Raw genomic sequence first — 57671 nt, forward strand, 5'->3', positions numbered from 1 at the left:
TAGTGCCATAAAGCAACTGTTAGTAGTACATAAGGTCGTGTAGACAAGTCTAATGTGGGTAAAAGTACCCACATCCAGGCAACCCACCGCTCTGCTTTGTCGTCTACAAGTAGGGAGATAAGACCATCTGCGCCCTGATAAGACTCTATAGTGCGAAGAAAAAATTGATGCAGAGAGACTGCGGCCTTATCTTTAACCGACGTCGTAGGAGAGAAATCTAAATATGTATAGAGTTCATCGTGGGTAGGAAGAGGGAGAAAAGCTACATGGGATGATCGTACTTCCCACGCAGATAATAAAGAGGTGTCATTAATGTGCTCTTCTAAAGAATGACGCGTATCTTCCCGTGATAATAAATATTCTGCCGTTGTGAAGACATTTAAAGAATCATCAGCAGGAATGTGAGAATCTCTTGCTAAAGGTTCCTGCGAAACTTTTCCTTGCTCTCCTGTAAAAAGAGATACCCAGCGATCTTGTGGATGACAGCTTCTCGCCATGTAGAAATCTCGAATGGTAAATCCTGTTTTATATGCTGTATCCTCACATAATTCCTCTATTTCATCAGCGTATAGTGCACCATCTGAATCCCAATGAGAACTAACCAACACAATAATGAGCTCACTATATTCGCGATCAGATAACTGGCGTAAGGCTCGCGTGATCGTCACTCGACAATCGTCCATATATTTCTCGTGTGGTATATCAATACGAATAAGTGGACCCACCAGGTGAGTAGTACACGTCGTCGTAATAATAATGAGTGAGTCTTGAAGATCGAATCCATAGAAATATGGGAGCTGTGCAATTAGGCTCCCCGGTGAAGAAATCGTGCGATGCATGCACCTACTGTGTCAGAGAAGCGTCACACTAATAGGTGATATCCCCGTACAACCATCACTTGTCCACACAACGACAAAATTGTGAATACACAGACATATTGCTTACTGAACTGATGCTGAATGCTTTTTATGCTCTGTTGCTACAGTAGCCTGCTTATGGATCTCACTACTTCTTGCGACAGCTTGCTGTAAAACTTCATCAACCTCACGACGGTTGACGGGTCCACCAAAATTCATCCCCATAACTTCTATGACGACTTCACCCATCGGAACAGCATAAAGAAGCTGTTCTTGAGTAGTAGTCCCCCGCAAATTAGTCGTTTTTGTTTTTACCAGGTAGCCCACACTATGAGCACCACTAACCTCTGGGCTATGCGTGTTCTCCACAGTGACTGTTGATGTCACTCCATTTTCTTGAGACAAAAACGTGGGGCATTGATTATTTTTTTGTGCCCACGTAGACACCGCAGCATTGGGATCAGAACTATTAATAACAACTAGTGTGAGTGAATGATTCTGCTTGGATGCCATTTGTATAGCTATCCGATCGTTAGCGGTACCAATACGTCCGGCAGCTCCATTACAGGATTCTGGGAAATTCTCGACACTTACTCCAGCCCGCCCCACATCCTGGATAGCTTTACCGCTTTCTGTCAGGCTCAATGTGCGGGCTACATAGCCTTGAGGAAAGTCACCTTTCTCTAAAAGATAGTTAGCGGGATCTTGGAGAAACGCTACCCAATCTCTATGGGATTCGTCATGGTGTGAAGGGTAGTCATCACCAGGTGAAGAACTATCAGAATGTTCTACACTATCTCGATGCGAAGAGTGATTACGCCCGGCAGAGCGCTTGTCAGGACGCTCCGTTGTCGTACTACGTGCTGCAGAGTTATCGCTCTTTGTATGGTGCGATCCGCAACCTGGAATAAAAACTAGTGATGCCACCATAGAAAGAGCGAGAACAGCACGGGTTATCCGTGTGCATCGAATCTTCATATTCCCAATCTACTCGAGAGGTTTCATCTCTGCAGGAGGTAGCGCCCATTGGATTTGTCGTTAAGCCAGCGTATGTTGACATTAGAAAGCTAGCAGATCATTAACCAAGTATGCTCGTAATAGAGAGCGCTAATCTATTTGTCCGCCTAGAAAGGAGTGACGACATGCCTGATTCTCTGTATCAATTACACTTTCCACGTCCGACACTTCCCGATGGTGTTGACAACGTGCCCTTCGTACACGGTTTAACAGGATTCGTTGATGCTGGTGATGCATTACTAATTACCACTCAACATCTTCTAGGATCGCTAGAAAAAGAACTCGTTGCACAGTTTACCGCGGATGCGATTATTGAATACACCAATAGACGTCCAGCATTACTGATGTGTGATGGGAAGCTTGAAGCTTGCCATCCGCATGACCTACAACTGTGGATGCTGTATGACAATACTGGCCACCCATTCCTCCTTCTTGAAGGTGCGGAGCCTGATTTGTACTGGGATCAATTAGCCCGCGAACTGTCCAGTATTCTATCGTCCTATGGTGTTACACAGATCATTGGACTGTGCTCTGCAGCAATGGGTATTCCGCATACTCGTCAAGCGCCCTGTTTCCACCATGGTTCTCAACACTATGAGAGTGATGATATTTCCCAATGGGAAGGCTCTATGCGTTTTCCCGCAAGTTTTGATGCTTATCTCGATTACTCTCTTCAAGAAGAGAATTTCCATATAGACGGGTTTACGTCTCAAGTTCCTAATTATCTTGCGCAATCCCGCTACTCACCTGCCGCAGTTCAGCTTCTTCACGTGCTACAGAGTTTCGGCCATTTATCTATTCCTATCGGTGCACTTGAAAAAGACGCGGATAAGCTCATGAACGATGTTAATGAGCAAATCGATGACAATCCTGAGCTTGTTGCAGTAGTTCGCGCTATGGAAGAAACCTACGATTCTTTTAAAGAAGAACACGAACGTAAAAAGACTGCGGAGGCAGATCTGAAAATCTTTGCGGAGGATATTAAAAATTCCGACAAGCTTGGTGCAGAACTGGAAAAGTTCCTCTCGCAAGTGGATTCCCGAACTGATCCACCGCATGAGGAAGGCGACGCATAGTCTGTGCCTTCCTCTACTCCTTGCTTAGCTGATTATCTTTCCGAGCTCTCTGACTGCCCTGATTCCCTTCTTGATACGTCTGTCATTGAGTGTTTTGAGCGATATCTAGAAGAGTCGGGAATTACACCATATCCTTCCCAATCCGAGGCTTTCCTCACCATCAGTGCTGGCGATCATCTTATCCTGTCTACTCCTACAGGCTCCGGGAAGAGTCTTGTCGCCACATTCGCGCATTGGTGGGCACTTACCCACAATCAGATAAGTTTTTATACTGCTCCAATAAAAGCACTGGTCAATGAGAAATTCTTTGCCTTGTGCAAGATATTTGGTGCATCTAATGTAGGCATGATGACGGGGGATGCAACGGTTAATCCCACTGCACCTATTATTTGTGCCACGGCAGAAATTCTTGCTAATAAAGCATTGCGCGAAGGGGATCAGTGCCCTGTGGGGTTGGTCATTATGGATGAATTCCATTTTGTTGCTGACCCAGATCGCGGATGGGCGTGGCAGGTACCGCTCATCGAACTCCCCCATACACAGTTTGTTTTACTATCTGCTACATTGGGCAACACTCAGCTCTGGAAAGAGGGGCTTCAGCAACGTACGGGCCGTGTTGTCACTGAAGTTGGTGGAGTGGAACGCCCTGTCCCCCTCACTTTTCGGTACTCTCGCTCCCCTCTGAATGAGACAGTATTGTCCCTCCTCGAAGAAGGATTGGGCTCACTCTATATTGTGTTCTTCACACAGCGGGAAGCTCTCGACTACGCAAATCAGCTGAAATCAACTGCACTCATTACTAAGGAACAACGCGCACGTATTGCAGAAGCATTACGCGGATTCCGTTTCTCCACAAGTTTTGGTGTCTCACTACGCAGCCTTTTACTGCATGGTGTGGGGATACACCATGCCGGTATGCTCCCTAAATATCGGAGACTAGTGGAACGTCTTGCACAGGCTGGATTGCTGCCAGTCATCTGCGGTACAGATACCCTCGGTGTGGGTATTAATGTTCCTATCCACACCGTAGTTTTCAGTGGTTTAGCTAAATTTGATGGACACCGCCAGCGCATTGTAAAAGTGCGCGAGTTTCAACAAATTGCAGGACGGGCAGGACGCGCCGGGTTTGATACGGAAGGTCTCGTTATCGTACAGGCGCCGCTTGATGAGATTGAAGCGTTACGTGCCACCCGAAAGGGCCAAAAGCAGAAGAAGAAAAAGAAAGAGCCTGGCGTTGTCAGCTGGAATGAGAAAACATTTGAGAAACTCACTACAGCAGAGTCGGAAACACTTGTCCCCCGTATGCACATGACGGCAAGTATGCTCCTCAACCTTATTGAGCGGCCGGGTGCGTTATTCGAGAACACCAAGCATCTCATTACGAATAGTTTTGTAACCCGTGCACAGCAGCGGGCTCTTGCATTGGAAGCGTTTGAACTGTTTCGCGGACTAGAAAAATCTGATGTTGTGACACGTCAGGCTGAGCCTTTTGAGGATAATCGCTGGGTGCATATTAGTGGCGATTTACCGCATGAGTTAGCTCTTAACCAGCCATTAGCCCCGTTTGCACTTGCCTATTTAACAATTCTTGATACAGATTCGCCTGACTATCCACTGCAGGTTCTCTCGGTTGTGGAGTCCATTGTGGAGAATCCTTATCCACTGTTGTATGCGCAGCAGAAGAAATTGCGAAATGAGCGGGCTCAGATACTACGTGACGACGGTGTGAGCTATCAAGAAATGATGGCAGAGTTAGATGAGATTACCTGGCCACAGCCACTCGCTGAGGAACTGTCCGCTGCTCTTAATAGTTATCGGGAAGAGCACCCATGGGCGCGTCAGTGGGAATTATCCCCTAAGTCTGTCGTCCGAGAAATGGTTGAAAATGGGATGACGTTTGGTGATGTTATTGCAACGTACGGTATTTCTCGGGCAGAGGGTACTGTCCTGCGTTACATCACTGATTGCTATAACACACTGCGTCATCTTATTCCTGCAGAGAAGATCACCGATGAAATACGCGACATTCTCGACTGGTTACGTTCACTCATCGAACAGGTTGATAATTCTCTCTTAGCAGAGTGGGAGGCCCTACAAGCGGGTCGTGTTCCTACTGAAGAGGAGCGGGATGCCACTACTCCCCCGCCAGCCCTTACCGATAATCGGTATCTTTTTGAACGACTTATCCGTACTGTGATGTTTCGTCATGTATCTCTGCTCGCATTGGACGATACGAAAACCCTTGCACAACTTGATGAGAGAATCGCAGAGGAATTTCCAGATTGGTATGAGGAGACAGAACCATACTGGGCTGAGTATGACGATATTCTTACCGACCAAGATGCTAGGAGTGCCCGTTTTATCACCATTGATAGTTCGGATAACGGTTCTACCTGGAATGTTCGCCAAACTATTTGCGATCCGCAGGGAGACCATTCATGGGTTATTGATGCTGTTGTTGACGGTGCCGAGTCCAATACACGAGGAGAAGTCTATTTTCAGTCTCTGACCGTGAAGGATTTAACGCAATAAAAGGTAAAGGATTGAGTTGAGTCGTGAGTACGCATCCGACGGGATTCATTCTACGTCCTGCCCAAAAAGATGAGATCCCTTCTGCAGCAAGGATTGTAGCAGAGTCTTTTGGTCCTGTTGAACCGTATTTAGCGTGGCTTTTCCCCGCTGATAGTGATCGTGCAACTGCTTCTTTACCGCTCGTCACGCATTGGGCGGAGGAAGCCTTCGCAGACGGTACACTCATGGTCGCGGTGACAGATCCGCAGCATGAGAAAGAACATGAATTAGCAGCACCACAGGTTGCGGGCGTAGCTTTGTGGACAGTAGAAAATGCATTCTACCTCAACAGTCCTAACCATCTTTTTACCTCGTGGAAAAATCGAGTACACGCGGCACAGCATGCTCTTCGCTCAGTACCGACACTGTGGGGATTATTAGGGAAGCACACGTGGCGTTACTATTACGAAGCGTTCCTAGCAAAAAGGGCACGTGGTTTTAACGCCCAGTGTTATCTTTCGTGTCTTGCTGTCTCATCCAAGTTTCGAGGGCATGGACTGGCTACAGCACTTCTTAACTACCCTCCACGGCCTGATCTCCCTCTCACCTTAGAGTGTAGAGACGAGCTTATCGATTTTTATTCTCATCATGGTTTTCACCGTGGCTTGTCTTATCGCTTACCACAAACGTCCACTATGGTGTCTTTCCATCGTTATCCTTGAGACTGGTTTCCCTTGAATATTCGTTTCCTTTGCGGACCTTGAGTACTTCGCCAGTATTTGAAACTATCTGTGTTCGGTAACGACTAGTGTGGTTGATATGGAATGATCAACATTGGCGTTACATTAATGGTAATAACGAGTACTGCGGAAAGGGATTCACATGGGGCACGTACCTATGCAGGTTATTAAAGACGCTCTTCCACTACTTAAAAATGGTGGACCAGCCATGGTTGAGAATGCGGTTAAAAATCTCATCAAAAAAATCTCGCCAACTGATGGCACTGCAATTTCTGGACGTGTTGTTCTTATTACCGGTGGATCTAGTAGCGTCGGACGTCTTATAGCTGAAGAGTGTGCACGTCGTGGCGCTAAAGCCGTTATTATCTGGGACGACAATCAAGATTCTCTTGATGAAACTGTCGCTCGCCTCACGAAGATGAGATGTAAAGCTGCGGGATATTTAGTTGATATTTCCGATACACAGGCGGTAGACGATATCGCTCGCCAGGTTCTCGAAGAATTCGAAGATGTAGATATTCTTATCCATGCAGCTAGAGCTATCCCAACCTCAGCGTCATCATACCTAGCTAGCGCACCGCTTACTTCTGGACCGCATGCTGATTCCACAGGGCTATCTTCTGTAACTCAAGCTTTCCTCCCCCACATGCTCGACCGTGACCATGGGCATATCGTGTCACTCAGTTCTGTATCTGCCGTAAACGGCCCCATATCACAAGAAGATTATGCAGGTGAAAAGCATGAACCGCGTAGTTTTATGAGATCTCTTCGCAGTGATCTTGTCTCAAAAGGATCAGCTGTAAAAACCCTTACCGTTTGCAGCTACTACGCGTCTAATAAGCAATCGACTGCTGAGAAATGGGCTTCATCTATCCTCCATACTCCTACAGAGGAAGAAATATCAGACAAAGTTATTGCTTCTATTGAGTCCGGACAACAAGAACTCTTTATTCCCGAGTCTTTGAAATACAGTGCAATACTGTATAAACTTCCTGCTCACTGGTATGACGCCATTATGAGTATTCTTGGCATTAAGTAATATTATGCGCCTGGGTACTCATGGCTATCTTTCATAGTTAGCGTCGCCGGTAGTTACGCTGATTTCGTGGTCGTACTGTCTTAATGAAAGCTTCACCGATAGTGCGCGCAAGTGATTCCCAATCCCCGCCACGTGTGGACGAGGAGCGATAGACGAGACCCATTTTGCGACCTGGTACCGGGTCGGCGAAACGCGCAATCGTTATCCCCTTCATGTATCCTTCAACGGGAATAGCGGAAGCGGGTATAAGGGTAACACCCATTCCTGCGGAGACGCACTGCAAAATAGTGGGTAGTGAGGCAGCGCGCGTATTGGATTTGCCGACCGATGCTCCTACTGAATGGCATAAATCAATCGTTTGGTCACGTAGGCAGTGTCCCTCGTCAAGGAGTAGAAGAGGGACTTCTCGAAGTACACTGGTGGGCAGATCAGTGCGACCTTCTAGTGGATGACCTTTAGGAAGAGCTAATACAAAATCTTCTTGGTAGATGGGGATATAGTTAAATCCCGTCTCTGACAATGGAAGTGCAAGAAGTGCCACATCAATTTTTCCAGCTCGAAGACTCTCCAACAGCCGTGCCGTTTGATCTTCAATAACAGTCATCGCGAGATTGGGATAATTTTGCGTTACTAAGCTCAATACCTGTGGCAGAATATAGGGTGCAGCTGTAGGAATAAGACCAATAGTGAGATCCCCTTCAAGCCCATTTCCAAGTCCCTGCGAGGCGGCCTTAAAGTGATCTGCGGCGGCTATAACAGCTTCCGCGTACGGGAGAAGAGATTCCCCTTCCTGGGTGACAATAACTCGTCGCGTAGAACGCTCAATTAATGTCCGATGAATCCCCTCCTCCAGGGTCGCAAGTGATTGCGACAGTGACGGTTGGGAAACTCCGAGACTCTGTGCGGCAGCACCAAAATGACGATGGTGCGCGATTGCCACGAAGGCACGGAGATGGGCAATGGTTGGTTGATACGATTGATTAGCCATAGTAATTATTATTATACACTCTTAAAACCTTGACTTTTCAATTCCGAAAGCGAAAGATAATGACTAAGAAATCACCAAAACATGGTGATTGATAATTGGTACGTATCAGAAGGAGTACAAGATGGCTCTGCTTACTATCGACGACGAATTCCCCGAGTTCTCCCTAACCGCACTTAAGGGAGGCAATCTTCACGACATTAACGCTGAGGTCCCCGAGGATTACTTCGAGACCATCGACAGCAACAGCTTCAAGGGCAAGTGGCGCGTTATCTTCTTCTACCCCAAGGATTTCACCTTCGTTTGCCCCACCGAAATCAAGGCCTTCGGCGATCTGAACGATGAGTTCTTCGACCGCGACTGCCAGATTCTGGGTGCTTCCATCGACTCCGAGTTCTCCCACTTCCAGTGGCGTGCCACCAACGACAAGCTCCTCGAAATCCCCTTCCCGATGCTCGCCGACATCAAGCACGAACTCGTTCAGGCTACCGGTGTAGAGAACGCTGACGGTGTTGCAGACCGCGTCACCTTCATCGTCAACCCCGAGAACAAGATTCAGTACGTCTCCGCCACCCCGGATTCTGTCGGACGTTCCGTTGAAGAGGTCCTCCGCGTCCTCGACGCCCTGCAGACTGCTGGCCCCTGCGGCTGCGACTGGAAGAAGAACGACCCCACCATCAACAAGCTGGACGTCGTCAACTCCGTCTTCAAGTAAGCCATAGTATTCATTAGGTTACCGTTTAAGGTAAATAGAGAGAGCCCCTCCTCACACGGAGGGGCTCTCTCTATTTGCTACTTTTTATGTGATAAAACGGGAAAAAATAGTTCACTATATTTACTAAAAATGGCAAACGTGTCACTATTAGCTCTCTTTTTCCCACTTAAAAGCATAGTGTAAAAGGTGACCACCCATTCTCCATAAGGACGTGCTATAGCCTATGTCTACTTCCCAGAAAAAAACTGCACGAGGACTTTTCACCTTGGGTATTGCCACTGTTATAGCGCTCACTCCTTCTTTTACAAGTAGTGCTGCAGAGGCATCATCGCGCCCTTGGATGAATACTTCCCTCAGTCCCGAACAACGTGCCGCCAAACTTGTTTCGGCAATGGACCTATCCCAAAAGATCCATATGCTTTCAGGAACTAAACTCACCGGTCCACATACTCCTGCCACTGGATACATTCCCCCCATTCCAGAATTGGGAATCCCCGAATTTGTCCAGTCTGATGGTCCTGCCGGCGTTCGCAATGGCAAAAATCATGCGACAAAATTCCCCGCTCCGCTTACCTATGCTTCTTCCTGGGATCCCGCAATAGCAGGTCTTGAAGGCCGCGTTGCAGGCGAAGAAGCACGCGCTTTAGGAACCGACCAACTTTATGGTCCTGGTTTTAACATCGCCCGTAACCCCTTGGGCGGACGTGGTTTTGAATACTATGGAGAAGATCCTTACCTATCCGGTACCATGGCCACCGCCAACGTCAAAGGCATGCAATCTGCCGGAGTAATTGCAACCTTGAAGCACTACGTTACTAACAATCAGGAAACTTCTCGACTCATCAGTAACTCTGAAGTACCTGAGCGAGCACTCCACGAGATCTACATGAAGCCTTTTGAAATGGCTGTGGAGCAAGCACATCCAGGTTCTGTCATGTGCTCCTACAACTCCATTAACGGAACACATGGGTGCTCCAACTACTACACCCTTACTAAATACCTTCGCCATGCATGGGGTTTTAATGGCTATGTCGTAACAGATTTCCCCGCATCCTGGTCAACTGAAGACTACAAAAACGGCCTCAACGTCGAGATGCCGCAAACCTTCACGTCTCTCGAACCAGCTGTCCGCTTAGCCCTTAAGCAAGGACGGCTCAGCGAAAAGGATATTGATGCGCGTGTCCAAGAAACACTCACCGTCATGTTCCGCTTCGGCATATTCGACCGCACCAAGAACATTCACCCCATCAACGTAGACCGCGGCGATACCGCTGCGCAAAAGATTGCAGAGCAAGGCGCAGTACTCCTCAAAAACCAGAATGCTGCTCTTCCTCTCAGCGATAAAACAGCACGCCATATTGCAGTCTTCGGCGACTCCGCTAAATTCGCTGTGGGCGGAGGCGGCTCATCCAACGTCAAACCCACCAAGACCGATACAGCGTTAGACGAAATTACGAAGCGCTCTCACGGTGCAAAAGTCACCTATTCTCTAGGAACTGACTTACAAAAGGCTGCCCGCGAGGCAAAGAAAGCCGACACCGCCATCGTCTTCGTCACTAACCTCACAATGGAGGCAGCGGACCGACCTACTATCAAACTTCTGTCACACCAGAACAAACTCATTGAAAAGGTTGCGGCAGCTAATAAAAACACGATTGTGGTTGTCAATACCGGCGGCCCTATTGCTATGCCGTGGCTAAATAACGTTGCTGCAGTACTTAATATGTGGCAGCCTGGGCAAGCCGGCGGCAAAGCAACCGCAGCGCTACTCTACGGTGATGTGAATCCCTCCGGCCACCTCACACAAACCTTCCCGCAGGAAGATGGCCAGTGGCCCGCCAACACTCGCGAGCAGTTCCCCGGTAAACCGCTAGGACTTAAACCCATCTACAGTGAAGGTGTCTTTGTGGGATACCGCTGGTATGTGGCGAATAACCAAATACCACTCTTCCCCTTCGGCTATGGTCTTTCCTACACCACCTTTGCCTATGGAACACCACGCCTATACAAGACCTCCGGTGCTAAGAACGCTCCCATCAAGGTAACGTTCACCGTCACCAATACCGGTAAACGCGCCGGCGCAACTGTTCCGCAGATCTACATCGGTAAGCCCTCCCAGCAGGGTATTCCTGTTCCCCCGAAGGAACTTGCTGGATTCCGCAAGATCTACCTCTGCCCGGGAGAAACCAAGACCGTCACCATAACAGTTGAGCCTCGACAACTCGCCTACTGGAATACTCAAGCCGACAGGTTCGTCGTCATGCCAGGGCTGTACCGCATTTATCTTGGATCGAATGTGAACAATACGCCGAGCATGGTGACATACACCGTCCGCTAAGCTCTCTCCCCGCAGAGAGAAGATCCTCCCAGGGTGGTGCTTCCTACACTGATCAGGAAGCACCACCCTCTTTCTGCCCCGTCCCTTTTTCCGAGTAGTCTAAATTCATGTCTCGAAACCGCCACCGTTCCCAACCACGCGGACCTTTACCCGAAGACGTCCGTCACCGTCGGAATGCTCTCTATTCCCGACTAGGAACTGGTGAAAAAGTCACACTCCGAGATTATGACCAGCTGCGTCGTCGTATCCAGCATGTTCGTTCCATATCCTCATGCGAAGCAATTGAGCAGGACTTAGAAACAGCGGAACTAAAACTACAGCTCCGACAAGAGACTCTCCCCCACATCTCATATCCTCAAGAATTACCCATCAGTGCACGAATAAACGATATTCGTGACGCACTCCTCCACCACCAAGTAGTTATTGTGGCGGGAGAAACCGGCTCCGGAAAAACAACCCAGCTGCCAAAGCTTTGTATGGAGCTAGGCTGGGGCACCCGCGGTATTATCGGCCACACTCAGCCACGTCGTATTGCAGCTCGTTCTGTAGCAGAGCGTATTGCCGATGAACTTCACTCTTCCGTCGGTGACCTCGTTGGCTACTCAGTCCGTTTTACTGATGCTGTCTCTGAAGACACCCTCGTCAAAGTTATGACAGACGGTATCCTACTGGCAGAAATACACCACGACCGGCTACTACGCGCATACGACACCATCATCATCGATGAGGCCCACGAACGTAGTCTCAACATCGATTTTTTACTCGGCTACCTTAAACAGATTCTTCCGCAACGACCCGATCTTCACATCATCATTACCTCGGCAACTATTGAAACTGAACGATTCGCCGAGCATTTCGCCATAGACGGTAAACCTGCCCCCATCATCGAAGTATCAGGGCGTACCTACCCTGTAGAGATCCGCTACCGTCCCGGTACGGAAGACGACGATCCTCTGGATGTTTTCGTTGATGCCGTCACCGAACTCTACACAGAATCATCTGTAGAAGGAGGCGATATCCTCGCTTTCTTCCCCGGTGAAAGAGAAATTCGAGAAGCCGAAGCAGCACTCCGTAAACAGCAATTCCCCGCTCTTGATATTGTTCCTCTCTTCGGTAGGCTTTCTGCCGCAGAACAGCATCGTGTCTTTGAAAAGCACACTACGCAGCGCGTTGTGTTAGCTACCAATGTGGCTGAAACATCACTCACAGTTCCCGGTATTCGCTACGTCATTGATACTGGTACAGCCCGTATCTCTCGCTATTCACACAGAACAAAAATCCAGCGGCTCCCCATCGAAGAAATTTCACAAGCCTCTGCCCGGCAACGTTCCGGACGGTGTGGCCGTCTTTCTGACGGTATTGCGTTACGCCTCTACTCTGAAGAAAATTTTGAGGCTCGTCCTTCCTACACTGAGCCGGAAATACTGCGTACTAATTTAGCTGCTGTTATTCTCCGCATGGCAGACCTTGGTTTCGGATCTGTAGAAGATTTCCCCTTCCTTGATCCCCCAGAATTAAGTTCTATTCGAGACGGCGTACAGGAACTGCGAGAACTCGGCACACTTCGTGACGATATGGCACTGACCAGCACGGGACGCACCATGGCTCGCATTCCTACTGATCCACGCCTAGCTCGTATGCTTATTGAAGCGCAACGCCGTGGTGTTCTAGGGGATGTCATGGTTATCGTAGCGGGGCTTTCTCTGCAAGATATTCGAGAACGCCCCAGTGAACAGCAACAGGAAGCGGACCAGCTGCATGCTCGTTTCCGTAACCCTCACAGTGATTTTCTTTCCTATTTACAGCTTTGGGATTATCTTCATAAACAGCAAAAAGAGCTGTCTCGCTCAGCTTTCCGTAGACTCTGTAAAAAAGAATTTCTCCATTGGATGCGCTATCGCGAATGGCTCGATTTGGTACAGCAACTCACAGATATTTGCCATGAGCTCAAATGGTCATGGAAGTCCCACCAATACGAGGGTGGAGTTAATGAGGATGCTATACACCGTGCGCTTCTCGCCGGTTTACTGAGCCATATTGGTTCTCGTATTAGTGATACGAGAGATTATCAAGGCACTCGCGGGAAACGTTTCGCTATCTTCCCCAGCAGTGGTGTGGCTAGAAAAACTAGTTTCCTCATGGCCTATGAAATTGTTGAAACGTCCCGCGTGTGGGCTCGTACAGTAGCAGCTATTAACCCTGAATGGGTAGAGAAAGCTGCCGGGGAAATGGTGTCTCATCGTTATGCGGAACCGCATTGGTCTCATTCCCGCGGTGAAGTACAGGCATACGAGACAACAAGCTTGTGGGGTGTTCCACTTGTTGTAGAACGTCTTATTTCTTACCGGAAAATTGATCCGGAATTATCTCGGGAAATGTTTCTCCTCCATGGTTTAGTCCAGGGGGATTGGAATCGAGATTATTCATTCAAAGCCGCTAATGACAGCACAATTGAACATTTACAGGCTTTTGAGGAAAAAGCTCGACAGCGTGGCAGCGTCATTGATGAAGAAACTTTAGCGGGGCTTTTCGCGGAGGTCGTACCCGATACTGTGATGTCGCGAGTGCAGTTTGACCAATGGTGGAAACATGCATCACCGAAGCAGCGCGCAGCATTGGAATTTTCTGAGGAGCGTATCCGCACCGCATCCTCCGTCGGTGAAGATAGTTCACTCTACCCGGATGATCTTAATGGTTTTTCCCTTGATTATTCTTTTAAGCCCGGATTTGACGATGACGGTATCTCTGTTCTTGTCCCGCTGACTCAGCTTCCTTCTGTCCGCCCTGAACCTTTTACCTGGCTTGTCCCTGGCATGCGAGAAGAATTAGTCCTTACTCTTCTACGCGGACTCCCCAAGGACTACCGCCGCATGTTTATTCCCCTGCCCGATACTGCGCAGGACATTATGGGCGTCTTACAAGAAGATTTAACCCGCGATTTTGCTAGTGCTTTTCAAGAAGCATTGCACACAGTGCGTGGGGTGACTGTACCTCTCCCCGTTATTACGAACGCTGAATTACCGCCACACCTAACAATGCGCTTCGTCGCTATCAACAAACGCGAGAAAGCCATTGATGCAGACCGCAACTTAGAGGCTTTGCAACGACGTCAGCACCATACAAGTGCCAATGCTATTAGCTCTACGTTTACGGGGGTAGAAAAAGGACCATTTGCTACGTGGACGGAAGAACTTGGGGATATACCGCAACACGTATCGCACGGTAATGTGACAGCGTTTCCTGCTTTGCAGCGAAAGAACGACGGCTGGTATGTACACGCATTTGCCTCGGCAGCTGCTGCGCGTAGTGCTCAATACACAGCACTTATTACGCTGTTATTAGAGGAGCTTCCTGCTGCTCGCCGACAATTATTCAACGGAGTTCCACAATCTCAGAAGATGGCGTTACGTAGTTATCCAGGTGGAGAAGAGGAACTACGCATGGACTGCCACCATTGTGCCGTTCGAGATATTGTTGCACTGGCTGGTACCCCACCATTGACCTACTCCGGTTTTGTGGCATTACAGCAGAATGCTAAGAACAAAGTCCCTTCCCGAGAACGCGCAATTGCACTGTTAACTGTACGTGTTATAGAAGCTCGCCTTAGTGTTGTGAGGAATCTGCCAGAGGGTGACGGTATTGTCAACGATATTCGTGACCAAGTGGAGTGGCTAACGAGTCCGGGTTTCGTTACTGCGCATGGTGCTACCCGTCTTAAGGATATTCCACGCTACCTCCAGGCTGCGGAAGAGCGTGCCCGTAAATCGATACTGTGCAATGGGCAATGGGAGGATCCTCCATCATCGTCTATTAGTGCGTTTTACCATGTTGAAGATGCTTTGTGGGAAAAATGCGGAGCACCGTCACCCCACGATTCTGTGAAGGTAAAGCATGTGCGCTGGCTTTTTGAAGAGTTTAAAGTGAGTACTTTTGCTCAGCAGTTAGGAACGAGAGGAAAAGTATCAGAGAAGAAATTGCTTAAAGAGATAGCGTCCCTTCCCTAGTGAGGACCGATGTACTGTTCTTTAACTGCGCTGATTAGAGATCCTCGTAGCCGGCATTGTCCGCTTCAGTATGTTCGTGATCATGCCGTAAAGATGCCATTTCTTTTTCGAAATCTTCTAATGATGTAAAGGATTTGTACACTGAGGCAAACCGTAAATAGGCAACTTCATCCAGTTCACGTAATGGACCGAGTATTGCTAATCCCACCTCGTTGGATGGGATTTCAGACGCACCAGTAGAGCGAACATTTGCCTCTACTTTTTCAACAAGAAGTTTGAGTTCATCTTCAGAAACATCACGCCCTTGACATGCACGTCGTACACCACGAAGAACTTTATCTCGCGAGAAAGGTTCCGAAAGACCACTGCGTTTAATGACGTTGAGGATTGCTGTCTCATGGGTGGTAAACCGTTTGCCGCAGCTGAGACATTCTCGCCGTCTACGAATGATCTTCCCGTTATCAATAGAGCGCGAATCGACTACTCGCGAATTCGGAGAGTGACAAAAAGGACAGCGCATTTCGGTTTATTACATCCTTATAGCTAGTGGTACAGGTAGTAAATGTATTTGAATGTAACTACTGCTATCTTATTCCCCTAAAACAATATATAGGGTTAGAGACCCGCTGGAACCACAAGAACTTGTCCAGGAGAAATAGCGGAAGATGTAAGACCATTAAGTTCCTGGATACGCGCTATCACCGCACCAGCATCTGCATGCGGAGCATAGTGAAGGGCGATACTTCCTAAAGTATCTCCCGACTGCACACTAACAGATGCAAGATTCGTGGGAAGAGACGCAGTTGGATCCCCAGTAAGCTGCACAATGGTAAACGCAAGAATCCCCATAACAACTGTTAAAAGCAGGAGAATAGTTATTTGTTCCCACTGCGTGGCTTTTACCGACGACCCAAGACCATACCGTTCATGATCAATTGCCTGTGAAGAAGAATCACTCTCTCCTGCCACTGGTCGTTGAGTACGTACCCGCTGGCATCGGTCATACGTAAAGGAACCACGCCGTCCCCGGTATCTCAGGGAAGAGCCTTGGTTCCTTTTCTCTGCTTGCACACCAGAAGCTTGTTCCCTAGAAGAAATCACTGGATCCATCCGAGACTGGCAATATTTAGCCTCTTTCCTATCGAACACAGTATCTATTCCATCGGTAGAGGAATCTGCTGAATAGTTCATGAAGCGCGATGACGAAGCCATCAGCATGGATGACATAGTCGACATTTCTATAACCTCATTTCCCTAATTGTTCCAGGGTACTGGACTGTACTGCGACTGTACTGAACTAGTGTACATCATTATTCGAACATGTGTACGATTTATTTTTTCGACACTTCATTCTTATCAAGACGCTGTAACAAAAAATAAAGTTCTGTTTATTCGCACAAATGTTTGATTTACATAATTTCTCTACGTAGTCTAAAAGTACGTCACTACATCGCAATGGAGAGTAGAGGAACTACCCATGGCAGCCGGTTCTCATCGACGTCCTCGTTATGAAGACTTAACGGAACGCCAACGGCGTATCTATGACTTCATCAAAGATGCAAATGATCTGCGCGGCTACCCACCCACGATCCGCGAAATCTGTGATGCCACCGGCCTTAACTCCACGTCATCTGTGTCATATCAACTGGATAATCTAGAGAGTTTTGGTTTTATTAAACGCTTCCCCAATCAACCACGCGCAATGCAAGTTATCGATGTTGATCGCGCAAGCGAAGAACTTTCCGTGGATAACATTAACTCCCCAGCACTAAACAATGACGACGATAGTACTGCTTTCGTCCCTCTTGTTGGCCGTATTGCTGCAGGAGTTCCCATTTTGGCAGAAGAGAATATAGAAAATATCATGCCGCTCCCCCGCAATGTTGTGGGATATGGGGATCTGTTCATGCTACAGGTTGTCGGAGAATCCATGATTAATGCTTCTATCTGCGATGGGGACTGGGTCATAGTCCGATCCCAAAATGTTGCGGAAAATGGCGATATTGTCGCAGCACTCATTGAAGATGAAGCCACCGTGAAAACTTTTCTTCACGACAGCAGTGGAGTCTGGCTTATGCCTCACAATCCAGTATTCGACCCAATACCTGGTGAACATGCCCATATTATGGGTAAAGTGGTCGCCGTCCTACGGAAAGTTTAGAAGGTTCTGCTAGTCTTCCATTCGATCTTCCATGTCCTTTAATTGCGCAAAGTAATCGGAGGCAATTCGACGGGCATGGTGAGCTCCCTCGGCTTTAAGAACTTCTTGTGCTAAGTCCTGGTAATGTCGCATATTCCATTTCTCTAGGGCCACACCAACCTCAGGAACAGCATTGGGAGCCATTGAGAGTGAATCTACTCCCATTCCCACAAAGACCTGTGCAAGATAGGGGTCACTTGCCGATTCTCCGCAAATAGATACCGGCTTACCACACTTCTTCGCCGCCTGTACCACGGTGTTAATAAGACGTAGGCCAGCTGGCTGCCATGGATCTGTTAGCTCAAAAAGATCAGCAGAAAGGCGATCTGCGGCCATAGTGTACTGGATAAGATCGTTTGTGCCGATAGAGCAGAAATCGACCTCCCGCATAAACATTTCCGCCATAATAGCTGTCGCGGGAACTTCAACCACAATACCGGGGATAAGACCACGTTCTCGTACTAATGCAGCAAATCGTCGCGCTTCTGATACTCGAGAAATCATGGGGGCCATAACTTTAGGAGCATCGTCACCGGATAACCCGGCGCGGCGAGCCCCCTCTGCAATAGCATCTAGTTGACGAATAAGAAGTTCCTCGTTTTGTAAACCGATGCGTACACCACGCATACCAAGTGCTGGGTTTTCTTCGCGGCTCGTTTGGGCAAACTTCAGCGGTTTGTCCGAGCCGGAATCAAGGGTACGAATAGCAACACGGTTTTTAAACGCCTGAAAAACTTTTTCATAGATGGAGGCCTGCTCATCTACGCTTGGCTCAGTGGAATGACCGATAAAGCATAGTTCTGTTCGGAAAAGTCCGACACCATCCACTTCTGTGCGACGTGCTTCGTCAATAGTGTTTTCGTCCTGCACATTAGCAAGTAGATGAACGTGCACTCCGTCTCGCGTTTGAGCTGGCCCGTTCCATGCTTCAACTTGTTCACGATGGCGTTCGTCAGATGCCAATCGCTGTTCCACCATGACGGTAGAAGGGTTGGCAATAATCAGTCCACGCACACCGTCAAGGAGTGCACTAGTGCCTTCAGGTAATACAGTGAGGTCTGTAACGCCAGTAACATAAGGGATTCCTAGCTGTCGAGCAACTACAGCAATGTGTCCTGTTAGACCGCCTCTAATAGTTGCAATAGCTCCCACGCTATGTGCATCGATAGCAGCAATATCAGCTGGTGCTAACTCGTCCGCCACAAGAATGGAAGAGGATGTTAGTTTTGGAAGTTCTGGTTCCTCAAGTCCTTGTAAGCGGCGCGCAATACGATCGCGAATATCGCGTAAATCTGCGGTGCGTTCAGCGGCGAATCCCCCGCGTCGCTCAAGCAGCTCAATGAAACGACCAATTTGATGACCCGTGGCTGCTTCTGCCGTCATGCCCGCAGTAATGTCTCGTTCTGCCGGTCCTACCCAGCCACGGTCAGTAACTAGGTAGACACTTGAGCGGATGACGTCAGCGGTAACTCCTGTTAGTTGTTTTGACTGCTCGCGTAGACTTTCCGACACTTCATCGAGGGCGGTGTGAAAACGCTCTAGTTCGGCAGGACGATCAGCTACTTTTACACGGTAACCACGACGTGGCAATTCAGGTCCATGACGGAACCAGACGACAGAACCATTGACGACACCAGGTACTACAGCAATACCCTGTAGTACTCTGTTTTGGTCATTGGTTAATCCAGTGTTCCTCATATAAACCTTCATCGCATTCCACCACCACTCCCATATATGGAAACTTGTTGCATCCCTACATAGTGGAAACAACTGTGGAGGTAGTGGAGTTTTTGCTCGGTGGGCAGATTACTTCCTAAATATGCCTAATCGTTTCTACCTGGTCAAATTATTCCGTTACTCGTAACTGTTATTTTTTGCAATGAGTGCTGCAACTATTGCCATTAATTCAATTTAGTACGAGTACTGCACGATTCAGTAAGATGGCTAGAGAAATGTTTAGTTATATTTACCACAACAGCAGTACTGCGGAGCCCTCTCCCACACACATATTCCACAATCTGCCAAAATAAGCCCTACTAATCTGGTATCAGTACTTCCCTTACTCCCCTACAAACTCATCATTATCAACCTCTAGCATCCCCAAACGTACTATCGTCATGTACCGTATGACAGAAAGGTATGAGAACCGCCATGGCGCCTAGTTTTCTCACCATTCTGTCAACAGACGCCATCCTTCTCGACGCCAATCTAGGGGAGTCAAAAAGCGATGTTATTACTGCTTTAGCCCAGCGGATACAAGATATTGGCCGCTCCGGTGATGCTGAACAGTTAGCTCACGATATACAGGCTCGGGAAGATAAGTCGGCAACTGGCCTCCCTGGAGGAATAGCTATCCCCCACTGTCGTACAGAAGCTATTGCCTTCCCAACTATTGCTTTCGCACGGCTTTCCCACCCCGTTGATTTTGGAGCCAATGACGGTCCTGCTGATCTTATCTTCGTCCTAGCGACCCCCGTTGATGGGCTTATTAGCCACACGAAACTACTTTCACGGTTAGCTAGAGCTCTTGTCCATGACGAAGTACTTGCGCAATTACGTACAGCTGAAGACCCAACTGAGGTTTTTCAGCTTCTCAATGGGCCACTAGGTAATTCGGGACCGCTTCTTCCCCCTGCACCCGCTCGTAATAACAAATTAAAGCTTCTTGCAGTAACAGGCTGCCCTACCGGTATTGCGCATACGTACATGTCAGCAGAAGCCCTTGAGCAATCTGTCCGCAATAATTTTCCCAATGTTGACCTCCATATTGAAACACAAGGAGCAGGAGACAATACCCAGCTAACCCAGCGGCAAATAGATAACGCTGACGTCGTTATCTTTGCTTCTGATGTGTCCATCAAAGATCGGGAACGTTTCGTTAATCTCCCCTCAATTTCTGTGGGAGTACGACAAGCCTTAAATTCTCCCAACACTGTTATTCAACAAGCAGTTGAACTCGCACGACTTTCTCGTGGAGAATCGGGACTCGGTAGCGAAAACGCGCACCGTAATCGCCCCCATCGCAGTCGTACAGCTTTTATTAAGAGCATTCCATCATCATTCCGCGGAAAATTGTCAGGTGTTGGACAGGCAGTTATGACGGGCGTCAGCTACATGATTCCTTTCATTGCAGCTGGTGGTTTACTTATTGCGCTTGGTTTTCTTATTGGAGGGTACGAGGTAAGTAACGTAGCCCGACAAGTCCTTCTACATTATTCCTTAAGCGATCTTCCTCCTCACATGCATTATCTGTTAGGAGCACAAGGTGACGGCACACTAACAACGAGCCGCTGTGGGGTTCCCCTCTACATAGGGTCTGTCTTTTATTCACTAGGCCAGATGGCAATGGATTTTATTGTGCCGGTGCTATCTGGGTATATCGCTTATGGATTAGGTGGACGGCCAGCTATTGCCCCTGGATTTGTAGGCGGCGGAGTGTCAGTACTGCTAGGAGCAGGTTTTTTGGGAGGAATAGTCACTGGACTATTGGGGGGACTTGTTGTCTTACTCTTCCGCCTTATTCCTGTTCCACAGTGGTTAGAAACACTTATGCCGGTGGTAATTCTGCCATTATTAGGTAGCCTAATCGTCGGCTCACTTATGATATTTGGCCTTGCCACACCACTGGCCTGGGCAATGACAGGACTACAAAACTGGCTTTCCAGTATGAATGACACTTCAGCGGTTCTCCTAGGAGTGCTACTTGGTGTCATGATCTGTTCTGACCTGGGCGGACCTATCAACAAATCGGCGTATCTTTTTGCCACTGCAGGTCTAGCCGCACAATCTAGTGGAGCTTTCGCGGTTATGGCAGCAAGTATGGCTGCAGGAATGGTCCCACCACTGGGCCTTGCCTTGGCAACAACACTACGTAAGCAACTTTTTACCAGCAATGAACAGCAAAATGGAAAAGCTGCCTGGTTGTTGGGCTTTTCTTTTGTTACAGAAGGGGCTGTTCCTTTTGCGGCTGCAGACCCACTGCGGGTACTTCCGGCAACAATACTCGGCGGCGCTACTGCAGGAGGGCTTTCTATGGCACTTCATGTAGGGTGCCGGGCTCCCCACGGCGGTATTTTTGTTATCTTTGCAATGGACAACCCGCTAGGTTTTCTTGCAGCAATAGCAGCAGGAACGCTCGTAACAGCAGTGGTCGTTATCCTCTTAAAGGCACTTGCCCACCATAAGCGAGAAGAAAAAAGTGCCGTTCAACCTACCAGCGAATAAAACCACAGGAGACACAATCGCTACTTTTCATACTTACCCGAGCATAAACTAGAATCATTGTCGTAAGCTTCACAGAGACCAGAGGAATTATGACTGCGAAAGATGTTGTTGTTGGCTCCGCCATTGGCCTGCACGCGCGCCCTGCCGGCATTATCTCCGATGCCGCCGCTAAATTCGATGAAGAGATTACGATCGCAGTTGAAGGCGAAGAACCAGTGAATGCCACTTCTGCGCTCCTCATTATGAGCCTGGGAGTAGAACACGGTCAGACTGTAACAGTTGCGTCAGAAAACGTCGCTGCAGTTAATACTATTGCGGATCTTATTGAAAAAGATCTAGACGCAGAATAATTGAAGCTGCTGCGCTAACGCATGCGGAACACGGGCCTCGATGATTGTTCCATCGGGTCCGTGTTTTTCGCTAAGTACACGCCCATGTTCATGTAGCCGAGACACGACCTCCCCATGATCATAAGGAATAAGCGCGTGGACAGTTGTCTCCCGCATATCTAATAAACGCGAGAGAGCCTGTGTGAACTCCTCTATCCCCTCTCCTGAATGTGCAGATACGAAAACTGTATTGGGTATTTCACTCCGCAACTGCGCCAATGTAATAGGCTCTGCTACATCGCACTTATTGACGACAGTTAATACCGGAGGTAATTCAATCCCATAGTCGGCAACAACATCGGCAAGTACCGCATTGACTGATTCAATCTTCTGCAGAGGAAAATCGTCTGAACCGTCCACGACATGCACAACAATGTCGGCATCTGCTACTTCTTCCAAAGTAGAACGGAACGATTCAACTAACTGTGTAGGTAGGTATCGTACAAAACCTACAGTGTCGGTAAACACCACTGTTCGACCATCGGGTAATTCACCCCGACGAGTTGTAGGGTCAAGAGTTGCGAATAAGGCATCCTGGACAAGTACTCCGGCTCCCGTAATCCGGTTAAGCAAACTAGATTTACCGGCATTCGTATACCCTACAATAACGACGGAGGGTGTATCTCCTGTATGCCGACGCTGGCGCTTTGTTTGCCGAGACATCTTCATATCCGCTAATTCACGGCGTAATTTCGCCATTCGTTGACGAATACGTCGACGGTCCGTTTCTATCTTCGTTTCACCAGGACCGCGCAAACCAACACCGCCATTAGAGCCTGCCCGGCCACCCGCCTGTCGGGATAGCGTGTCGCCCCAACCGCGTAGCCGCGGCAGCATGTACTCCATCTGCGCAAGTGTCACCTGTGCTTTACCTTCGGAAGAGGAAGCATGCTGTGCAAAAATATCAAGGATAAGAGCTGTACGGTCGATAACCTTAACGTTGATCGCTTTTTCTAAGGCAATAAGTTGTCCGGCAGAAAGCTCACCGTCGCAGATCACTGTATCTGCTCCCAGTTCGTCTACTACCTGTTTTACTTCCCGGACTTTTCCCGATCCGATATATGTTGCTGGATCCGGTTTATCACGTCGCTGAATGAGGACATCAAGTACTGCCGCACCCGCAGTTTCAGATAGTGCAGCCAACTCTGCCATGGCCGCTTCCGCTTGCGCTACTGAACCTTCCGTCCACACCCCTACTAATACGACTTTCTCAAGCCGCAGTTCACGGTATTCAGCATCAGTAACATCTTGAAGTTCGGTGGAAAGGCCCACCACATGGCGTAAAGAGGATCGCTCCTCTAACTCCATCTCACCGCGGGTTGGTTCATGCATAAGGTTCGAAATACTCTCCTTCGGCGACGATAACAGAGGGACCACGGAGGAAGCTATTATCTGGAGTGAATTTCACCTGTAATTCACCACCGGGAACACTGACGGATACGGTGCCATTCTCCACTCCAGCATCAGCAAGAGCCGCAAAAGCACTTGCTACTGTGCCAGTACCACACGACTTCGTCTCCCCCACACCACGCTCATAGACACGCATGGTGACATGACCGTCAACAAGTGGAGTAAGAACTTCCACATTAGTGCCAGCGGGAAACATCTCGGGATCGATACCAGGAGCATGACGAAAATCCATGCTTGCCAACTGTTCCACAGTTAAACCAGGAAGTACACATGCCAAATGTGGATTTCCTACCGAAAGAGCAAGACCAGCGATATGCCGTCCCGCAAAATCAGCCGAGGAAATACCTCGCAAGTCAACCTTCCCCATGGCTATCTCAACGTCCGCGATCAGGCCATCATGGCTGAGCCCATATACCCGAAACTTTTTACGTCCAGCCCGTGTCCCAAATGCTCCCTGGGTAGTATCTTCCGGAAGCAATCCTTGTGTGAGAAGAACATGCGCACATACTCTGGCCCCATTCCCACACATTTCTGCGCAAGAACCATCAGCATTGCGATAGTCCATAAACCATTCATCTGGATCTACTCCTTCGGGAAGCTCCATGAGCTCGCCCGCAGAAAGAAGATCGCGTGCACGGCTTAACCGAATGACACCATCTGCTCCAATTCCTTGCCGCCTATCGCACAGGTGAGCAACAGAAGAAGCGGTAAGACGCACCGTACACTCCGGATCCGGAAGCACAATAAAGTCATTCTGTGTACCGTGAGCTTTCAGAAAAAACATGCAGTAACCTTTGCTAGCAGAGAATACTATTTGCTGCGTTTTGGAGAATCGTCACTGCCGCATTACGTTTCTCCACAGTAAAACGAGCCTCCGGCCCAGATACGGAAAGAGCAATAGGTGTAGAACCAACAACACGGGCAACCGCTACACAACGTACCCCGGCTTCCTTTTCCTGTTCATCGGTGGCATATCCAGCTTCGCGAACAATTCGAATATGCTCAAGAAACCTCTCTGGATTGGTAATTGTGTGTTCAGTATCCGGACGCATCCCCTGCGTTTCCAACATGCGCATAATAGTGGCATCGTCGAGACATGCCCCAAGAGCCTTCCCCACTGCTGTGTTGTGGACTCCGACACGTCTCCCAACTTCAGTAAACATACGCATCATATGCGGAGAAGGCACACCTGCCATATAGATAGCCTGATTGCCATCAAGCATGGCCATATTGGCAGTTTCTCCGGTGGAATCTACCAGCTTTTGGAGAGTAGGTTTCACCCAATCGCCCACCAGCCGGCTAGCACTTTCCCCCAACCGCACCAGACGCACACCAAGCGCATACTGACGGTTTGCTTCTTGTCTCACGTAACCGGCATCCCGCATTGTCCCAATAAGACGATGAATTGTGGCAACGGGAAGGCTGGTGTGCACAACGAGATCTGAAAGAGACGCTATTCCCCCCATATCGGCCAATGCATCAAGTAACTGAAGAGAACGATCCACCGACTGGACATGCCCACGCTTCGAGTCATCACCGCTATATCGGAAGAGTGACTCATCAACCATCTGCCATTTATCCTTATCGTGTAAAAGCTTGTACGTTATCGCGGACAGCTACATTTCCTATCATGAGGAAATCGCACTACACACATCGTCAACAAGAGAATCTGCGGATGCTGAGAACCAGTTTATCCTGTTATCTCGTTTAAACCAGGAACGTTGACGCCTAACATAACGACGCGTCGCAATAAAGGTACTGTCAATAGCCTCATCAACAGTACTATCCCCATCAATAACACTAAGTGCCTGGCTATACCCAATAGCACGGGCAGCTGTCGTACCATCCCGTAAGCCTCTCCCACACAGCTCACGTACTTCTTCCACCAAACCATCATGGAACATTCGTTTTGTTCGCTGTAGTAAGCAGGGATCAAGCCATTCCACATCCGCAGAAAGACCAATTATGTGGGTATTCCACCGTGGCGGAGCGCCACGCTGTGGTTGCGACGCCGTATAAGGTTGACCGGTAAGTTCCATAACCTCCAATGCCCGCACAGTACGACGTGGATCTGTCGGCAGAATTGTGCGTGCCGCAACAGGATCCCGCTGCGCTAATTCCCGATGCAGGTCTGCCACACCTCGCTTCGCAAGCTGATCTTCCCAATATGCACGAACCTGCGGATCAGTGGGAGGAAACTTCCAATCATCCAGAAGCGATTGAATGTACAACATAGAGCCGCCCACGATAATGGGAACAACTCCTCTTTTAAGAAGACGCTCAATATCTAGCTGGGCGGCCTCCTGATAGCGTGCAACTGTCGCTGTTTCCGTCACATCTAATACATCGATCTGATGGTGAGGTATACCCCGTCTTTCTGCCACAGGAGTTTTTGCTGTACCAATATCCATACCGCGGTACTGCTGCATAGCATCACAATTAACAATTTCTCCACCGAATCGCTCAGCAAGAGTAATACCAAGAGCCGATTTTCCCGATCCGGTCGGGCCAATCACAGCTAGTGGAGTAGGCGATGACGATGGCATTGCAGGCATTACACCAGATCTTTCTATGATGAGAGCTCCCCCTATCCTCTCACATCTCGAAATTCTTGCAGTTTTTAGAAAAAAGTATGGGTTAAGCCGTTAACCTAAAGATACGCACATTTTCACAAGAGAATGCGCTGTAGTTTCACTTTGGCAGCCGTGTCGCGCGGCAGAGATGAGGCAGTAATGTCCGATACCACACCGTCTCCCACCCCTTCGTCTTCCCACCCCATCCCTGGTGCGGGAGCCGCAGCCCCTAACCCGGCACAATTACGTCGCCGCAGCTCAGTCGTTATCCCCCCACGATCACAACCGGAAAAATGGGGTCATGTTGACGATGACGGTTCTGCATGGGTAAAAACAGCTGACGGAGAGCGTCTTATCGGAACGTGGCAGGCAGGAGCACCTGAAGAAGGTCTCGCCCACTTTGGTCGCCGCTATGATGACTTAGTTACTGAAGTAGCACTCCTAGAACGACGGCTAGACAGTCATCCTGCAGAAGCTGCTACAACACGTAAACATGCGGAGGACCTCAAAGCATCTTTAAGCACTGCTGCAGTTATCGGTGATATTGCTGCCCTAGATAAACGCCTACAAGATATTATTGCGCACTCTTTTACAGCGGAAGAGAAAGCTAAAGAACAGCGACAGCAAAAACGTGAAGCTGCCGTTCTGCGAAAAACAAAGCTTGTGGAAGAGGCAGAAGCCATCGGTGAATCTGCTACAACTTGGAAGCAGTCAGGCGATCGTCTGCGGGAGATCCTCGAAGAGTGGAAGACGATTCATGGAATCGACCGAAAAACAGATGACGCACTGTGGAAACGATTCTCTCGTGCCCGTGAAAGTTTTAACCGTCGCCGCGGCTCCCACTTTGCGGAACTAGATCGAGTACGCGCTACTGCAGCTCGTCAGAAAGAAGAACTCGTTTCTCAAGCGGAGTCACTACAGGACTCGGAAGAGTGGAGCGATACTGCTAGTGAGTATCGCCGTCTTATGCAGGAATGGAAGAAAGCCGGTCGCGCCCAAAAAGATGTGGATGATTCCCTCTGGGCACGCTTCAAGAAGGCACAAGACCATTTCTTCGACCGCCGAAAAGCTGTCCTCGACGAGCGAGATTCAGAGTTTGCCGCAAATGGTGCTGCGAAAACTGAGCTTCTCAACACTTACTCCCCTCGTATCAAGAATGCGAGTGATTGTGAAGAGGCACGTACTCTCCTCAATGAGTTGGAGGGCAAATGGGAAGAAATTGGACGAGTTCCGCGCGCTGATATGCGCCCCCTTGACGATGCTATCCGTAGTCTCGAACGCCATGTGACAGACCTTGAAAAGGCTGAATGGCAGAGGACTGATCCGGAAGTACAGGCTCGTGCACAGCAATTCTGGAACCGTGTGAAAGATTTTGAAGCACAGGCAGAAAAAGCCGACAAAGCAGGCCGTACAAAGGATGCAGAAAAGGCTCGTGCACAAGCTGCCCAATGGACTGAATGGGCAAAAGCTGCTGAGAATTCTCTGAACGAACTCTAGATAATAGACAAACTAGATTATCAGCACTACAACAATTGTGGGGATGGGCAGGATCAATACCGTCTGGTAGATACAGCCCATCCCTACAATTGTTATTTCTTATCTGTTATTTCTCATCAGCGAGTGTTCTAAACGTGGGTATTCCTAAACCAACGCCTACGGGTTTTACTTGTGGTTGAATACCCGCTTCATAATTGTCCCCAGCTTGAGTGTGCCGCACTGACAGAACCCCGTTGTCAGCGAGCAAATGGTGTGGAGCAGCGCCCGTAATAGAGACCGTTACACAATCCCCCGGCCGTACCGTTTCACTCCCCCGATGCGTAAAGTGCACAAGGCGACCACACCGAGTCCGTCCACTCCGACGATGAGTGGCATTATTCTTACGGCCATCATGGGCAGTGACAAGCAATTCTTGCGTGGAGCCTATCAGCTTCTGATTTTCTTCAAGAGTAATGCGTTCCTGCAGCGCAATAAGCCGATCGTAGCGTTCTTGCACAACATCAGCCGGAATCTGATCCTCCATCTCCGCAGCTGGAGTACCAGGCCGAGGAGAATACTGGAATGTATACGCGCTACTAAAACGTACTTTTTCGACAACATTGAGAGTCTCTTGGAAATCTTCTTCAGTTTCTCCTGGGAAACCCACAATAATGTCAGTAGTAATAGCAGCATCCGGCATATAGTGACGTACATTGTCGACAATGTTGAGGAAACGCTGCTGCCGATAGGATCTCCGCATTGACCGTAGGATTCGGTCTGATCCTGATTGCAAAGGCATGTGCAGTTGTGGACATACAGCCGGTGTTTCCGCCATAGCCAGAACAACATCTTCAGTAAATTGGGCAGGATGCGGAGAAGTGAATTTCAAACGCTCAAGTCCAGGAATTTCTCCACATGCTCGCAGTAATTCAGAGAAAGCCTGCCGATTCCGTGGACGTTGCGAATCAGCAAAGCTCATGCCATAGGAGTTAACATTCTGCCCTAATAAGGTAATTTCTTGAATTCCCTCATCCACTAGACTCTGCACTTCGGCAACGATATCTGCAGGTGGTCGATCAATTTCTTTACCACGTAGGGATGGAACAATGCAGTAGGTACACGTATTGTTGCACCCTACTGAAATTGATACCCATGCTGCGTAGGACGATTCACGCTTGGCAGGAAGAGTAGAGGGAAATTCTTTGAGTGACTCATAGATTTCAACCTGTGCTTCTTTATTGTGACGAGCACGCCGCAAAAGTACTGGTAATGAGCGAAGATTATGCGTCCCAAATACTGCGTCAACCCAGGGAGCACGGTCTACAACAGCATCTTTATCTTTTTGCGCGAGGCAACCGCCAACAGCGAATTGGAGATGAGGATTTTCTTCTTTTAGAGGTCGTAATAGTCCTAGTGTTCCATACAGCCGATTCGCTGCATTTTCCCGCACAGCACAGGTGTTAAAAACAATAAGGTCGGGGATTCCCTCACCAGAGAAAGGTATATAGCCATCGGCTTCTAAAACACCTGCTATACGTTCAGAATCATGCACATTCATTTGGCACCCAAAGGTGCGAATTTCGTATTGCCTGCGCTCCACTGATCTCCCCTTCACACTGGATAGTATTTAGGACAAGGCAGGTCTTCTAGTGTACCTGAGCGTAAGAGTGTTTCTTTAGTTGGAGTCGTATCCCTCACGATGTGCTACCAGAGCTTCGTTAACAATACGCTGTGCTAATTCACTGGAAAAGCCACGGCGCACCAGCATGCTATAGAGCCTTCGCTGTTGTTTTTGAAAAAACTCCCATTCAATAAGGGATGCCGCATCAATAAGTTTCACTTTACGAGAGACAAGTGCTCGTGCAGTGTCTTCTTCTACACACGGGGAAAGATTCTCAAGCTCCGCTTCTATAATGGAAGGTGCAATACCTTTGTGACGAAGCTCTTGCCGCAGAACAGCTTTTCCTCTACCACTATGTCGTGACCGTGAAGAAACCCATTCGTGTGCGAATCTCTCATCATTGAGAAGATCAACCCGCTCAAATCGTTCAATGAGATCATCAACGATATCTGTGGGAAATCCTTTACTTTGTAGTCGGTCTGCTAGTTCTTTGCTACTTCGGGACCGTACTGAAAGAAGCCGTAAAGCTGCTTCCCTTGCTCGATCATTAAGGCTATCGCTAGTAGAACTAGTAGATTTTTGCTGAGGCTTCGACAGCACACTTTCGGTAGCATGACGCAGTACCTCAAGAGTGTGCTGTCGTCGATCATTACTCATTGGTTACTGAGAAATCTATGTTACTTAGAAATCTACAGAGTCGTCCTCAGTAGCCTGAGTTTCTTCATCCGGTTCAGCAGCATAAGCCCCAATCTTCAGTTTCCGGAGAATCTTCTCCTCAATTTCGTCACACAGGGCGGGATTGTCCCGTAAATAGGTCCGTACTTTTTCTTTACCCTGCCCCAGCTGATCTCCCTCATAGGTGTACCATGATCCAGATTTACGGATAAATCCCTGGTCAACCCCCATATCTATGATAGATCCCTCACGAGAAATACCTTGTCCATAGAGAAGATCGAATTCAGCTTGTTTGAATGGTGGGGCAACCTTGTTCTTCACAACCTTGACGCGAGTGCGGTTACCTACTGGTTCAGTACCGTCTTTCAATGTTTCAATGCGTCGAACATCAAGGCGTACTGAAGAATAGAACTTAAGTGCTCTACCACCAGTCGTTGTTTCCGGTGAGCCGAACATGACACCGATCTTCTCGCGAAGCTGGTTAATGAAAATGGCGGTAGTGCCTGAAGCAGAAAGGCCACCTGTCATTTTACGTAATGCTTGGCTCATCAAACGGGCTTGTAAACCAACGTGGTTATCTCCCATTTCACCTTCAATTTCAGCACGTGGAACAAGAGCCGCAACCGAGTCGATAACAATAATATCGATCGCTCCAGAACGAATGAGCATATCGGCAATCTCGAGTGCCTGTTCACCAGTATCAGGCTGTGAGACGAGCAATGCGTCTGTATCAACACCTAATGCTCGTGCATACTCCGGGTCAAGAGCATGCTCAGCATCAATAAAAGCTGCAATACCACCGGCTTTTTGCGCATTGGCAACTGCATGGAGAGCCACAGTAGTTTTACCTGATGATTCTGGTCCATAAATTTCGATGATTCGTCCACGCGGCAAACCACCAATACCCAGAGCAATATCCAAAGCAATTGAGCCTGTTGGAATAGCTGCAACAGCCTGGTGCTGATCGTCACCCAGACGCATCACGGAGCCTTTCCCATATTGTTTATCAATTTGGGCAAGGGCATTTTCTAACGCTTTTTCCCGATCAGGAAGCTTTCCTGCAGCCATGAGTTATTTCTCCTTTATGGTATTTCACCGTTGTTACCGATGCTGTCACTAATCACTATAAAAAAGCCCAGTAACAAAAAATTTGTTATTCACAGTCTAATAGAACAAACTTTCGAATTTCTACTTCTAGAGAAACGTGTCCAGTTTCTCATTCTTTATTCGACCATGTCCCCAGCACCAATATCTGGTCCCCACTGTCGTTCTTCCGGAACTTGTTGATGACGACACAAAGCAAGCCACACATCACGGATTTCATATCCACTATCTAATGCTTCTTGTGGAGTTTTTCCATCCAACTCACTGAGCACCGTATCGTTAAGAAGAGTATCTCCCACCATTTCTCCAAATTCACGGTGGAGAGCTACTTCAAATTCTGTCATACGCACACGTTTAGCCTAGCGTCTTTTTAGCAAGTAGCATATGCTCTAATCACAGAACTATTGAACAATGTTTAACGACTGGTATTACATGAGCAAAACATCGCAATCATCCTCTGCAAAAGATTTGGCCTATATCGCCGTTTTCACTGCACTCACTATCGTTCTAGGCTTCATCCCACCCATTCCCGCTGGTCCACTAGGTGTCCCCATCCTCGTCCAAAATCTCGGCATTATTCTCATGGGAATGGTATTAGGCGCTCGTCGTGGGACGCTGTCAGCACTTCTCTTCATTGCCCTCGCGTGCACGGGGCTACCTATTCTGGCTGGAGGACGTTCCGGTCTTGTCGCTATTACCTCCCCCACTGCAGGGTTCTTCCTCGGATACCTTCCAGCAGCTGCCGTCATCGGACTTATCAGCCGCTGGCGTTCCGGACGTAACGTCCTCATCAACATTCTGGCTGGCATCGTGGGAGGAATCCTGGTCAATTATGCCTGTGGCATCGCTGGAATGATGATCGTGGGGCATGTCTCCTTCACCGCAGCTCTCGTCACACTGCCTGCCTATCTACCTGGCGACCTATTGAAAATAGTCGTGGCGGCCTCCGTCACTGCCGCCCAGCTTAAAGCTCTCCCCCATATTCGTCCTGCAAAGACCCAGGATGACCAGGCACAATCAGCTCTTGACCAGATTGATTCCCCGGAACATAATGCGGCCGTAACAGACTCACCTATCATCAATACCGCTAATACCGTTAATATCCCTGATAGTTCCAATAGCTCCGGTAACATTGATAAAACTGCCTCCACCGACAAAGAGTACACATCCCATGATTGAGCTACACGATGTGTCACACGCCTATGAGAGTGCAGTCATCCTACGACATATCACCGCTACCCTTTCCGAACACCGTATTGGCATTACCGGCCCCAATGGTTCGGGTAAATCCACTCTTATCCGCATGATGAATGGACTTGTTATCCCCACCCGTGGTGACGTTATTGTCAACGGACATAACACTCGTAAAAAAAGTGCCGAGATACGCCATCACACTGGCTTTATTTTCTCCGATCCACGCACACAGATTCTTATGCCCACACTCTGCGAAGACGTGGAATTCTCACTGCGCCGCCGTATTAAAGACAAAAAGGAACGCCATAACGTCGCACTTCATTATTTAGATCAATTCGGCTTAGCGGAACGAGCTGATTGCTCACCTCATGAACTATCAGGAGGACAACAACAACTTCTTGCGATTGCATCGATTATGGCAATCGAACCAGACCTCATTCTGGCAGATGAACCGACTGCACTTCTGGATCTTCGTAATACGCGACGACTTCTTCGCATTTTCCAACGTATAGATGCACAGATAGTGCTTGTCTCACATGATTTTTCCGTACTTCGCCAAATGGATCGTGTCATCGTTATTAACAATGGCACTATTTTTGCCGATGGAACTCCACAAGAGTCTCTCGACGCTTATGAAACACTGATCGATGTCGAGGAAGATCACGCAAAACTGTTATGAAAAATTATGTCTTGGGGACCTATCACCCTGGTAATAGTTTTCTTCACCGCACCCCTGCCGTTCTCAAGATTCTGGTACTCATCGCGTGGATACTTGCTGTCAGCCTTGGCTGCCGTCAGGTGCTCTGGCTTAGTATTCCTGGAGCTATCGCCATCATTCTATTGTTCATAACACGTGTTCCTGTACGGATCGTATGGGAGCAGGTATGGCCGACGCTACCGCTTCTTGTCCTTATCGGTTTGTATCAATGGTGGGCAGTATCGTGGCAGGAAGCATTACGAATTACTGGTATTATTCTCTGCTGTATCCTGGCCGCTATTGTTATTTCTCTAACGACACGTGTTACAGAAATGCTAGACGGATATATGGTTCTCCTCCGTCCTCTGGCGAAACTTAAAGTGCCTACAGAACGCATTGCCTTAGCTTTCGCGCTCACTGTACAGTCTGTGCCGGTTATTTCCGCTATCGTCACCGATGTACAGGAGTCTTTATGGTCTCGGGATGGAGGATGCTCCCTGCGAGCATTTATTACCCCTGTACTATCCCGCGTTTTACGCCATGCTGACGGAGTGGGCGATGCGCTATTGGCTCGCGGTATGGACGACTCAGATAGTCACCACGACAGTAAGTAAAAAGAATACGACTGACTAGCCTTCTATCCCTTAGAAGAAGAGTTATGAGGTTGCGGAAGTTCACCAGTCGCAGCCATTTCAGCACGAATTTCAGCAAGACGAGTGTTTGCACGCGTCTTTGCCGATACTGCTTCCACTTCCATCATTTGTTGTGCCACACCACTATCAGCAAGCTCAGTCTGCCCTATAGCGCGAGCATGACGGCTCTCAATTTTATCCCGTACATGTTCTAGGCTCGGTGTGGAACTATCACTATTTGTCCCATTAATCTGTTGCACAGCCTGCGCAACTTTTTCCTGCATTTTCACTTGATCAAGCTGATTCAGGAGTTTAGTACGCTCTGCTAGCTGATGCTCCATAAGACGGGCATTCTGCTCTACTGCAGCGCGGGCAGCATCAGAAGCCCCCCGTGTCTGCTCGTGGAGCACTTTGAGATCCGCAATGGTCTTCTCCGCACTCACTAACTGTTCAGAGAAAGCGTTGGCGGCCTTTTCATAGTCACGGGCTTGCTCAGCATGGCCTTTTCTACGTGCATCTTCAGCCATGAGGAGTGCTTGCCTCACGTTATTTTTTATATTCTCCACACTAGATAGCTGGCGATCTAGCTTCATCTCCAGTTGACGCTGATTCCCGATAATAGTTGCCGCCTGCTGGGAAAGCTCTTGGTGGTGACGTTTTACCTCAGCAATTGCTTGCTCAATCTGTATTGCAGGATCAGCATCCTGTTCAACTGTGTAGTCAAACTTCGCCATGAGGTATTTCCAAGCCTTAATAAAAGGATTGGCCATCATTTCTCCTCACCGTACATACGCATCAGTACACCCTCTCCTATTGAGGGGTGGAGCACAGACTTCTTGTAGGGAAGTACTACCTCCGATAGTACAGAACAGTTCGTATAGAGGAGAGCTAGCGCAGCTAACGTCGTTACTTCTTATCTAGTAAATAAAGACTACGCGACAGCATGAAGCGTAACGTCTTCTTCAGGCCCCATCACATAGGCAGCACGACGTAAAACTACAGCTAGATTCACTCCGAGAGCATCGCAGATTGAACGAAGCACCTCAGAAGAGACTTCTTTTCGCCCGCGCTCAAGCTCGGATAAATACCCAGAGCTCACACGTGCACTGTCAGCAACATCACGAAGCGTCCGATTAGCATCCAGACGGTAAGCACGAAGAACTGTCCCCAATGCCTCGCGAAGAAGCGGGGAAGAATTGTTTATTGCGGTATTAACTGTATTGTTCACACTCTCTATAACCACGGTGCTGCTAAATTAATTCCCGCATTATTGTGTCTGTATATGCTCATGTACAAGGGACAAAGCTGCTGACACGCTCTGCTCTCGGATTTCTTGGCGCGAACCAGTGAAATGATACTGGCGTACACATACCGGTATTTCCGGTAAAGCTACTCCTATAAAAACTGTTCCTACAGGATGACCATCTTGTTTCGTTGGACCAGCTACCCCGGTAAGACCAACTCCGATATCCGCACCGCACTGTTTTTTAGCCCCTACAGCTAACTCTCTAGCAGTGTCTTCTGCTACTGCCCCAACCCGCTGCAATGTCTGCGTAGAGACGCCTGCTAATTGGTGTTTAAGATCAGTCGCATACACGACCAATCCACCCCGTAGAACAGCACTTGCTCCCGGAACTGAAGCGAGAGTAGCGCAGAATAAGCCTGCAGTTAACGATTCTGCCGCAGCTATAGTGAGTTTCTGCCCAGTAAGTTCTTTAATAACAACATGTGCCAGGGAAGACGAGCACTCCATAACTCACCCTTGCTTCCCAAGCTTAACAGCAGTGTGGGGAACAGTTCCGACGTTATCAGCTATCGTATTCTCTGGTTCTTCCGGGGAAGGATGATAAGCCTTCCATAGATAATCCACACCAGTCACAATGGTGAGAACCACGGCGACACCCATGACGATCCAACCGCACCACTCTAGCCATCCGTCATAAGGAATGAGCAGGAGAAAAACTGCCAGAGTCTGCACCATCGTTTTCAGTTTTCCACCGCGACTAGCCGGAACAATACGCTCTTTAAGAACAGTGAATCGCCAAACGGTAATACCGATTTCTCGAATCAAAATAATAGCGGTAACCCACCACCACAATTTACCGATAACATTCAAGCTAATGAGCGAGGCAGCCATAATCGCTTTATCTGCAATAGGATCAGCAATTTTGCCGAAGTTCGTCACGAGATCGTAATGGCGAGCAATACGACCATCTGCAGTATCTGTCGCCATGGCTACACAGAAGATAACGACTGCCCAAGCGCGAGCTTTATACGTAGGCGTTCCACAAAAGAACACCACCAAGAATACAGGCACGAGGATAATACGAATCACTGTCAAAATGTTAGGAAGATTCCATACTTTTGCCTGTGATTCTTCCTTTACCGCCATGGTCCACCCTTTACGTCGCTTCAACGCCTCTACTCTCTATCCTAACCCTCTTGCCTACGTAGACTTTGCCGAAGGACTATTCTAATTGCTATGGAAAATACCCAGGCAGACGATATACCCAACATCAACATTCGCACCGCAACTACAGATGATGTACCTGAGATTAAAGCTCTAGTGGATATCTACGCCGGGAAAATTTTGCTCGAGAAAAATCTCATTGATATCTATGAGGCTTTACAAGAATACGTTGTTGTAGAATCCGCAGGTCACATTATTGGATGCGGTGCGCTACACGTCTTATGGTCTGATTTAGGCGAGATACGTACTGTCGCTGTCCATCCCAAAGCTCATCACCATGGTATCGGGCACACTATCGTTACCACACTATTGAAGAAAGCCCACCAACTGAATTTAGAACGCGTTTTCGTTCTTACCTTTGAAGTTAATTTCTTCGCACGCTACGGATTTAAAGAAATAGAAGGAACTCCAGTAAGCCGAACGACCTATGAGCAAATGCTGCGGTCGTATGATGCCGGTGTAGCCGAATTTTTGGACCTTTCTTCCGTGAAACCCAATACATTGGGGAACACGCGTATGCTGGCCCATATAAAACCACAAGGAGTAGACAAGGAGTAAACAATGTCCGTTTTCGTTTTCCGCTATGTCTATGATGACGCAAATGCTGCAATGATGGATAAGCTACGTCCACAGCATCGGGCCTACTTAGGAGAAGGTGCACAACGCGATATTGTTCTTGCTTCCGGACCGTTAACAGACGGCAGTGGCGCTCTTATTCTGGTAAAAGCGCAGGATAAGGACGACGCTCTTCACTTCATGAATCATGATCCATTTTATGTCAACGGCATGGTCGCAGAACGCTTCTGCGATGAGTGGAAATCCGTGATTGGTGCTTTTACCGACTGCTAAACACTTCATAATAAAGGGAGCTTTCCTGCGCCACTATGTGCCATCAGGAAAGCTCCCCTTATTGTCTTCACTATCGGCTACACCGTAGTTATACGAGTTATACGGCTTTCCCTTTTTTACGATGTATACAGCGAAAAAGCGGTTCATCCCCGTCACAACCAACATCAACAAGGGCGTGCGAAGAACTTTGCTGGTGCAGATCATTCAATTGACGAGTTTCTGCAGACATTTGTAAGTGATCAGGATCTTCAGCTCCATCACGACGCTTATCTATCGCATTTTTAATAACTGACGCAATAATAGTGAGCAGCAAAACGACGACAATAAACAGTAGTGAGAATGTGATGGACGGCTCCCACACGTGAACAGCCTGGCCACCGTTAATAAAGGGCACCCTGTTGTCATGTAGTGCGTGCAGGACCAATTTAACGCCAATGAATCCCAAGATAATGGATAGTCCATAACTCATAAAAGAGAGACGATCAAGCAATCCATAAAGAAGGAAATAGAGCTGACGCAACCCCAACAAAGCGAGAGCATTAGTCATAAAGACGATATAGGGTTCCTTCGTCAGACCGAAAATAGCGGGGATGGAGTCTAAGGCAAAGATTAAGTCAGTAAAGCCAATCGCAATTAAGGCAATGAACAGCGGAGTGAACATTACTTTCCCGCCGCGTCGAAACATTAATCGATCACCATGTAATTCCTTGCTAACGTGGAAGATTTTCGATGCAAGTTTTACTGGTGCTTGTTCACTAACAGGTTTAGGTTCTTCGTCTTTAACTTCTTCCACAACAACTTTGACAGCCATGTACAACAGGAAAATACCAAAGAGGTAGAACACCCACGCCCACGCGCTAATAGCTGCAGCACCAACTCCGATAAAGATGGCACGCAGTGCAAGGGCAAGAGCAATACCTATAAGGAGAACTTTCTGCTGATATTTGGGTGGTACACGGAAATTACCCAAAATAAGAGCGAACCCGAAAAGATTATCTACGGATAACGATTTTTCAGTGACGTAGCCTGCGAAAAATTCCATCCCATGTTGATGGGGATTACCTGGTTCTTTCCAAAAGAACCATAGAAAACCACCATAAATACATGCGACAACAATATAAAAAACTGACCACAATGCAGCTTCTTTTAATGACGGCACATGTGGGGTCTTAACGTGTGAAAAGAAATCAAAGACAAAAAATCCGATGATAACTAATATGCTGATAAACCACGTTAGGGCATTAACGTCCACAAAACTCCCTCCGGGGATGCGCACAGCGCACTACTCTCCGGAGGTCTCTCCCGCTTCAGTGGTCACATCCTCAGCAGATATGCCCTGAGCCCGTTCGCCGGTTAAATGCGGACCTAACGTGTTGACGACGAGTGCGGAACTGGGATACTCCCCTCCTACTTGCTCCAGTGTACACAACACTAAAAGCTTGTACTAAGTATTCTCCAGGACTAGATGATTCCAACTAGCCATTTCAGTTATCGGATGGATCCCCACCCTTGAGTGACCACATTACTGCCTCCAGTTCTTCTGGCTTCACTAGCACTTCGCGGGCCTTTGACCCCTCTGACGGCCCCACAATGCCACGTGATTCCATAAGATCCATAAGTCGTCCTGCTTTCGCAAAACCAATACGTAGCTTGCGCTGAAGCATAGACGTGGAACCGAATTGGGAAGTGATAACAAGCTCAGTGGCGGCAAGGAGGTCATCTAAATCCTTGCCGATCTCTTCATCAATCTCGCGGCCTTGCTTCTTCTGCTCCGTAACGCCTTCTGTATATTCAGGTTCCGCCTGCTCTTTGATAAAGGATACAACACGGTATATCTCTTCATCCGACACAAACGCACCTTGCATACGGACAGGACGTCCACCCTGCGCGATAAAGAGTGCATCACCCATACCGATAAGATTCTCTGCCCCACCTTGATCCAGAATGACGCGTGAATCTGTCAGTGACGATGTTGCAAATGCCAGTCGGGAAGGAACGTTAGATTTAATAAGTCCCGTCACAACATCAACGGAAGGACGCTGCGTTGCGAGAATAAGATGGATACCAGCCGCACGAGCTTTTTGCGTAAGACGCACAATGGAATCTTCTATTTCCTTGCCAGATGTCATCATGAGGTCTGCAAGCTCATCGACAATACACACAATGCGGGGATACGGTTTGTATACTCTCTCCGACCCAAGCGGCGCAGTAATTTCTCCAGAAATTACTTTTGCGTTGAAGTCGCTGATCTTCCGTGTGCCCGTAGCCTGCATATCTTTGTAACGCTGTTCCATCTCCTCTACTAGCCATTCCAAGGCAGCAGCAGCCTTTTTAGGCTGAGTCACAATAGGAGTAATGAGATGTGGAATACCTTCATAGGGCGTCAATTCCACCATCTTTGGATCAACTAAGATAAGACGCAACTGTTCTGGCGTAGAACGCACCAGCATTGAAATCAATGTAGCGTTCACAAAAGCAGATTTACCGGAGCCGGTAGCACCTGCTACAAGAAGATGAGGCATCTTCTCCACTGAAGAATAAACGAAGCCGCCTTCAATATCCTTCCCCATACCAATCATCATCGGATCAGTATTGCGAAGCATATAATCGCATGTCAGAACGTCGTGAAGCCGTACCATCTCACGGTCGGTATTGGGAACCTCGATACCAACCGCAGATTTTCCGGGGATGGGGGCAAGCAAACGAATATTGTCGTTGGCGACAGCGTAAGCAATATTGCGTTGCACGCCTGTTATCTTCTCTACTTTGACTCCCGGCCCAAGTGATACTTCATAGCGCGTTACTGTGGGGCCACGGCTCATTCCGGTGACGGCGGCATCAATTGAAAATTGTTCAAAGACGCTATTGATGGCATCAATGACAAGATCGTTAGCGTGTGAACGACCACGCGGAGGCTCACCCGCAATGAGGAGCTCTGCATCGGGGAGTTGATAGTCCGTATCAGAAAACTCCGTGCTCATCACTAGATCGTCTTCATCACGATCATCTGCGTATGGTACAGGCAGTACAGCAGTATCCAGAGTTTCTTTATTGTCCTCAGCGTGCTCATCCTCATCGTACTGGGACATGTGCTCACGCCATTGTTGACGCATAAGGGCAAGTTCCGTAGGCGCGTCTTCCTCCGTAGGATAATTTTCCTCCGGAGTTCGAGAAAGATAGGAAGCCTCAGACTCTATTTCCTCTTCATAGAATTCGTCGCTGTCTTCATCATTATCATCATTGCCGTCTTCGTCTACACTATCGTCGTCATCGTCACGCTTGCGTTCCTCACACCACTGACGGACCCGCATCCACGTGTTGCGTAACCATCGTCCTACATCTTGGATACGACGATTAGTTAATAACAGGAGACTGAAGAATATAACCGCTAAAAATATGATGATGGATAGCGGCGAGGTAAGTCCTTTAGCAAGGGGTTCCCCAATAATAAAGCCAAGAACGCCTGCTCCACCTTGTACATCATCAATTGTTTGTGCTCGTCCACTGGCAATATGCCAAATACCGAGGATAGACCAGGTAAGAAGAGATCCTCCTACTCCTGTAGGTATGCGTCGCTCTTCTGCAATGGGCGGAGTGAGTGTCAATACTAGCGTTGCACCGACAAGAAGTACTGGGATGAGGTGGACTGCTGTGCCGATAATGTAGCTTAACCCACTCAAGACGTATCGTCCGACAGGCACGGATAGCGGTGCCCACAGCATTACTCCAAGAATAATAGCCAGAACAAAGCAGAAAAGAGCCCATCCGTCTCTGGCGTGGCCGGCATCAATATCGCCTGCACGACTAATCGCATGAAACCCTTTATGGCATTTTTCTGTTAACGCAGACCAACTTTTTTTAACTTTTTCGCCAAAACTTTGGCTTGTATCAGAAGCAGATGGCACCGGACGAGCCTGCGAAGATTGTGCTTGCCTACGTCGAGATTGTGGCAGTTTCGATTTTCGACGTGCACTAGGACGCCGACCAGCATTAGTAGCAGATCGGCGACCTTTTTTTGGGGCACGGGATGCGCTCACAGTAAAAGTAGAATCCTCTCCTACAATGGTGTCTTACCGGCTATAGCGATGTTATTAGTGTAGCTCGCACAGTCACACTAATAACATGAGCAACATGCCTTTTATAGAAAACTCCGCTAACAGAACGTGTTCCGTTATTTCTGCGGTGGCTCAGCCATAATAACCGTAGGCACAATCATGGGGCGGCGACGCCACTTTTTCGCAACCCACTTCCCCACTGTTCTCCGCACAGCTTGCGCCAACCGGTAAGGATCGTTTTCTGCCTCTTTTGCGAGTTTCTGTAAGGTCTTTTCAACTAGCTGCGGAACCTCATCTAAAGCATCCGGCTCATCGGTAAAGCCTTTCCCCATAACCTGTGGTGTGGCTAATGGGCGACCTGTGCGTCGATCAACAACTACTGTGGCAGCAATGAACCCTCCTTCTCCGAGAATGGCGCGATCTGCCAACACGTCTTCACTAACGTCACCAGTTGAGAGACCATCAACATAGAGGTGCCCCACCGGTATCTGGCCAGCAAGTGCTATGCGACCTTCAAAAAGATCTACGCACACACCATTGGCAGCAATAACAACACGTTCTGGGGATACTCCGGTAGAAATAGCAAGATCATGGTTGAACCGCAGATGACGCCACTCACCATGTACCGGCATAACGTTAGAAGGGCGTGCAGCATTGTAAAGGAACAGCAAATCAGTGGAATAACCATGGCCCGAAACGTGAACGTTTGCGTCATGGTTAGTAATAACCTTAATCCCCCGCTGTTCTAGGGTATTTAGCATCCCATAAACAGATTCTTCATTACCTGGTACAACAGAGGACGACATAATAACTGTGTCGCCTTCTTGTAAGCTCACCTGACGGTGATCACTACGCGCCATACGGGACAGACCCGCCATGGCTTCGCCTTGCGTACCAGTAGTCATGACAACAACTTCATCGCGACGATACTTATCGATGTCCTGAGCATCAATAAGATTCTCCTCAGCGATAGTAAAAAGTCCCATCTCTCGCGCAATTTCCATATTGCGCACCATGGAACGCCCCGTCAACGCAAGTTTGCGATGCGCAGATACTGCCGCATCTGCAACCATCTGTACACGCGTTACATTAGAGGCAAAACATGCCACAACAACGAGTTGTTCAGCATCGCGAATAAGCCGACGCAATGTCGGTTCAATCTCCGCTTCACTAGGTGCTAATCCCTTGTGAGTCGCATTCGTTGAATCGACCAACATGAGGTCAATACCATCATCGCCAAAACGAGAAAGAGCCGGTAGATCAGTAGGAATATTATCCTTCGGAGTCTGATCGACTTTGATATCACCAGTCTGTACAACGACGCCAGCCGGAGACTTTACAACAATGCCTAATGCTCCGGGAATGGAGTGATTAACGTGGAAAAACTCTACGGCGAAAGGTCCAGTTTTGTAGACAGACTCTCGTGTGACATCAATACACTGAGGATGTAAACGATGTTCCTCACATTTGGCTTTTACGAGTGCATTCGTAAACTTGCTTCCCACAATCGGGATATCAGGGCGGAGTTTAAGAAGAAAAGGAATTGCCCCAATATGGTCCTCATGACCGTGTGTAAGAACTAATGCGTCAATACTGTCAAGACGGTCTTCAAGATAGCTAAAGTCGGGAAGAATAAGGTCAATGCCGGGTTCTGACGCACTGGGGAACAACACACCACAGTCACAAATAAGAATATGGCCATCGTATTCATAGGTCATCATATTGCGACCTATTTCCGATACTCCGCCCAATGCAACTAACCTCATTGCCCCTGATGCAAGAGGTTTAGGGGCGGGAAGAAGCTCGGAAAGATCCATTCCCTGCATTGTTTGGACACCACTGTAGCTAGGCTCAACATACTTTTTCCGTGATGATTTCTTCCTAGCTTTTTTAGTTTTTGGTTTAGCAGTGAGCTCAGAGCTCTCCCGTGGCGGTCCCATGCGCCGCGTAGCGCGTTTACGACCGGTACGTTTCGTATTAGACATACTTTTCCTTCAACTAATTATTCCCCAAGGGAATAGAGCGACAATCTTCGTCGCGAACGGTATAGAAATATGCCAAACGGCACAGTCCCCCATGAATCCCCCCTGTACCACTGCCTTCCAATAAATAAGGCCATAGTGGCTAACGTACATACAGCACAATCGCCCATTGCGACCTACGACACTACACCCGCCTGGCGTAGATCCTCTAAGAGAGCGTCTCGTGCCTCATCTGATAGAGGCACTTGCGGAAGACGAGGGCTACCCACCGACATACCCATTATGTCAAGGGCTGCTTTCGCAAAACTGACTCCCCCAGATCGCGCCATAGCCCTATTAAGAGGGAACATAGTGGAGTTAAGACGCAATGCCTCCGCCAGATCACCACGGTCAAAAGCAGTACGCATATCTCGTAGCGTTCGCGCAGCACAATGTCCAACGACTGAAACAAACCCCGTAGCTCCTACAGAAAGCCATGGAATGTTAATGGGATCATCCCCAGAATAAAGAGCTAACTCTGTCTTCTGATACAGACGGGCACCCGCAGCTAAGTCGCCTTTAGCTTCTTTAATAGCCACAATATTCGGAACTTCTGCCAATCTCATAGCAGTTTCTTCCGCAATGGGAGTAGCTGTACGCCCGGGAATGTCGTACAACATGATAGGAGCATCTACAGCAGACGCAACTGTCTTGAAATGCTGATAAACGCCTTCTTGAGGAGGCTTGGAGTAGTACGGGGTAACGATGAGAAGCGCATCAGCTCCCGCATTCACAGACTGTTGTGCAAGATCTACAGAGGAATCTGTACTGTAATTTCCAGCTCCTGCCACAATTTTTGCACGCTCACCGAGAGCATTCTTAACCTCTCTAATAAGGGTCAATTTTTCGGCGGTAGATGTTGTCGGTGATTCTCCGGTGGTACCTCCCAGTACCAGACCGTCACATCCATCATCGACAAGTTTCGCGGCAAGCTTCACACCAGCATCAACATCAAGTTTCATATCCTTGTCAAAGGGAGTCACCATTGCGACAAGGACAGTTCCAAAATGCTCTGCAGCGCGAGTACTTACCATTCCGTTCGTCATATGTTTTAGACTACCCGTTTCTCTTCTCGATCAAAGAACCCTGGACAATGTTGGGCCTGCCGATGCCCCGTTTCTTCCCTAAATTACGGTACATGCTTACTGTTTATCGCTAATCCATTGCATAAGGGCTAGTGGCAATTTCTGATCCATCAGGCAGGACAGAAATTTCAAAATCACCAAAAACTGTCGGAGCAATTTTTTGTAGCTGCCGCAGACACGAAATTGCTAGCTGACGAATTTCCACATCCGCATACTCAGTAGCACGCATACCAATAAAATGACGCCACGAGCGCAGATTACCCGTTACAACAATACGTGTTTCAGTTGCGTTAGGAAGCACTGCACGGGCAGCCTGACGTGCTTGTTTCCGCCGTAATAAGGCATTGGGTTCATCTGCGAACTTCTTCTCCAGCTCTTTTAAGAGCTTTCGATATGCCTCTTTACTGCGTTCTGCGGCCTCAGTAAACACTTGCACTAGTTCAGGATCATCGACAAGCGCGGGAGGAGGAACAACAAGAGAATCTTCCTCCGGAACAAACCGCTGGGAAAGCTGGGAATACGAGAAATGACGATGCCGAATTAACTCATGCGTACAGGAACGAGAAATACCCGTGATGTAGAACGTTACATTGGCATGCTCTAGCAGCGAAACATGTCCTACTTCCAACACATGCCGAATATAACCAGCATTTGTGGCAGTATGCGGATTCGGCTTATCCCACGTTTCATAACACGCGCGACCCGCGAATTCAGTGAGAGCCTCCGAGCCTTCCGCATCTGTCTCCCACCCTAAATCGGTCGGTGGATCAAAATGCGTATAGGCAACTAGCTGTACCCTCATCGTGACCAAATTGGTCATGCTAGTCCTAGCACCTCATCAAGGCCGAAAGTAAGACCAGGCCGCTGGGCTACCTCTCGTACACCCAGCAATACTCCGGGAACGAAACTAGTTCGATCCATAGAATCCTGACGAATTGTCAGCGTCTCCCCCGGACCACCAAGTAGCACTTCCTGGTGTGCAATAAGACCACGCAAACGAACCGCATGAACGTGGACACCATCGACAGTTGCACCACGCGCACCTTCTAGGCTTTGTGTAGTAGCGTCCGGACTATCGGGCACGTTGGCATCATGTCGAGCTGTCGCAATACGCTGCGCTGTTGTTGTGGCAGTACCAGAAGGAGCATCTGCTTTATCGGGATGGTGCAGTTCAATAACTTCAACAGATTCGAAGAACTTAGCAGCCTGCTCAGCAAAATTCATGCAAAGGACGGCACTGATAGCAAAGTTAGGGGCGATGAGCACACTAACATCCGGATTTTCTGCGCACCAGGTTCGTACTTGGTTAAGACGTTCCTCAGTGAAACCAGTAGTACCCACAACACAGTGAATACCATGCTTGATAAGCCATTCCAGGTTACCCATCACAACATCAGGATGAGTGAAATCGATAATGACATCAACATTATTATCGAGGAGAGTCTGGAGATCATCATCTCGATCTATAGCAGCAGCAAGTTCCATGTCAGAAGCATTTTTCACAGCCTCGCACATAGTCTTGCCAACTCGTCCAAGAGCACCTATGACGCCAACTTTATGTACTTCAGTCATTTTCTATCCTTCTCTCCCCCGATTTCACAAACACTAACTGTAAGTATCACACTCACCTATCTTTTTGCCCCAGTCTACTCTGCGTCTACACCATTCCTCTTCACACGCCGCCTGGCTACTTTTCTCGCCGTGCTCCATCACAGGGAATAGCGACTAAGAACGTTGGTGTCGCAAGACCGAGCTGACGTGCACTTGCTAAGACTGCTTCCTCAACTTTTTCCACATCTTCCGCATTGATAAGAGCAATAGCAGAACCGCCAAAACCACCACCGGTCATGCGAGCACCCCATGCCCCTGCCTCCAAAGCAGCATCCACTGCACTATCTAATTCTGGGCAGCTCACTTCATAATCATCGCGCAAGGACTCATGCGAGGCGGTCATAAGTCCACCTATTTGCTCAAGCCCACACACAGCATCTTTATCTTTAGGATTTCCCAACGCACCTTTACGCAACGCTGTGACAAGAGATTCTGTACGGCGCGACTCTGTGACAATATGGCGCATACGACGAGCTACCAAGTCTAGCCATTCCTCTTTTTCTTCCTTAACAGAAGCTTCTGGTTCTTGCGCTGTCCACTCTAGTGCTCGATCAACTAATTTATGCTCGCGATGCGGTTCAGTAACATGTAATCCCTCCATAACTCGATCGACGATAGCGCGACGAGAGGCATACTGACCATCACCTAAATTATGGGGTGCATTCGTATTCATCACGAGAATGGCTAAACCGTTCCCTGCAAGATCAAAGGGAACATCAGAGATAAGACCCTCCCCCATATCGAGTTCCAAGGCTTTACCAGCCTGCCCACGAAACGAAATGGATTGGTCTAGCCCACCAGTGGAAGCACCTACAACTTCATTTTCAGCACGAATACACGCCTTAATGATGTGCTGTGAAGGCGTATCTTTACGACCTTCTGAAAGGCTATCAAGTCCCGGACCAACAAGATCAAAAACAGCACACGCTGTCGCCAACTCAATTGCAGCAGAGCTGGAAAGACCAGCCCCTACAGGAACATCAGAGACAAAGGCCATATCAAAGCCGGAAGTCTCCGTCAGAGATACTCCTATAGTTGCGGCATCCTGCCACATACTCCAGATAACACCTGCGGGATACCCTGGCCACCTGCGCGGATGACCCGGCCCGATATCACTGATACGACCTTCCCAGTGAAAAACTTTCTTTCTGCCAGGAAGCAGCGAAACAAGACGAATAATACCGTCGTTGCGTGAGGATGCTGCGCAGTATGTACGCCGGTTAAGTGCAAAAGGTAAACAGATACCACCTGCGTAATCAACATGTTCGCCTATAACGTTGACACGTCCGGGGGCAGACCATACACCCTTTGGTTGATGACCATAGGTATCTGTAAAAAGCTGTGCAGCACTATCCGCAGTAGCAGTTAATACATCACTCATTTCTCAGCAACCTCTCGAAGTCGTTCAGCGATACGTTCCGGTGTCGTATCGTTAATCCACACCCCCATAGCAGATTCAGAACCAGCCAGGTACTTCATCTTGTCGGGGGAACGGCGCAAACTAAAAAGTTGTAGATGGAGACGCCCAAATTCACGGCCCTCATGAACAGGTGCCTGATTCCATCCAGCGATATAGGCAGTTTTCTCAATACCAGGGAAGAATTTATCAACTTGGCGCAGTAAGCGAGGATACATAACTGCTAGTTCTGCTCTTTCTGATTCTGATAAAGACGGGAAATCTGGGACATCGCGACGCGGTACGAGCATAACTTCTAGTGGCCATTTCGCTGCCGCTGGAACATACGCGAACCAGTACTCCCCTTCGCAAACAACACGTGTTTTCGCAGCAAGTTCAGCCATGACGACATCATGCTGTAATTGCCGCCTCGTATCCTCGTAGTACTGACGCGCCTGCCGCAGAATTGCTTGTGTACGTGGTGGAAGGAATGGATAGGCATAAATCTGGCCATGCGGATGCTGTAATGTAACACCGATTTCTGGGCCACGATTTTCGAAGCAAAAAACCTGTTCAATTCCCGTGAGGGCTGACAGGGCTTCAGTACGATCCGCCCAGGCCTCAATAATTGTTCGAATTCTTCTCTGGGAGAGCTGGCAGAAACTATCTGTTGGGTGGGGGCTAAAGCACACGACTTCACAACGACCACGTCCGGGAGCCTGGGGTACTAACTCCATATTGTCAACGTATCCCGGTAATTCCTCATTAAGATAAGCAGTTCGCGCAAATGAAGGAAAACGATTCTCAAAGACAACTACATCGTAATCATCAGCAGGTATTTCAGTGGGAAGCTGCCCTGACTGAGTGGGACCAAGGGGATTTTCATTGGCTGGTGGCATAAACGTGCGATTCATACGATGCGCAGCCAAAGCTGTCCATTCCCCAGTAAGAGGATCCCTTCTTATTGAGCTCAGCGGAGTGGACTTGGGAAGATGACGACCATCATGTAGCTCACGCGTTGCTGTCCCGCTTAGATATGGCTCGGAATCGTCAAAATAAATTAACTCACGACCATCGGATAGCGTGGTAGTAGTCTTTCTAACAATCGGAGTTGTACCACTGTTTGTGTATTTTATTTCTACTTGGTGTGGTGAGTGGAACACTAGTACTCCTCAAAACTACATGTCGAAACTACATGAGATACTTTAACGATTATCTGCCTTCATTATGATGAAGTGAGCCCCACTCGCACAGTACTTGTTATGACGAGTGGGGCTCACTTCTATATGACCTGTAAGCTATGCTTTCTTGTCATTCTTATCATCGAGAGAGACAAACGCATCGCCGCCTGAAACGGCTTTTTCATCATTAATCTCGTTTGCTTCTTGAATACTATCCGGGTCAGCGGGAACGACCTGTGGATGTGCTTTAGCCCAAAGGAGGAAACACACGCCTACTACCAGGATGATAATTCCCACAATGAGGTTGATGTTGACGTCTCCCGTTTTAGCTGCATCTGCATCGTCGTACGAGACGCCACCGAGAATGGTGAGAATAACACCAAAAATGGTGAGTAGCAGACCAATAATGTTGCGGATGTCAAAGGCACCAGCAGTGGTAGTCTTCTTAGCCATGAGTATTCGCTCCTAAGCAAAGACGATATTGAGAGCAATGACCAATACTAGCGAGATGATAGCCAGTGGTACCGGACGACGGAACCATGGGCGACCAATATCGCGTGGATCATGGAAGTGCTCTTTAGGAGTTTCGGAGTACACGAAGCCCACCAATTCGCTGGCAGGTTTTGGCTTGGTGCACAGGGACACTAGCACGGCTAGTAATACGTCTACGACGAATGCCGTAATAGCACACATGAACGCTAGCCCCTGACCAGGGAGATCAATGATGCCGACTTGTCCAAGAACAAAGACGATAATAGCGGAGAATGTACCTCCCAACAGGGAAACCCAACCAGCTGTAGGTGTCATACGCTTCCAGAACATGCCCACAATAAAGGTTGCGAACAGCGGAGCGTTGAAGAACCCGAACAGAGTCTGTAGGTAGTCCATCAAATTAGAGAAGCGAGCCGCCAGGAGAGACGTTCCAATAGCGATAATGGTGGCAACAACTGTGACGATTCGACCGGCCTTCAGATAGTACGTATCGTCTTTGTCTTTCTTGACATACCGCTGCCAGATGTCATAGGTGAAGACGGCGTTAAAGGAGGAGATGTTAGCTGCCATACCAGTGGTGAAGGATGCCAAAAGACCTGCAAGAACGAGACCGAGAAGACCATTTGGAAGAACGTCGCGCATAAGTAACAAGATGGCGTCGTTGTACTTCAGTCCGTCGAAAGCATCCGTAGCGGCTTCTGCACCCATTGAATAGGCCATACCCTTGTACTCAACCATCTCATTGACAAGAACAGCGGCCACCATACCAGGCAAAACCACGATGAACGGAATGAACATCTTGGGGAACGAGCCAATGATAGGTGTGCAGCGGGCAGAATCCATTGTGTTAGATGCCATTGCACGCTGTACCTCAACGAAGTTCGTTGTCCAGTAACCAAATGAGAGGACGAATCCGAGGCCGAAAACGATACCGATAACGGAAAGGACAGGGCTATTGAAGCCAGACAATGCTTCACCTGGCCAGGTGTGCAACTGCTTATCGCCTAACAGTCCATCATTGGAAATTTTGTCTTTTAGACCGCTCCATCCACCAACACGATGCAAACCAATGAGAGTAAGGGGAAGCAAACCGGCCACGATAACGAAGAACTGCATTACTTCGTTGTAGATTGCGGCTGATAGGCCACCCAACGTAATGTATGCGAGCACCACGACGGCACCGATGATGAGCGAGACCCACATCGGTAGACCAAAAAGACGATTCACGACAAACTGCAACAGATACAGGTTTGTGCCCGCAATAAAGAGCTGCGAAAGTGCAAACGAAATGGAGTTCACTAAGTGAGCACCAATACCGAAACGTTCATACATGAACTCTGGTACGGAACGTACTTTGGAACCGTAGTAGAACGGCATCATGACTACGCCCAGGAAGAGCATAGCCGGAATAGCACCTACCCAGTAATAGTGGAATGTGGGGAACCCGTACTGAGCACCAGTAGCGGACATACCCATCAATTCAGTAGCACCCAGATTCGCGGAAATGAATGCCAAACCAGTTACCCATGCCGGAAGATTGCGCCCCGACAGGAAAAAGTCAATACTGCTTGAGACTTTACGTCGAGCAAGCATACCGATGCCCAAAATAAAGCAGAAATAAATGGCGATAATCAGGTAGTCCACCCAGACGGCATCCAGCCTGTAGTCTACCGCACCTTGAGCGAGGATCATTGGTCTCCTTAAGCCGTCCTTATCACTCTCAATACACAACAAACCAGCATGGTTTGTTACACATCTCAAGCGAGGGCGTGACCGGACGTTAATGTCGTTAAAGCGGTGTCCATAGAAGCACACCTTGGGTACCGAGCATTTTGCTCAGACGAAAATACACTAACAGTCCACGCATTACTGAGAAGAATGCGTGGCAACTAATAAAGCAAGTTCTGAATCGTTTTCTTGTGCTGTATTCACAGTGACATCATGCATAAGATAGGGATTAGCTGGGCTTTCTAGATCGTATAAGGAACAACACCACGAAAAAATAGAAGAATCGTTCCAGTAAACTGCTTGCCAAATACAAAGCTAAAAAGACAAGAAAGAAAAGAAAGTCCCGATCCACAGAATATGGATCGGGACTTCCCTATTATTGTATGTCGTTACCCACTGCTACTGAAGCGTGCGCCCCACTAACAGATAAACGCCTAGACGTTACTTCTTGGTATCCGCATTATCATCGACGGGAATAAGAGAGATCTTTCCACGCTTATCGATATCAGCAATTTCCACCTGGAGTTTATCGCCAACATTAACAACATCTTCAACCTTGGCAATGCGCTTACCCTTACCCAACTTAGAGATATGGACAAGGCCATCACGACCAGGCAGCAGTGACACAAATGCGCCGAAAGCGGTTGTCTTGACGACAGTGCCGAGGAAACGCTCCCCTACCTTAGGAAGCTGTGGATTGGCAATGGCATTGATGCGATCGATCGCAGCCTGTGCGGATTCACCGTTTGTAGCTGAAACATAGACGGTGCCATCGTCCTCAATAGAGATATTGGCGCCAGTTTCTTCCGTAATAGTGTTGATCTGCTTGCCCTTAGGCCCAATGACTTCACCAATTTTATCGACGGGAATCTTAACGCTGGTGATACGTGGAGCGTAAGGACTCATCTCGTCTGGGCCATCAATTGCTTCACTCATAACATCCAGAATGGTAAGGCGGGCATCACGAGCCTGTGTCAATGCTCCAGCGAGCACCTGTGAAGGAATACCATCCAACTTTGTATCGAGCTGCAAAGCAGTAATGAAGTCCTCGGTGCCAGCAACCTTAAAGTCCATATCACCGAAGGCATCCTCAGCACCAAGAATGTCAGTCAGTGCCTGGTACTGCATCTTGCCGTCAACTTCATCTGATACAAGCCCCATAGCAATGCCGGCAACAGGAGCTTTAAGGGGAACTCCCGCATTCAACAGGGACATGGTTGAAGCACAGACGGAACCCATCGAGGTAGAACCGTTAGAACCGAGAGCTTCAGAAACCTGACGAATAGTGTAGGGGAAATCCTCACGCGAAGGAATGACGGGGAGGAGAGCGCGTTCCGCTAAGGCACCATGGCCAATTTCACGACGTTTCGGGGTACCAACGCGGCCTGTATCACCAGTGGAATACGGGGGGAAGTTGTAGTGGTGAATGTAACGTTTGCTCTCATCAGGACCGAGAGAATCAATCTGCTGTTCCATCTTCAGCATGTCAAGAGTGGTAACACCCATAATCTGAGTTTCTCCACGCTCGAAGAGAGACGACCCATGAGCCCGTGGAACGACCTCAACTTCGGCGGAAAGAGCACGAATATCAGTAACATCACGACCATCAATACGGAAGTGATCTTTCAGAATGCGCTGGCGAATGATCTTCTTTGTGATGGCTTTATATGCCCCACCGATTTCGCTCTCCCGGCCTTCGAATTCTTCTGCCAATTCCTCATAGACTTTTTCTTTCAGAGCGGTATCAGCAGCTTCACGTTCCTGCTTATCGGCAATGGTGTAAATCTTTTCCAATTCCGCTTTAGCAGCTTTTTCGACAGCGGCGAAGGAGTCATCTTCATACGCTGGGAAGAGTGGGAATTCACCGGTTTCCTTGGCAGCAACACTAGCAAGCTGCTGCTGAGCATGGCAGAGCTGGGCAATGAAGGGCTTAGCGGCTTCCAAACCACCCGCAACGACAGTTTCTGTTGGTGCTTGTGCACCACCGGCAACAAGTTCAACAACGTCTTCCGTTGCACCGGCTTCTACCATCATAATTGCGATTTCTGGCTTACCCGTGCCATCGTCTTCAGAAACAATACGGCCAGCTACAGCCATGTTGAAGACAGCCATCTTGAGCTGCTCTACAGTTGGGAAACACACCCACTGTCCCTCGGGATTGTCTTCAGTGGGAATAAGAGCAATACGGACACCACCAACCGGACCCGAGAATGGTAGTCCAGCTAGCTGGGTAGAACACGAGGCAGCATTAATAGCAACACAGTCGTAAATATCGCCTGGGCGCAGGCTTAACATCGTGACAATTATCTGTACCTCATTGCGGAGGCCAGCGACGAAGCTTGGGCGTAGCGGACGGTCGATAAGACGGCAGGTAAGAATGGCATCGGTGGTGGGACGACCCTCGCGACGGAAAAAGTTGCCGGGGATACGTCCTGCCGCATACATACGCTCTTCCACATCAACGGTGAGGGGGAAGAAATCGAATCCTTCACGGGGTTGCTTAGAAGCGCTGGTGCAGGACAGCATCATAGTTTCATCATCGAGATAGATGACGGCTGAACCTGCGGCCTGTTTTGCTAGGCGACCGGTTTCAAAACGAATAGTGCGTGTGCCAAAAGCACCGTTATCGATAGTGGTTTCGGTTTCAAAAACTCCCTCTTCCACTTCGAACTCACGGAGTTCAGTCATAAGAGATATACATCTTTCGTCTGGGAGCTACTCCGCCGAAAACATGGTCATCGATCGAAGCTGCCGGAATCTTTCTTTCTACTTTCTTGTGTGACACATTTTTCTCGTCTTTTATCGCGTCACAAGAATTATGTCGAAAGCGCTTGTCCGACAACCACCACCGAGGACCGTTCACACGTGGGTAACTCCAATGGATGGCCACAATAAGGGCCTATATGACATCCCTAGTGTAGCAAACACCGTGATAACTCAGTGGGGATAGTCACACCTGGCCAGAGCAAGATATCCCTCTTACAGAACACGTGCTATAAGTCACGCCCTTGTTATTACGTGCTTATACTGCTTTTCAGGCATACTATAACGTAAATAATCTATACGATTCTCGCCCCTACCTATGTGCTCGAGAGTCAACACGAGAAGACCGCGTGTGTTCACACCCCGCAATGCACGCCACATCAGAAAGGCTACACCATGACTGACATGCCCGATCGTGAAGTACTGACATGGGAAGGCTTTGGCTCTGCATCTCGTGAGCTTGCGCATATGGTCGCTGACGACTCCTACCGACCAGATCTCATTCTCTCTATTGCACGTGGTGGCCTCTTTGTTGCAGGTGCTTTGGGATACGCTCTCAACGTCAAAAATCTCCATGTTATGAACGTGGAATATTACACGGGCATTAATGAGCGTTTGGATCTTCCCGTTATGCTTCCTCCTGTACCGAAACCGGGCATGTTACAAGGTGCGCGTGTCCTTATCACTGATGATGTTGCAGATACTGGAGCAACTCTTCGTTTTGTGTACGACTTCGTACAAGATTACGTAGCTGATGTGCGCTGCGCCGTAGTCTTTGAGAAACCTCATTCCACTGTTAAGTGCGACTATGTCTGGAAGCGTACTGACCGATGGATTAACTTCCCCTGGTCAACAATGCCTCCTGTAGATTTCCCAGAAGGCGTCTAAAACACTTTTTAAAAGGGATGGGAGCCACGTACGTGGCTCCCATCCCTTTGTCATGTTCCCATGTAAATCCCATATAAATGTAGGAGACCCCTTTACCCGCTATATGCGGTGGTAAAGGGGTCTCCTACGGTAATAACGTCTATTAGCGCTTATTGCTTAACGACGCAGTCCCAGACGTTCGATCAGGGAGCGGTAACGCTCGATGTCGACATCAGCAAGGTATTTGAGTAGACGCTTACGGCGACCAACCAGAAGCAGTAGACCACGACGAGAGTGGTGATCGTGCTTGTGAACCTTGAGGTGCTCAGTCAGGTCAGCAATACGCTTCGACAGGAGAGCCACCTGGGCCTCCGGAGAACCGGTATCAGTCTCATGCAGACCGTACTCGGCGAGGATTTCTTTCTTCTCAGCGGACGAAAGGGCCACGAGATTACTCCTTGTTTTTCAGTGTCGTGTATCAAAAGAGCCTTCTTTAGCAGTACTACAAAGGGTAGTGCGAAGAAGGTGGTGCACCGCCACGAACCACAGTGAACACCGCTGTGTGAGTCTATCAGGGAAAAGTGTTAAAAAGCGAACTCAGCTCCGCTAGCTTTAGTGAAATATTCAGTTCAACTTGGTGGGATGAACTGTCGAATTATGAAGAATCTCCCGTGTTTTTGCCACATCACGATTCATGTACTGCAGCAAATCATCGACAGAATCAAACTTTTCCATACCGCGAACTCGATCAACGAACTCTACTACCGCATATCGATGGTAAAGATCAGCATCCTCATCAAGAACGAATGCTTCAACAGTGCGAACAGCACCATCAAATGTTGGGTTAGTTCCTACTGATACAGCTGTGGGATACCACTTTCGAGGTTCCATAGAACCATCAATGGGTTCCTTATCAGTAACAGCAAACCACCCGGCGTACACACCATCGGCGGGAAGAGCTATATCACTGGCAAAACTGATATTCGCAGTGGGAAAACCAAGTTGACGACCGCCACGACCGGCCCCATGGACAACCTCCCCTTCTACCCGAGGAAGATGCCCAAGCGCTTTAATAGCGTCCTGTATACGTGATTCTGTTAGCGACTGGCGAATAAACGTACTGGATACAGTGTGCCCGTCTTCTTGTAAGAGAGGAACAATTTCAGTAGTAAAACCGTACTTCTCCCCTAAAGTAGCAAGAGTCTCTGGAGCCCCTGCAGCTCGCGCACCAAAAGTAAAGTTCTCCCCCACAACAACGTGAACGGCATGCAGGCGGTCAACAAGTACCTCTTTAACAAAATCTTCCGGTTCCTGCCCTGCTCGCTCCGGCGTAAAATTCAGTACGACAAAGTCGTCAATACCATTCTCCTGTGCAAGCTGTGCACGAAAATCAATCGTGGATAGCCGCAGGGGCGCAATACCCTTACCCACTACAGAGGAAGGGTGAGGATGGAAGCTCAACATAAGAGCAGTAACTCCATGCTTCGCCGCATAGTCAGCAGCAGCATGCGCTAATTGAGCATGTCCCCTATGCACTCCATCAAAGACACCAATGGTGACAACACTGTGTCCCCGATCACTCGGATAGTTTTCTACACCTTGCCAAATATGCACACTACAAGGGTAATAGGTAGTGGGCAGTGGAGGGAATTGGTCATTACTGCAAAGTAGCCGGGCGAGCTACGAATACAGATCGCACAATACGGATCCCTTTAGCGTCTTTTTCCTCTTCTAGCAGGGCAATTGTGTGATTATCAGGATCAACACCGGCATAAATTCCAGACATTCCGTTGGGGGCAATACGCTGACCTAACGCGACTTTAGTCGCTTCCTCGGTTGAAAGGTGACGAGTCTCTCGTCCCATCTGCGTCGCTGCGTCCAGATCCAGAGTCAGGGAAGGATAAGTACCAGACTCTATAGCATCACGATAAACATCTAATGGTTGCGCACAGCTGAGATCAAAAGCACCCACCCGCGTACGCCTAAGTTCCGTCAGATGAGCATGCGCACCAACCGCAGCAGCCAGATCGCGAGCCAAAGCCCGCACATAGGTGCCGGAGGAACAACTCACTACCGCATCCAGCAACCACCAGCCTTCTGGTGTTCTTCGAATATGAGAAAGTGTGAACTCATCTATGTGTACAGGCCGGGGCGGTAAATCGACAGTTTCTCCCTGCCGCACTCGTTGGTATGCCCGAACACCGTTCACTTTAATAGCGGATACTGCTGATGGAACTTGCTCAATGTCACCCGTCAATTGTGCTGCAGCAGTATGAAGATCAGTTTCAGTAAGACGATCTAAGTGTTCTCGCGAATCCGTTACAGTGACGTCCCCATCCGCATCTTCTGTGGAGGTAGCTTGTCCAATAAGAATTGTGGCCTGGTAGCTTTTCGAATCTTTAACGAGAAACGGCAGAAGTTTCGTACCACGCTCAATCCCTACAACAAGAACACCTGTCGCTGCCGGATCGAGTGTTCCAGCATGCCCTACTCGTCGTGTTTGAAAAGCCCGGCGCAGTACTGAGACAACATCGTGGCTGGTCATACCGGCAGGTTTATCGACGATAACGAGACCTGAGTGGGCTAGTGAGACGGGGCGACGAGACATACCGGTTAGTTTACCTGGGTGTCTTCATAATCTGGGTGTTGTCACAACTAGTGCGGTGATGATGACTCCGTCGCCGACTTCCCATAGTCCTGTGCATTCTGCGAAGTATTGACTCATTGGGGATTTCTGTCGATGGCGTTCAATAACAGGTGTTTGAACGCGTGCGACAAAAGTTCCTGACCCTCTTATCTCTCTTGTTTCCTTTATTGTTGCTGCTGTGGGTGTGGTGCTGTGGTGGTGTGATGACACATTCTGTGTGGTGAGTTCTAGGTGTGCGTCTGTGAACCCTAGCCATTCTTGTGTTAGTGGATACCAGGCTTTGTAGAGGGATTCTTTAGCGCTGAACAGGACGATGCCTAGTGGGAGCTGTGCTGTTTGCTGCTGTAGCAGGAGGCGTTCTTGCGGGGTGGTGACGGTACGCAGCACGTCTGGACTGAGGGGTTGGGCAATTTCTGCGTCGAGGCCGATAGACAGAATATTTCCTTGGTGAGCCGCTAGTACTGCTTGGAGTCCTCGTGTGTGGGTTAGTGAACCGGTGATACCTTCTGGCCATAGTGGGGCACGTTTACTGTCTCGCAGTACTACTGCTGATGGTTCCCCTAATTGCGTGAGGGCGGAATGGGCAAGCTCTCGGGTTCGGGCGAATTCCCATTGGCGAGCTGGTACTGCATGTTCTACGAGGGCTTGTTCTTCTAGCGGAATACGTGCGAGAGCCCACTGAGCGTCAGCCTGCGAGGGAGTAAAAGTACTGTCATCGCAGCTGTAGTTACCTACAACGTCATTACTGGGGGTGCTACTGAGACTGCTACCGTTGGCACCAAGAATATCGCAAAGGCGGGTATAAAGGCGCTCGAATGGGTGCTGTTCCGGTGACGGTGCTACCACTATGCTCACGCGAGTTCTTCCGGGGTGCCGTAAATGATCCATTTTCCGCGCCATTGCCGGATAAGTCCTGCTACTGCGCGCACCATGATGAAGAGGACAAATCCTCCCCATAAACCGGCTAATCCCCAGTGGAAGCTGTAGCTTAACCAGATCATGGGTAGGTAGCAGCAAAACGCTGCCCCT

The 57671-nt window shown here is 48.6% G+C and carries 52 protein-coding genes (2 of these 52 only partly in view); 17 read left to right on the forward strand and 35 right to left on the reverse strand.

Annotated features, from left to right (window positions below; all coding sequences use genetic code 11):
- Nucleotides 1-839: the 5' portion of a DUF4192 family protein gene (locus tag QZV76_RS00825; protein WP_290595342.1), read on the reverse strand. It extends 160 nt beyond the left edge of the window; 839 of the gene's 999 nt are visible here — the first part of the coding sequence; it begins with the start codon at nucleotides 837-839; the stop codon falls past the left edge of the window.
- Nucleotides 840-941: 102 nt separating this feature from the next.
- Nucleotides 942-1835 (reverse strand): hypothetical protein, encoded by an 894-nt coding sequence (locus QZV76_RS00830; protein ID WP_290595343.1) that lies wholly within the window; start codon nucleotides 1833-1835, stop codon nucleotides 942-944.
- Between the two features lie 164 nt (nucleotides 1836-1999).
- Here QZV76_RS00830 and QZV76_RS00835 point away from each other — a divergent pair, with 164 nt between their 5' ends.
- The 4 genes from QZV76_RS00835 to QZV76_RS00850 all read left to right on the forward strand — a co-directional run bounded on the left by QZV76_RS00835 (nucleotide 2000) and on the right by QZV76_RS00850 (nucleotide 7240).
- Complete coding sequence (locus QZV76_RS00835) at nucleotides 2000-2950, forward strand: PAC2 family protein (protein WP_290595344.1); 951 nt, start codon at nucleotides 2000-2002, stop codon at nucleotides 2948-2950.
- A 3-nt stretch (nucleotides 2951-2953) separates the two neighbouring features.
- Nucleotides 2954-5482 (forward strand): DUF3516 domain-containing protein, encoded by a 2529-nt coding sequence (locus tag QZV76_RS00840; RefSeq protein ID WP_290595345.1) that lies wholly within the window; start codon nucleotides 2954-2956, stop codon nucleotides 5480-5482.
- Between the two features lie 23 nt (nucleotides 5483-5505).
- Complete coding sequence (locus QZV76_RS00845) at nucleotides 5506-6183, forward strand: GNAT family N-acetyltransferase (RefSeq protein ID WP_290595346.1); 678 nt, start codon at nucleotides 5506-5508, stop codon at nucleotides 6181-6183.
- 160 nt (nucleotides 6184-6343) lie between these two features.
- Nucleotides 6344-7240: an SDR family NAD(P)-dependent oxidoreductase gene (locus QZV76_RS00850; RefSeq protein ID WP_290595347.1), complete on the forward strand. Its 897-nt coding sequence runs from the start codon at nucleotides 6344-6346 to the stop codon at nucleotides 7238-7240.
- A gap of 37 nt (nucleotides 7241-7277) precedes the next feature.
- Here QZV76_RS00850 and QZV76_RS00855 read toward each other — a convergent pair whose 3' ends face one another.
- The gene (locus tag QZV76_RS00855) at nucleotides 7278-8228 is read right to left on the reverse strand and encodes a hydrogen peroxide-inducible genes activator (RefSeq protein WP_290595348.1); all 951 of its coding nucleotides are present in this window, start codon (nucleotides 8226-8228) and stop codon (nucleotides 7278-7280) included.
- Between the two features lie 121 nt (nucleotides 8229-8349).
- Here QZV76_RS00855 and QZV76_RS00860 point away from each other — a divergent pair, with 121 nt between their 5' ends.
- The 3 genes from QZV76_RS00860 (at nucleotide 8350) to hrpA (ending at nucleotide 15282) form a co-directional block, all read left to right on the forward strand.
- The gene (locus tag QZV76_RS00860) at nucleotides 8350-8940 is read left to right on the forward strand and encodes a peroxiredoxin (protein WP_290595349.1); all 591 of its coding nucleotides are present in this window, start codon (nucleotides 8350-8352) and stop codon (nucleotides 8938-8940) included.
- 223 nt (nucleotides 8941-9163) lie between these two features.
- Entirely contained in the window at nucleotides 9164-11278 is a 2115-nt protein-coding gene (locus QZV76_RS00865) for a glycoside hydrolase family 3 C-terminal domain-containing protein (RefSeq protein WP_290595350.1), read from the forward strand.
- 107 nt (nucleotides 11279-11385) lie between these two features.
- Nucleotides 11386-15282 carry an ATP-dependent RNA helicase HrpA gene (gene hrpA / locus QZV76_RS00870; RefSeq protein ID WP_290595351.1) on the forward strand — a complete coding sequence of 1299 codons (3897 nt, stop codon included), beginning with the start codon at nucleotides 11386-11388 and terminating at the stop codon, nucleotides 15280-15282.
- A gap of 34 nt (nucleotides 15283-15316) precedes the next feature.
- Here hrpA and nrdR read toward each other — a convergent pair whose 3' ends face one another.
- Nucleotides 15317-15802: a transcriptional regulator NrdR gene (gene nrdR / locus QZV76_RS00875; protein ID WP_290595352.1), complete on the reverse strand. Its 486-nt coding sequence runs from the start codon at nucleotides 15800-15802 to the stop codon at nucleotides 15317-15319.
- 95 nt (nucleotides 15803-15897) lie between these two features.
- Nucleotides 15898-16251, reverse strand: a complete 354-nt coding sequence (locus tag QZV76_RS00880; RefSeq protein WP_290595353.1) for a LysM peptidoglycan-binding domain-containing protein — start codon at nucleotides 16249-16251, stop codon at nucleotides 15898-15900.
- A 508-nt stretch (nucleotides 16252-16759) separates the two neighbouring features.
- Between QZV76_RS00880 and lexA the strand changes: the two genes are divergently transcribed.
- Entirely contained in the window at nucleotides 16760-17443 is a 684-nt protein-coding gene (gene lexA / locus QZV76_RS00885) for a transcriptional repressor LexA (protein WP_290595354.1), read from the forward strand.
- A 9-nt stretch (nucleotides 17444-17452) separates the two neighbouring features.
- Here the strand turns inward: lexA and ptsP are convergent, their stop codons facing one another.
- Nucleotides 17453-19180 (reverse strand): phosphoenolpyruvate--protein phosphotransferase, encoded by a 1728-nt coding sequence (gene ptsP / locus QZV76_RS00890; RefSeq protein WP_290595355.1) that lies wholly within the window; start codon nucleotides 19178-19180, stop codon nucleotides 17453-17455.
- Between the two features lie 441 nt (nucleotides 19181-19621).
- Between ptsP and QZV76_RS00895 the strand changes: the two genes are divergently transcribed.
- Nucleotides 19622-21706: a fructose-specific PTS transporter subunit EIIC gene (locus tag QZV76_RS00895; RefSeq protein WP_290595356.1), complete on the forward strand. Its 2085-nt coding sequence runs from the start codon at nucleotides 19622-19624 to the stop codon at nucleotides 21704-21706.
- Nucleotides 21707-21795: 89 nt separating this feature from the next.
- The gene (locus tag QZV76_RS00900; RefSeq protein WP_290595357.1) at nucleotides 21796-22056 is read left to right on the forward strand and encodes an HPr family phosphocarrier protein; all 261 of its coding nucleotides are present in this window, start codon (nucleotides 21796-21798) and stop codon (nucleotides 22054-22056) included.
- Here QZV76_RS00900 and hflX read toward each other — a convergent pair.
- The 4 genes from hflX to miaA are packed head-to-tail and all read right to left on the reverse strand — an operon-like array spanning nucleotide 22042 to nucleotide 26051.
- Nucleotides 22042-23427 carry a GTPase HflX gene (hflX, locus tag QZV76_RS00905; protein ID WP_290595358.1) on the reverse strand — a complete coding sequence of 462 codons (1386 nt, stop codon included), beginning with the start codon at nucleotides 23425-23427 and terminating at the stop codon, nucleotides 22042-22044. The genes QZV76_RS00900 and hflX overlap by 15 nt on opposite strands.
- Nucleotides 23420-24289 (reverse strand): diaminopimelate epimerase, encoded by an 870-nt coding sequence (gene dapF, locus QZV76_RS00910; RefSeq protein ID WP_290595359.1) that lies wholly within the window; start codon nucleotides 24287-24289, stop codon nucleotides 23420-23422. The genes hflX and dapF overlap by 8 nt, the downstream gene beginning before the upstream one ends.
- Before the next feature lie 13 nt (nucleotides 24290-24302).
- Nucleotides 24303-25073: an IclR family transcriptional regulator gene (locus tag QZV76_RS00915; protein ID WP_290595360.1), complete on the reverse strand. Its 771-nt coding sequence runs from the start codon at nucleotides 25071-25073 to the stop codon at nucleotides 24303-24305.
- A 60-nt stretch (nucleotides 25074-25133) separates the two neighbouring features.
- The gene (miaA, locus tag QZV76_RS00920; RefSeq protein WP_290595645.1) at nucleotides 25134-26051 is read right to left on the reverse strand and encodes a tRNA (adenosine(37)-N6)-dimethylallyltransferase MiaA; all 918 of its coding nucleotides are present in this window, start codon (nucleotides 26049-26051) and stop codon (nucleotides 25134-25136) included.
- Nucleotides 26052-26237: 186 nt separating this feature from the next.
- Here miaA and QZV76_RS00925 point away from each other — a divergent pair, with 186 nt between their 5' ends.
- The gene (locus tag QZV76_RS00925) at nucleotides 26238-27575 is read left to right on the forward strand and encodes a DUF349 domain-containing protein (protein WP_290595361.1); all 1338 of its coding nucleotides are present in this window, start codon (nucleotides 26238-26240) and stop codon (nucleotides 27573-27575) included.
- Between the two features lie 106 nt (nucleotides 27576-27681).
- On the opposite strand, the gene miaB is transcribed toward QZV76_RS00925, so the two are convergent.
- From miaB to QZV76_RS00945, 4 genes are all read right to left on the reverse strand, one after another.
- The gene (gene miaB / locus QZV76_RS00930; protein WP_306558815.1) at nucleotides 27682-29154 is read right to left on the reverse strand and encodes a tRNA (N6-isopentenyl adenosine(37)-C2)-methylthiotransferase MiaB; all 1473 of its coding nucleotides are present in this window, start codon (nucleotides 29152-29154) and stop codon (nucleotides 27682-27684) included.
- 75 nt (nucleotides 29155-29229) lie between these two features.
- Nucleotides 29230-29832, reverse strand: coding sequence for a regulatory protein RecX (locus QZV76_RS00935; protein ID WP_290595363.1), 603 nt, complete (start codon nucleotides 29830-29832; stop codon nucleotides 29230-29232).
- A gap of 24 nt (nucleotides 29833-29856) precedes the next feature.
- Nucleotides 29857-30918 carry a recombinase RecA gene (recA, locus tag QZV76_RS00940; protein WP_290595364.1) on the reverse strand — a complete coding sequence of 354 codons (1062 nt, stop codon included), beginning with the start codon at nucleotides 30916-30918 and terminating at the stop codon, nucleotides 29857-29859.
- Between the two features lie 155 nt (nucleotides 30919-31073).
- Entirely contained in the window at nucleotides 31074-31298 is a 225-nt protein-coding gene (locus QZV76_RS00945; protein WP_290595365.1) for a DUF3046 domain-containing protein, read from the reverse strand.
- An 88-nt stretch (nucleotides 31299-31386) separates the two neighbouring features.
- Here QZV76_RS00945 and QZV76_RS00950 point away from each other — a divergent pair, with 88 nt between their 5' ends.
- The 3 genes from QZV76_RS00950 to QZV76_RS00960 are packed head-to-tail and all read left to right on the forward strand — an operon-like array spanning nucleotide 31387 to nucleotide 33459.
- Entirely contained in the window at nucleotides 31387-32133 is a 747-nt protein-coding gene (locus QZV76_RS00950; RefSeq protein WP_290595366.1) for a biotin transporter BioY, read from the forward strand.
- Complete coding sequence (locus QZV76_RS00955) at nucleotides 32126-32827, forward strand: ABC transporter ATP-binding protein (protein WP_290595367.1); 702 nt, start codon at nucleotides 32126-32128, stop codon at nucleotides 32825-32827. The genes QZV76_RS00950 and QZV76_RS00955 overlap by 8 nt, the downstream gene beginning before the upstream one ends.
- Nucleotides 32824-33459 (forward strand): energy-coupling factor transporter transmembrane protein EcfT, encoded by a 636-nt coding sequence (locus QZV76_RS00960; RefSeq protein WP_290595368.1) that lies wholly within the window; start codon nucleotides 32824-32826, stop codon nucleotides 33457-33459. The genes QZV76_RS00955 and QZV76_RS00960 overlap by 4 nt, the downstream gene beginning before the upstream one ends.
- Nucleotides 33460-33482: 23 nt before the next feature.
- Here the strand turns inward: QZV76_RS00960 and QZV76_RS00965 are convergent, their stop codons facing one another.
- The 4 genes from QZV76_RS00965 to pgsA form a co-directional block, all read right to left on the reverse strand.
- On the reverse strand, nucleotides 33483-34247 hold the full coding sequence (locus QZV76_RS00965) for a PspA/IM30 family protein (RefSeq protein ID WP_290595369.1): 765 nt from the start codon (nucleotides 34245-34247) through the stop codon (nucleotides 33483-33485).
- Between the two features lie 161 nt (nucleotides 34248-34408).
- The gene (locus tag QZV76_RS00970; protein ID WP_306558820.1) at nucleotides 34409-34705 is read right to left on the reverse strand and encodes a helix-turn-helix transcriptional regulator; all 297 of its coding nucleotides are present in this window, start codon (nucleotides 34703-34705) and stop codon (nucleotides 34409-34411) included.
- Between the two features lie 39 nt (nucleotides 34706-34744).
- Complete coding sequence (locus tag QZV76_RS00975) at nucleotides 34745-35230, reverse strand: nicotinamide-nucleotide amidohydrolase family protein (RefSeq protein WP_290595371.1); 486 nt, start codon at nucleotides 35228-35230, stop codon at nucleotides 34745-34747.
- 3 nt (nucleotides 35231-35233) lie between these two features.
- Nucleotides 35234-35893, reverse strand: coding sequence for a CDP-diacylglycerol--glycerol-3-phosphate 3-phosphatidyltransferase (pgsA, locus tag QZV76_RS00980; protein ID WP_290595372.1), 660 nt, complete (start codon nucleotides 35891-35893; stop codon nucleotides 35234-35236).
- Between the two features lie 105 nt (nucleotides 35894-35998).
- Here pgsA and QZV76_RS00985 point away from each other — a divergent pair, with 105 nt between their 5' ends.
- The gene (locus QZV76_RS00985; protein WP_290595647.1) at nucleotides 35999-36505 is read left to right on the forward strand and encodes an amino-acid N-acetyltransferase; all 507 of its coding nucleotides are present in this window, start codon (nucleotides 35999-36001) and stop codon (nucleotides 36503-36505) included.
- A gap of 3 nt (nucleotides 36506-36508) precedes the next feature.
- Nucleotides 36509-36796 (forward strand): YciI family protein, encoded by a 288-nt coding sequence (locus tag QZV76_RS00990; protein WP_187398171.1) that lies wholly within the window; start codon nucleotides 36509-36511, stop codon nucleotides 36794-36796.
- A gap of 97 nt (nucleotides 36797-36893) precedes the next feature.
- On the opposite strand, the gene QZV76_RS00995 is transcribed toward QZV76_RS00990, so the two are convergent.
- From QZV76_RS00995 to QZV76_RS01050, 12 genes are all read right to left on the reverse strand, one after another.
- Nucleotides 36894-38048, reverse strand: coding sequence for a TerC/Alx family metal homeostasis membrane protein (locus QZV76_RS00995; RefSeq protein ID WP_290595649.1), 1155 nt, complete (start codon nucleotides 38046-38048; stop codon nucleotides 36894-36896).
- A 30-nt stretch (nucleotides 38049-38078) separates the two neighbouring features.
- Nucleotides 38079-38228 (reverse strand): hypothetical protein, encoded by a 150-nt coding sequence (locus QZV76_RS01000; protein WP_290595373.1) that lies wholly within the window; start codon nucleotides 38226-38228, stop codon nucleotides 38079-38081.
- 52 nt (nucleotides 38229-38280) lie between these two features.
- Complete coding sequence (locus QZV76_RS01005; protein ID WP_290595374.1) at nucleotides 38281-40833, reverse strand: DNA translocase FtsK; 2553 nt, start codon at nucleotides 40831-40833, stop codon at nucleotides 38281-38283.
- Between the two features lie 134 nt (nucleotides 40834-40967).
- Entirely contained in the window at nucleotides 40968-42836 is a 1869-nt protein-coding gene (locus tag QZV76_RS01010) for a ribonuclease J (RefSeq protein ID WP_290595375.1), read from the reverse strand.
- A gap of 173 nt (nucleotides 42837-43009) precedes the next feature.
- Entirely contained in the window at nucleotides 43010-43918 is a 909-nt protein-coding gene (gene dapA / locus QZV76_RS01015; RefSeq protein ID WP_290595376.1) for a 4-hydroxy-tetrahydrodipicolinate synthase, read from the reverse strand.
- Nucleotides 43919-44027: 109 nt separating this feature from the next.
- Nucleotides 44028-44777 carry an FAD-dependent thymidylate synthase gene (gene thyX / locus QZV76_RS01020; RefSeq protein ID WP_290595377.1) on the reverse strand — a complete coding sequence of 250 codons (750 nt, stop codon included), beginning with the start codon at nucleotides 44775-44777 and terminating at the stop codon, nucleotides 44028-44030.
- Nucleotides 44774-45529, reverse strand: coding sequence for a 4-hydroxy-tetrahydrodipicolinate reductase (dapB, locus tag QZV76_RS01025; protein WP_290595378.1), 756 nt, complete (start codon nucleotides 45527-45529; stop codon nucleotides 44774-44776). The genes thyX and dapB overlap by 4 nt, the downstream gene beginning before the upstream one ends.
- Before the next feature lie 115 nt (nucleotides 45530-45644).
- Entirely contained in the window at nucleotides 45645-46949 is a 1305-nt protein-coding gene (gene galK, locus QZV76_RS01030; protein ID WP_290595379.1) for a galactokinase, read from the reverse strand.
- Nucleotides 46946-48127 (reverse strand): galactose-1-phosphate uridylyltransferase, encoded by a 1182-nt coding sequence (gene galT / locus QZV76_RS01035; RefSeq protein ID WP_290595380.1) that lies wholly within the window; start codon nucleotides 48125-48127, stop codon nucleotides 46946-46948. The genes galK and galT overlap by 4 nt, the downstream gene beginning before the upstream one ends.
- A 135-nt stretch (nucleotides 48128-48262) precedes the next feature.
- Nucleotides 48263-48598 (reverse strand): hypothetical protein, encoded by a 336-nt coding sequence (locus QZV76_RS01040; protein WP_290595381.1) that lies wholly within the window; start codon nucleotides 48596-48598, stop codon nucleotides 48263-48265.
- Between the two features lie 12 nt (nucleotides 48599-48610).
- A complete protein-coding gene (locus QZV76_RS01045) occupies nucleotides 48611-50329 on the reverse strand; it encodes a sodium:solute symporter family protein (RefSeq protein WP_290595382.1) in 1719 nt (572 codons plus the stop codon).
- 477 nt (nucleotides 50330-50806) lie between these two features.
- Nucleotides 50807-53053 carry a polyribonucleotide nucleotidyltransferase gene (locus QZV76_RS01050; RefSeq protein ID WP_290595383.1) on the reverse strand — a complete coding sequence of 749 codons (2247 nt, stop codon included), beginning with the start codon at nucleotides 53051-53053 and terminating at the stop codon, nucleotides 50807-50809.
- 471 nt (nucleotides 53054-53524) lie between these two features.
- Here QZV76_RS01050 and QZV76_RS01055 point away from each other — a divergent pair, with 471 nt between their 5' ends.
- Nucleotides 53525-54016, forward strand: a complete 492-nt coding sequence (locus QZV76_RS01055; RefSeq protein WP_290595384.1) for a phosphoribosyltransferase — start codon at nucleotides 53525-53527, stop codon at nucleotides 54014-54016.
- A 156-nt stretch (nucleotides 54017-54172) separates the two neighbouring features.
- On the opposite strand, the gene rpsO is transcribed toward QZV76_RS01055, so the two are convergent.
- From rpsO to QZV76_RS01080, 5 genes are all read right to left on the reverse strand, one after another.
- Nucleotides 54173-54442 (reverse strand): 30S ribosomal protein S15, encoded by a 270-nt coding sequence (rpsO, locus tag QZV76_RS01060; RefSeq protein ID WP_290595385.1) that lies wholly within the window; start codon nucleotides 54440-54442, stop codon nucleotides 54173-54175.
- Nucleotides 54443-54619: 177 nt separating this feature from the next.
- Nucleotides 54620-55609, reverse strand: a complete 990-nt coding sequence (locus QZV76_RS01065) for a bifunctional riboflavin kinase/FAD synthetase (protein WP_290595386.1) — start codon at nucleotides 55607-55609, stop codon at nucleotides 54620-54622.
- A 43-nt stretch (nucleotides 55610-55652) separates the two neighbouring features.
- The gene (gene truB / locus QZV76_RS01070; protein ID WP_290595387.1) at nucleotides 55653-56603 is read right to left on the reverse strand and encodes a tRNA pseudouridine(55) synthase TruB; all 951 of its coding nucleotides are present in this window, start codon (nucleotides 56601-56603) and stop codon (nucleotides 55653-55655) included.
- Between the two features lie 24 nt (nucleotides 56604-56627).
- A complete protein-coding gene (locus QZV76_RS01075) occupies nucleotides 56628-57497 on the reverse strand; it encodes a 4'-phosphopantetheinyl transferase superfamily protein (protein WP_290595388.1) in 870 nt (289 codons plus the stop codon).
- A protein-coding gene (locus QZV76_RS01080; protein WP_290595389.1) for an MATE family efflux transporter crosses the window boundary here: on the reverse strand, nucleotides 57494-57671 show its 3' end. Its footprint extends 1178 nt past the window's final position; the window shows 178 of its 1356 coding nt (coding positions 1179-1356); its start codon lies off the right edge, out of view; its stop codon occupies nucleotides 57494-57496. The genes QZV76_RS01075 and QZV76_RS01080 overlap by 4 nt, the downstream gene beginning before the upstream one ends.

It is taken from the genome of Lawsonella sp., assembly GCF_011525565.1.
Lineage (GTDB): Bacteria > Actinomycetota > Actinomycetes > Mycobacteriales > Mycobacteriaceae > Lawsonella > Lawsonella clevelandensis_A.

Excerpts from the sequence above, each read along its gene's own strand:
- QZV76_RS00830 (WP_290595343.1), bottom strand. The coding sequence starts at position 1,835 with ATGAAGATTCGATGCACACGGATAACCCGTGCTGTTCTCGCTCTTTCT.
- QZV76_RS00835 (WP_290595344.1), top strand. The coding sequence starts at position 2,000 with ATGCCTGATTCTCTGTATCAATTACACTTTCCACGTCCGACACTTCCC.
- QZV76_RS00850 (WP_290595347.1), top strand. The coding sequence starts at position 6,344 with ATGGGGCACGTACCTATGCAGGTTATTAAAGACGCTCTTCCACTACTT.
- QZV76_RS00855 (WP_290595348.1), bottom strand. The coding sequence starts at position 8,228 with ATGGCTAATCAATCGTATCAACCAACCATTGCCCATCTCCGTGCCTTC.
- QZV76_RS00860 (WP_290595349.1), top strand. The coding sequence starts at position 8,350 with ATGGCTCTGCTTACTATCGACGACGAATTCCCCGAGTTCTCCCTAACC.
- QZV76_RS00865 (WP_290595350.1), top strand. The coding sequence starts at position 9,164 with ATGTCTACTTCCCAGAAAAAAACTGCACGAGGACTTTTCACCTTGGGT.
- hrpA (WP_290595351.1), top strand. The coding sequence starts at position 11,386 with ATGTCTCGAAACCGCCACCGTTCCCAACCACGCGGACCTTTACCCGAA.
- nrdR (WP_290595352.1), bottom strand. The coding sequence starts at position 15,802 with ATGCGCTGTCCTTTTTGTCACTCTCCGAATTCGCGAGTAGTCGATTCG.
- lexA (WP_290595354.1), top strand. The coding sequence starts at position 16,760 with ATGGCAGCCGGTTCTCATCGACGTCCTCGTTATGAAGACTTAACGGAA.
- ptsP (WP_290595355.1), bottom strand. The coding sequence starts at position 19,180 with ATGAGGAACACTGGATTAACCAATGACCAAAACAGAGTACTACAGGGT.
- QZV76_RS00895 (WP_290595356.1), top strand. The coding sequence starts at position 19,622 with ATGAGAACCGCCATGGCGCCTAGTTTTCTCACCATTCTGTCAACAGAC.
- QZV76_RS00900 (WP_290595357.1), top strand. The coding sequence starts at position 21,796 with ATGACTGCGAAAGATGTTGTTGTTGGCTCCGCCATTGGCCTGCACGCG.
- hflX (WP_290595358.1), bottom strand. The coding sequence starts at position 23,427 with ATGCATGAACCAACCCGCGGTGAGATGGAGTTAGAGGAGCGATCCTCT.
- dapF (WP_290595359.1), bottom strand. The coding sequence starts at position 24,289 with ATGTTTTTTCTGAAAGCTCACGGTACACAGAATGACTTTATTGTGCTT.
- QZV76_RS00915 (WP_290595360.1), bottom strand. The coding sequence starts at position 25,073 with ATGGTTGATGAGTCACTCTTCCGATATAGCGGTGATGACTCGAAGCGT.
- miaA (WP_290595645.1), bottom strand. The coding sequence starts at position 26,051 with ATGCCATCGTCATCGCCTACTCCACTAGCTGTGATTGGCCCGACCGGA.
- QZV76_RS00925 (WP_290595361.1), top strand. The coding sequence starts at position 26,238 with ATGTCCGATACCACACCGTCTCCCACCCCTTCGTCTTCCCACCCCATC.
- QZV76_RS00935 (WP_290595363.1), bottom strand. The coding sequence starts at position 29,832 with ATGAGTAATGATCGACGACAGCACACTCTTGAGGTACTGCGTCATGCT.
- recA (WP_290595364.1), bottom strand. The coding sequence starts at position 30,918 with ATGGCTGCAGGAAAGCTTCCTGATCGGGAAAAAGCGTTAGAAAATGCC.
- QZV76_RS00945 (WP_290595365.1), bottom strand. The coding sequence starts at position 31,298 with ATGACAGAATTTGAAGTAGCTCTCCACCGTGAATTTGGAGAAATGGTG.
- QZV76_RS00950 (WP_290595366.1), top strand. The coding sequence starts at position 31,387 with ATGAGCAAAACATCGCAATCATCCTCTGCAAAAGATTTGGCCTATATC.
- QZV76_RS00955 (WP_290595367.1), top strand. The coding sequence starts at position 32,126 with ATGATTGAGCTACACGATGTGTCACACGCCTATGAGAGTGCAGTCATC.
- QZV76_RS00960 (WP_290595368.1), top strand. The coding sequence starts at position 32,824 with ATGAAAAATTATGTCTTGGGGACCTATCACCCTGGTAATAGTTTTCTT.
- QZV76_RS00965 (WP_290595369.1), bottom strand. The coding sequence starts at position 34,247 with ATGGCCAATCCTTTTATTAAGGCTTGGAAATACCTCATGGCGAAGTTT.
- QZV76_RS00975 (WP_290595371.1), bottom strand. The coding sequence starts at position 35,230 with ATGGAGTGCTCGTCTTCCCTGGCACATGTTGTTATTAAAGAACTTACT.
- QZV76_RS00990 (WP_187398171.1), top strand. The coding sequence starts at position 36,509 with ATGTCCGTTTTCGTTTTCCGCTATGTCTATGATGACGCAAATGCTGCA.
- QZV76_RS01010 (WP_290595375.1), bottom strand. The coding sequence starts at position 42,836 with ATGTCTAATACGAAACGTACCGGTCGTAAACGCGCTACGCGGCGCATG.
- dapA (WP_290595376.1), bottom strand. The coding sequence starts at position 43,918 with ATGACGAACGGAATGGTAAGTACTCGCGCTGCAGAGCATTTTGGAACT.
- thyX (WP_290595377.1), bottom strand. The coding sequence starts at position 44,777 with ATGACCAATTTGGTCACGATGAGGGTACAGCTAGTTGCCTATACGCAT.
- dapB (WP_290595378.1), bottom strand. The coding sequence starts at position 45,529 with ATGACTGAAGTACATAAAGTTGGCGTCATAGGTGCTCTTGGACGAGTT.
- galK (WP_290595379.1), bottom strand. The coding sequence starts at position 46,949 with ATGAGTGATGTATTAACTGCTACTGCGGATAGTGCTGCACAGCTTTTT.
- QZV76_RS01040 (WP_290595381.1), bottom strand. The coding sequence starts at position 48,598 with ATGGCTAAGAAGACTACCACTGCTGGTGCCTTTGACATCCGCAACATT.
- QZV76_RS01045 (WP_290595382.1), bottom strand. The coding sequence starts at position 50,329 with ATGATCCTCGCTCAAGGTGCGGTAGACTACAGGCTGGATGCCGTCTGG.
- QZV76_RS01050 (WP_290595383.1), bottom strand. The coding sequence starts at position 53,053 with ATGACTGAACTCCGTGAGTTCGAAGTGGAAGAGGGAGTTTTTGAAACC.
- QZV76_RS01055 (WP_290595384.1), top strand. The coding sequence starts at position 53,525 with ATGACTGACATGCCCGATCGTGAAGTACTGACATGGGAAGGCTTTGGC.
- truB (WP_290595387.1), bottom strand. The coding sequence starts at position 56,603 with ATGTCTCGTCGCCCCGTCTCACTAGCCCACTCAGGTCTCGTTATCGTC.